General features: G+C 64.7%; 50 protein-coding genes and 3 pseudogenes (1 of these 53 running past the window's edge). 22 read left to right on the top strand and 31 right to left on the bottom strand.

Annotation, left to right across the window (positions count from 1 at the left end; genetic code table 11):
* The first annotated feature begins 446 nt into the window (after window positions 1-446).
* Window positions 447-884, top strand: a complete 438-nt coding sequence (locus tag ABID41_RS16050; RefSeq protein ID WP_331932947.1) for an RrF2 family transcriptional regulator — start codon at window positions 447-449, stop codon at window positions 882-884.
* Here ABID41_RS16050 and ABID41_RS16055 read toward each other — a convergent pair.
* Both ABID41_RS16055 and ABID41_RS16060 read right to left on the bottom strand, forming a co-directional pair.
* A complete protein-coding gene (locus ABID41_RS16055) occupies window positions 881-1,309 on the bottom strand; it encodes a CBS domain-containing protein (RefSeq protein WP_331932946.1) in 429 nt (142 codons plus the stop codon). The genes ABID41_RS16050 and ABID41_RS16055 overlap by 4 nt on opposite strands.
* A gap of 72 nt (window positions 1,310-1,381) precedes the next feature.
* Entirely contained in the window at window positions 1,382-2,020 is a 639-nt protein-coding gene (locus ABID41_RS16060) for a rhomboid family intramembrane serine protease (protein WP_354298081.1), read from the bottom strand.
* 189 nt (window positions 2,021-2,209) lie between these two features.
* Here ABID41_RS16060 and ABID41_RS16065 point away from each other — a divergent pair, with 189 nt between their 5' ends.
* Complete coding sequence (locus ABID41_RS16065; RefSeq protein ID WP_354298082.1) at window positions 2,210-5,086, top strand: M16 family metallopeptidase; 2,877 nt, start codon at window positions 2,210-2,212, stop codon at window positions 5,084-5,086.
* A gap of 133 nt (window positions 5,087-5,219) precedes the next feature.
* On the opposite strand, the gene ABID41_RS16070 is transcribed toward ABID41_RS16065, so the two are convergent.
* Window positions 5,220-6,281: a fatty acid desaturase gene (locus ABID41_RS16070; protein WP_354298083.1), complete on the bottom strand. Its 1,062-nt coding sequence runs from the start codon at window positions 6,279-6,281 to the stop codon at window positions 5,220-5,222.
* Between the two features lie 146 nt (window positions 6,282-6,427).
* Between ABID41_RS16070 and ABID41_RS16075 the strand changes: the two genes are divergently transcribed.
* Together ABID41_RS16075 and ABID41_RS16080 are read left to right on the top strand one after the other, a co-directional pair.
* Window positions 6,428-7,162 (top strand): hypothetical protein, encoded by a 735-nt coding sequence (locus ABID41_RS16075; protein ID WP_354298084.1) that lies wholly within the window; start codon window positions 6,428-6,430, stop codon window positions 7,160-7,162.
* Window positions 7,163-7,249: 87 nt separating this feature from the next.
* Window positions 7,250-7,795: a PAS domain-containing protein gene (locus tag ABID41_RS16080; protein ID WP_331932909.1), complete on the top strand. Its 546-nt coding sequence runs from the start codon at window positions 7,250-7,252 to the stop codon at window positions 7,793-7,795.
* 251 nt (window positions 7,796-8,046) lie between these two features.
* Here the strand turns inward: ABID41_RS16080 and ABID41_RS16085 are convergent, their stop codons facing one another.
* Both ABID41_RS16085 and ABID41_RS16090 read right to left on the bottom strand, forming a co-directional pair.
* Window positions 8,047-8,385, bottom strand: coding sequence for an excalibur calcium-binding domain-containing protein (locus tag ABID41_RS16085; RefSeq protein ID WP_349257571.1), 339 nt, complete (start codon window positions 8,383-8,385; stop codon window positions 8,047-8,049).
* Between the two features lie 2 nt (window positions 8,386-8,387).
* Entirely contained in the window at window positions 8,388-9,443 is a 1,056-nt protein-coding gene (locus ABID41_RS16090; RefSeq protein ID WP_354298085.1) for a hypothetical protein, read from the bottom strand.
* A 542-nt stretch (window positions 9,444-9,985) separates the two neighbouring features.
* Here ABID41_RS16090 and ABID41_RS16095 point away from each other — a divergent pair.
* A complete protein-coding gene (locus ABID41_RS16095) occupies window positions 9,986-11,239 on the top strand; it encodes a type II toxin-antitoxin system HipA family toxin (RefSeq protein ID WP_354298086.1) in 1,254 nt (417 codons plus the stop codon).
* Window positions 11,240-11,807: 568 nt separating this feature from the next.
* On the opposite strand, the gene ABID41_RS16100 is transcribed toward ABID41_RS16095, so the two are convergent.
* The 4 genes from ABID41_RS16100 to ABID41_RS16115 all read right to left on the bottom strand — a co-directional run bounded on the left by ABID41_RS16100 (window position 11,808) and on the right by ABID41_RS16115 (window position 15,969).
* Window positions 11,808-12,656, bottom strand: coding sequence for an ADP-dependent NAD(P)H-hydrate dehydratase (locus ABID41_RS16100; protein WP_354298087.1), 849 nt, complete (start codon window positions 12,654-12,656; stop codon window positions 11,808-11,810).
* Window positions 12,657-12,722: 66 nt separating this feature from the next.
* The gene (locus tag ABID41_RS16105) at window positions 12,723-13,316 is read right to left on the bottom strand and encodes a TetR/AcrR family transcriptional regulator (protein ID WP_331932913.1); all 594 of its coding nucleotides are present in this window, start codon (window positions 13,314-13,316) and stop codon (window positions 12,723-12,725) included.
* 34 nt (window positions 13,317-13,350) lie between these two features.
* Complete coding sequence (locus ABID41_RS16110; RefSeq protein WP_331932914.1) at window positions 13,351-14,298, bottom strand: aldo/keto reductase; 948 nt, start codon at window positions 14,296-14,298, stop codon at window positions 13,351-13,353.
* Between the two features lie 12 nt (window positions 14,299-14,310).
* Window positions 14,311-15,969, bottom strand: coding sequence for a choline dehydrogenase (locus tag ABID41_RS16115; protein ID WP_354298088.1), 1,659 nt, complete (start codon window positions 15,967-15,969; stop codon window positions 14,311-14,313).
* 315 nt (window positions 15,970-16,284) lie between these two features.
* Between ABID41_RS16115 and ABID41_RS16120 the strand changes: the two genes are divergently transcribed.
* Entirely contained in the window at window positions 16,285-17,877 is a 1,593-nt protein-coding gene (locus ABID41_RS16120; protein WP_354298089.1) for a sensor histidine kinase, read from the top strand.
* 20 nt (window positions 17,878-17,897) lie between these two features.
* Here ABID41_RS16120 and ABID41_RS16125 read toward each other — a convergent pair whose 3' ends face one another.
* The 3 genes from ABID41_RS16125 to ABID41_RS16135 form a co-directional block, all read right to left on the bottom strand.
* A complete protein-coding gene (locus tag ABID41_RS16125; protein ID WP_354298090.1) occupies window positions 17,898-19,415 on the bottom strand; it encodes an acetyl-CoA hydrolase/transferase family protein in 1,518 nt (505 codons plus the stop codon).
* Between the two features lie 90 nt (window positions 19,416-19,505).
* Entirely contained in the window at window positions 19,506-20,288 is a 783-nt protein-coding gene (locus ABID41_RS16130; RefSeq protein ID WP_354298091.1) for an enoyl-CoA hydratase-related protein, read from the bottom strand.
* Between the two features lie 54 nt (window positions 20,289-20,342).
* Window positions 20,343-20,873 (bottom strand): gamma carbonic anhydrase family protein, encoded by a 531-nt coding sequence (locus ABID41_RS16135; RefSeq protein ID WP_331932128.1) that lies wholly within the window; start codon window positions 20,871-20,873, stop codon window positions 20,343-20,345.
* A gap of 332 nt (window positions 20,874-21,205) precedes the next feature.
* Between ABID41_RS16135 and ABID41_RS16140 the strand changes: the two genes are divergently transcribed.
* A complete protein-coding gene (locus tag ABID41_RS16140; protein WP_331932127.1) occupies window positions 21,206-21,964 on the top strand; it encodes a PhoH family protein in 759 nt (252 codons plus the stop codon).
* A 49-nt stretch (window positions 21,965-22,013) separates the two neighbouring features.
* On the opposite strand, the gene ABID41_RS16145 is transcribed toward ABID41_RS16140, so the two are convergent.
* Entirely contained in the window at window positions 22,014-22,220 is a 207-nt protein-coding gene (locus tag ABID41_RS16145; protein WP_331932136.1) for a DUF3126 family protein, read from the bottom strand.
* 275 nt (window positions 22,221-22,495) lie between these two features.
* Between ABID41_RS16145 and ABID41_RS16150 the strand changes: the two genes are divergently transcribed.
* Entirely contained in the window at window positions 22,496-23,656 is a 1,161-nt protein-coding gene (locus tag ABID41_RS16150) for an MFS transporter (protein ID WP_354298092.1), read from the top strand.
* On the opposite strand, the gene cysE is transcribed toward ABID41_RS16150, so the two are convergent.
* The gene (gene cysE, locus ABID41_RS16155) at window positions 23,644-24,474 is read right to left on the bottom strand and encodes a serine O-acetyltransferase (RefSeq protein ID WP_354298093.1); all 831 of its coding nucleotides are present in this window, start codon (window positions 24,472-24,474) and stop codon (window positions 23,644-23,646) included. The genes ABID41_RS16150 and cysE overlap by 13 nt on opposite strands.
* 27 nt (window positions 24,475-24,501) lie before the next feature.
* Window positions 24,502-25,116 (bottom strand): NUDIX hydrolase, encoded by a 615-nt coding sequence (locus ABID41_RS16160; RefSeq protein WP_354298094.1) that lies wholly within the window; start codon window positions 25,114-25,116, stop codon window positions 24,502-24,504.
* Between the two features lie 79 nt (window positions 25,117-25,195).
* Between ABID41_RS16160 and ABID41_RS16165 the strand changes: the two genes are divergently transcribed.
* Entirely contained in the window at window positions 25,196-25,807 is a 612-nt protein-coding gene (locus tag ABID41_RS16165) for a nitroreductase family protein (protein ID WP_354298095.1), read from the top strand.
* Between the two features lie 283 nt (window positions 25,808-26,090).
* Here ABID41_RS16165 and queF read toward each other — a convergent pair whose 3' ends face one another.
* The gene (gene queF / locus ABID41_RS16170; protein WP_331932134.1) at window positions 26,091-26,546 is read right to left on the bottom strand and encodes a preQ(1) synthase; all 456 of its coding nucleotides are present in this window, start codon (window positions 26,544-26,546) and stop codon (window positions 26,091-26,093) included.
* Between the two features lie 88 nt (window positions 26,547-26,634).
* On the opposite strand from queF, the gene ABID41_RS16175 reads away from it, so the two are divergent.
* From ABID41_RS16175 to ABID41_RS16190, 4 genes are all read left to right on the top strand, one after another.
* Window positions 26,635-27,438 (top strand): SDR family NAD(P)-dependent oxidoreductase, encoded by an 804-nt coding sequence (locus tag ABID41_RS16175; protein ID WP_354298096.1) that lies wholly within the window; start codon window positions 26,635-26,637, stop codon window positions 27,436-27,438.
* 244 nt (window positions 27,439-27,682) lie between these two features.
* The gene (locus ABID41_RS16180; RefSeq protein WP_354298097.1) at window positions 27,683-28,381 is read left to right on the top strand and encodes a TorF family putative porin; all 699 of its coding nucleotides are present in this window, start codon (window positions 27,683-27,685) and stop codon (window positions 28,379-28,381) included.
* Between the two features lie 195 nt (window positions 28,382-28,576).
* Window positions 28,577-30,514 carry a polysaccharide biosynthesis protein gene (locus tag ABID41_RS16185; RefSeq protein ID WP_354298098.1) on the top strand — a complete coding sequence of 646 codons (1,938 nt, stop codon included), beginning with the start codon at window positions 28,577-28,579 and terminating at the stop codon, window positions 30,512-30,514.
* A 31-nt stretch (window positions 30,515-30,545) separates the two neighbouring features.
* On the top strand, window positions 30,546-31,568 hold the full coding sequence (locus ABID41_RS16190) for an NAD-dependent epimerase (RefSeq protein WP_354298099.1): 1,023 nt from the start codon (window positions 30,546-30,548) through the stop codon (window positions 31,566-31,568).
* Here the strand turns inward: ABID41_RS16190 and ABID41_RS16195 are convergent.
* A complete protein-coding gene (locus tag ABID41_RS16195; protein ID WP_354298100.1) occupies window positions 31,565-32,737 on the bottom strand; it encodes an AGE family epimerase/isomerase in 1,173 nt (390 codons plus the stop codon). The genes ABID41_RS16190 and ABID41_RS16195 overlap by 4 nt on opposite strands.
* Before the next feature lie 223 nt (window positions 32,738-32,960).
* Between ABID41_RS16195 and ABID41_RS16200 the strand changes: the two genes are divergently transcribed.
* The 5 genes from ABID41_RS16200 to rfbA all read left to right on the top strand — a co-directional run bounded on the left by ABID41_RS16200 (window position 32,961) and on the right by rfbA (window position 37,791).
* Window positions 32,961-33,206: an XrtV sorting system accessory protein gene (locus ABID41_RS16200; protein ID WP_331932117.1), complete on the top strand. Its 246-nt coding sequence runs from the start codon at window positions 32,961-32,963 to the stop codon at window positions 33,204-33,206.
* A gap of 163 nt (window positions 33,207-33,369) precedes the next feature.
* Complete coding sequence (locus ABID41_RS16205) at window positions 33,370-34,824, top strand: ATP-binding protein (protein WP_354298101.1); 1,455 nt, start codon at window positions 33,370-33,372, stop codon at window positions 34,822-34,824.
* Window positions 34,825-34,927: 103 nt separating this feature from the next.
* Window positions 34,928-35,992: a dTDP-glucose 4,6-dehydratase gene (gene rfbB / locus ABID41_RS16210; RefSeq protein ID WP_354298102.1), complete on the top strand. Its 1,065-nt coding sequence runs from the start codon at window positions 34,928-34,930 to the stop codon at window positions 35,990-35,992.
* Window positions 35,989-36,900 carry a dTDP-4-dehydrorhamnose reductase gene (gene rfbD, locus ABID41_RS16215; protein ID WP_354298103.1) on the top strand — a complete coding sequence of 304 codons (912 nt, stop codon included), beginning with the start codon at window positions 35,989-35,991 and terminating at the stop codon, window positions 36,898-36,900. Before rfbB ends, rfbD begins: the two co-directional genes overlap by 4 nt.
* Window positions 36,901-37,791, top strand: a complete 891-nt coding sequence (rfbA, locus tag ABID41_RS16220; protein ID WP_354298104.1) for a glucose-1-phosphate thymidylyltransferase RfbA — start codon at window positions 36,901-36,903, stop codon at window positions 37,789-37,791.
* Between the two features lie 49 nt (window positions 37,792-37,840).
* On the opposite strand, the gene epsI is transcribed toward rfbA, so the two are convergent.
* The 8 genes from epsI to ABID41_RS16260 all read right to left on the bottom strand — a co-directional run bounded on the left by epsI (window position 37,841) and on the right by ABID41_RS16260 (window position 46,068).
* Window positions 37,841-38,515, bottom strand: coding sequence for an exosortase-associated protein EpsI, V-type (epsI, locus tag ABID41_RS16225; protein ID WP_354298105.1), 675 nt, complete (start codon window positions 38,513-38,515; stop codon window positions 37,841-37,843).
* 4 nt (window positions 38,516-38,519) lie between these two features.
* On the bottom strand, window positions 38,520-39,404 hold the full coding sequence (gene xrtV, locus ABID41_RS16230; RefSeq protein ID WP_354298106.1) for an exosortase V: 885 nt from the start codon (window positions 39,402-39,404) through the stop codon (window positions 38,520-38,522).
* A gap of 1 nt (window position 39,405) precedes the next feature.
* Window positions 39,406-40,017 carry a CpsD/CapB family tyrosine-protein kinase gene (locus ABID41_RS16235; RefSeq protein ID WP_354298107.1) on the bottom strand — a complete coding sequence of 204 codons (612 nt, stop codon included), beginning with the start codon at window positions 40,015-40,017 and terminating at the stop codon, window positions 39,406-39,408.
* A 98-nt stretch (window positions 40,018-40,115) separates the two neighbouring features.
* Window positions 40,116-41,474 carry a Wzz/FepE/Etk N-terminal domain-containing protein gene (locus ABID41_RS16240; RefSeq protein ID WP_354298108.1) on the bottom strand — a complete coding sequence of 453 codons (1,359 nt, stop codon included), beginning with the start codon at window positions 41,472-41,474 and terminating at the stop codon, window positions 40,116-40,118.
* A gap of 26 nt (window positions 41,475-41,500) precedes the next feature.
* Window positions 41,501-42,343 (bottom strand): SLBB domain-containing protein, encoded by an 843-nt coding sequence (locus ABID41_RS16245; protein ID WP_354298109.1) that lies wholly within the window; start codon window positions 42,341-42,343, stop codon window positions 41,501-41,503.
* A gap of 20 nt (window positions 42,344-42,363) precedes the next feature.
* Window positions 42,364-43,485 (bottom strand): outer membrane beta-barrel protein, encoded by a 1,122-nt coding sequence (locus ABID41_RS16250; RefSeq protein WP_354298110.1) that lies wholly within the window; start codon window positions 43,483-43,485, stop codon window positions 42,364-42,366.
* Between the two features lie 190 nt (window positions 43,486-43,675).
* Window positions 43,676-44,890, bottom strand: coding sequence for a Coenzyme F420 hydrogenase/dehydrogenase, beta subunit C-terminal domain (locus ABID41_RS16255; protein ID WP_354298111.1), 1,215 nt, complete (start codon window positions 44,888-44,890; stop codon window positions 43,676-43,678).
* Window positions 44,890-46,068: a polysaccharide pyruvyl transferase family protein gene (locus tag ABID41_RS16260; RefSeq protein WP_354298112.1), complete on the bottom strand. Its 1,179-nt coding sequence runs from the start codon at window positions 46,066-46,068 to the stop codon at window positions 44,890-44,892. Before ABID41_RS16260 ends, ABID41_RS16255 begins: the two co-directional genes overlap by 1 nt.
* A 275-nt stretch (window positions 46,069-46,343) precedes the next feature.
* Here ABID41_RS16260 and welK point away from each other — a divergent pair, with 275 nt between their 5' ends.
* Entirely contained in the window at window positions 46,344-47,414 is a 1,071-nt protein-coding gene (gene welK, locus ABID41_RS16265) for a beta-1,4-glucuronosyltransferase WelK (RefSeq protein WP_354298113.1), read from the top strand.
* 130 nt (window positions 47,415-47,544) lie between these two features.
* Here the strand turns inward: welK and ABID41_RS16270 are convergent, their stop codons facing one another.
* On the bottom strand, window positions 47,545-49,344 hold the full coding sequence (locus ABID41_RS16270) for a calcium-binding protein (protein WP_354298114.1): 1,800 nt from the start codon (window positions 49,342-49,344) through the stop codon (window positions 47,545-47,547).
* 452 nt (window positions 49,345-49,796) lie between these two features.
* Window positions 49,797-49,955 (bottom strand): annotated as a pseudogene (locus tag ABID41_RS16275) (IS5/IS1182 family transposase); the annotation flags it as partial.
* Window positions 49,956-50,081: 126 nt separating this feature from the next.
* Between ABID41_RS16275 and tnpC the strand changes: the two are divergent.
* A pseudogene (gene tnpC, locus ABID41_RS16280) lies at window positions 50,082-51,114 on the top strand (IS66 family transposase); the annotation flags it as partial.
* A 4-nt stretch (window positions 51,115-51,118) separates the two neighbouring features.
* Here tnpC and ABID41_RS16285 read toward each other — a convergent pair.
* Together ABID41_RS16285 and ABID41_RS16290 are read right to left on the bottom strand one after the other, a co-directional pair.
* Window positions 51,119-51,489: pseudogene (locus ABID41_RS16285) on the bottom strand (transposase); the annotation flags it as partial.
* A gap of 165 nt (window positions 51,490-51,654) precedes the next feature.
* Window positions 51,655-53,232, bottom strand: a complete 1,578-nt coding sequence (locus tag ABID41_RS16290; RefSeq protein WP_354298115.1) for a right-handed parallel beta-helix repeat-containing protein — start codon at window positions 53,230-53,232, stop codon at window positions 51,655-51,657.
* Between the two features lie 350 nt (window positions 53,233-53,582).
* Here ABID41_RS16290 and ABID41_RS16295 point away from each other — a divergent pair, with 350 nt between their 5' ends.
* Complete coding sequence (locus tag ABID41_RS16295) at window positions 53,583-55,049, top strand: flippase (RefSeq protein ID WP_354298116.1); 1,467 nt, start codon at window positions 53,583-53,585, stop codon at window positions 55,047-55,049.
* Between the two features lie 34 nt (window positions 55,050-55,083).
* Here the strand turns inward: ABID41_RS16295 and ABID41_RS16300 are convergent, their stop codons facing one another.
* Window positions 55,084-55,758, bottom strand: coding sequence for a class I SAM-dependent methyltransferase (locus ABID41_RS16300; protein WP_354298117.1), 675 nt, complete (start codon window positions 55,756-55,758; stop codon window positions 55,084-55,086).
* 264 nt (window positions 55,759-56,022) lie between these two features.
* On the opposite strand from ABID41_RS16300, the gene ABID41_RS16305 reads away from it, so the two are divergent.
* Window positions 56,023-56,796, top strand: coding sequence for a glycosyltransferase (locus ABID41_RS16305; protein WP_354298118.1), 774 nt, complete (start codon window positions 56,023-56,025; stop codon window positions 56,794-56,796).
* Here ABID41_RS16305 and ABID41_RS16310 read toward each other — a convergent pair.
* Window positions 56,787-57,401 carry the final stretch of a hypothetical protein gene (locus tag ABID41_RS16310; protein WP_354298119.1) on the bottom strand. 924 nt of this gene lie beyond the right edge of the window, so the window shows 615 of its 1,539 coding nt (coding positions 925-1,539); the start codon falls outside the window, past its right edge; its stop codon occupies window positions 56,787-56,789. The two genes, ABID41_RS16305 and ABID41_RS16310, sit on opposite strands and share 10 nt — an antisense overlap.

Below are 57,401 nucleotides of genomic sequence, written 5' to 3' on the forward strand. Positions count from 1 at the left end.
GCGTCAGCCCCACCGTTTAACGCCCGGTGGCCGGCGGAGGCGGCTATCTAGAGGACCGCCCCGTCCTCGTCAACCAGACTTTTCAGCCTTTTTCGTCGAACCGGGCCGAAGCCCAAACTCAACGGAAGATCACCACCAGGCCTAAACTAGTCAGGCCCGAATTAACTTCGCGGCGATCGGTTGGAGCTCGATACGGTCGCCTTTCGGACAACTGCCCGATCCCGAAGGATCTTCTTGTCGTCGTCTCGGCGGCGGCGCGTCGAGGAGCGGGTATCTATGGGCCGCCCCTTTCGGAGTCAACCGCCTCGTGACGATCGAATGACGATAATCCGCCGACCGAGGTTATCAATCGATTGACGAACGTCCTTTGGATCTACGCGCCGGCGCCGTCTTGTGGAAAGCGGCGCCACGGCCTTTAAGGGGCAAGTCTAGGAGACCGTTACGGAATGTTGTCGCAAAAGGCCCGCTATGCGCTTCGCGCCCTCGTCGAACTCGCGCGCGCCGAGGGCGCCCAGGTTACGTCCGGTGAGTTGGCCGCCCGGGCCGACGCGCCCCGGAAATTCCTTGAGGCGATCCTTCTGGAGCTGACCCGCAACCGGATCGTGGTGAGCAGGCGCGGCAAGTTCGGCGGCTACACCCTCGCCCGCCCGCCTGCGGAAATCAGCTTCGCCGAGGTGATCCGGGTGATCGACGGGCCGCTGGCCCTGGCCCCATGTGTCAGCCGCCTTTCGTTCCGCAAGTGCGAGGACTGCCCGGACCTGGCGACCTGCGCGCTCCGCGAAGCCTTGCTCAAGGCTCGGGATGCGACGTCGGAAGTGCTGGAAGGCTACAGCCTCGCACACGCGGCCTCATCCACCGGCGGCGAGATCTTCCACCTGGGCTAGCCGGTGGCGATATAGGCCTTGAGATTGTCGGCCTCGGCCTCGACCTCCGAGATCTTCCACTTCACCAGGTCGCCGATCGAGACGATCCCGATCAGGCGCTCATGTTCGCAGACCGGCAGGTGGCGCACGCGGCGGTCGGTCATCCGGCTGAGCAGGGAATCGACGCTCTCGGCCGGCTCGGCGAAGATGACGTCCTGGGTCATGAACGCGGAAACCGGTTTGGCGAGGGCGGCCGTATCCTCCTTGGCCATGGCGCGAACCACGTCCCGTTCGGAGAGGATTCCCACCACCCGCTCGCCGTCGAGCACCACCATGGCGCCGACCTTCCGCGAATAGAGCAAGGCGCACGCCGCGCCGACCGTTTCCTGGGGGCTGACCGTGAAGACGAGGTCGCCCTTGGCCTTTAGGATCTGAGACACCAGCATCAGGCTGTTCTCCCTTTCCAGGGAGCAAGCCTCGCGCAGGACGCCTTGGAAATCAACGCTCTCGCGAAAACGTCAAGCTCGGGCCAGGTCCGCCAGCCGGCCGAAGACGCCGACCAGCACGAGGCCGGCGATATAGCCGAAAATATGGGCTTCCCAGGCCACCCCGGCGTCGCCGAGGCCGGGGGCGAATCCCAGGAAGGCCAACAGCAGATTCACCACGATCCAGCCGATGGTCATGCTCACGACCGGCGCGCTGAAATAGGAGCCGGGCAGGCCATGCCCGCCCATCAGCCGGGCGCTGCCGCCGACCAGCCCCGACACGGCGCCCGACGCCCCGATCATCAACGCCGAACTGCCAGGGTTGGAGAGGCCATAGCCCAGACTCGCGAGCCCTCCGCACAGCAGGTAGAAAACCAGGAAGACCAGCGCGCCGCGGACGCTGGCGCCGAAATAGCGCGCGACCGGCGTTCCGAAGGCCAGGGCCGCGCCGGCGTTCATCAGGGCGTGGGCCCAGTTGCCGTGCAGGAAGATCGAGGTGAACAGCGTCTCCCATCGCCCCTCCCCCATGGCCTGGGACGAGAAGGCGTAGGTCTGCAGCAGCCAGTTCTGCGAGAAGAAGGTCTGGAAGAAATAGCCGATCACGATCACCAGGGTGACCAGGACCGCCGGCCACGGCGCGTTGAACATCGGCTGACGCTCGTGGTCGCTCAATCTATCCTCCGGCTCGGCCATAGCCCCTCCTAGCGAAACACGACCGCCGCGTCCCGATATATGCGCTCAAGGCCAGCGGCGCCTTGCGCCTTTTTCGCGGCGCAATGGCAAAAGGTTCGCCGCAACCGCGCCTTGCGAAGGCCACGCTCGCCTGCGCATGGTGCCGCCTCCATTCATCGGACTTTGTTGATGAGACGTTTCCTCAGCGCGGCCTCCGCGCTCGCCATCGTCCTGGCCACGCCGTTTCACGCCGCCAGTCTTCCCCTCCCCAAGCTCGGTAGTCTTGGCCTTGGCAAGGAGCAGGCCCAGAGCGTTCTGCCGGCCGGCGCATGGCCGCAGGCGAAGTCCGATGTCGCGGCCGATCCGGCGATCCGTTTCGGCGCGCTGCCCAACGGCATGCGCTACGCCATCCGCAGGCAGCAGATCCCGCCCGGCCAGGCGGCCATCCGCCTGCGGTTCGACGCCGGCTCGATGATGGAGACCGACCAGCAGCAGGGTCTGGCGCACTTCCTGGAGCACATGGCGTTCAACGGGTCGAAGGCCGTGCCCGAAGGCGACATGATCAAGATCCTCGAACGGCTGGGCCTGGCCTTCGGGGCCGACACCAACGCCTCGACCAATTTCGACGAGACGATCTACAAGCTCGACCTGCCGCGCACCGACGAGGAGACGATCGACACGGCCGTCATGTTGATGCGGGAAACGGCAGGAAACCTGACGATAGACCAGGGCGCCGTGGACCGTGAGCGCGGTGTGGTGCTGTCGGAAGAACGCGCCCGCGATACGCCGGCCTACCGGGTCTACAAGGCGCGGCTCGACTTCTTCCTGAAGGGCCAGTTGCCCCCGACCCGCTATCCGATCGGCAAGGTCGAGGTGCTGCAGAGCGCGCCGGCCAGCCAGATCGCCGACTTCTATCACCGCTACTACCGGCCCGAGCGGGCGGTGCTGGTGGTGGTCGGCGATTTCGACGTCGACGCCATGGAAGCCAAGATCAAGTCCCGCTTCGGCGACTGGATCGCGACGGGGCCGGCCGGAACGGCTCCGAACCTGGGCGCCGTCAAGTCGCGGGGGGCGGAAGCAAAGCTGGTGGTCGAGCCCGGCGCGCCGCTTTCCATGCAACTCGCCTGGATCAGGCCCCCCGATCTCGCGCCCGACATGCTCGCCAAGCGCAAGCACGACCTGGTGGAGCAACTGGGCTTCGCCATCCTGAACCGCCGCCTGCAGAGGTTGGCCCGAGGCGCCGAGCCGCCCTTCCTCGGCGCAGGGAGCTTCGTGAGCGACGAGTACGACGCCGCCGACCTCGCCACCGTGATCGTCAGCGCCGAGCCCGGCCGCTGGCGCGAGGCGCTCTGGGCCGCCGAGCAGGAACAGCGGCGGGCCATGGAATACGGCGTCCGGCGGGACGAGCTGGACCGTGAAATCATCGAGTACCGCGCCAGCCTCGGCGCCGCCGCGGCGGGCGCAGCGACCCGTACGCCCGCCGGCCTGGCCGCCGAGATCGTCGCCTCGGTCGGCGCCCGCGAGGTGGTCACCAATCCAGCCCAGGACCTGGCCTTCTTCGAGGAGACGGTGAAGGGGCTCAAGGCCGACCAGGTTTCGGCCGCGCTCAAGAGCGCCTTCAAGGGCGACGGCCCGCTGCTCTTCGTGGCTTCGCCCCAGGCGATCGAAGGCGGCGAAGGCACGCTGCTGTCGGCCCTGGAGAGCTCGCGCAAGACCGCGGTCTCCGAGCCGGCCGCCCCGAGCGAGGTCAACTGGCCCTATACGAGCTTCGGCGCCATCGGAAAGGTGGCGGAAACCACCGACGTCACCGATCTGGACGCCGCCTTCGTCCGCTTCGAGAACGGCGTGCGGCTGACCGTGAAGCCGACCAAGTTCAAGGACGACGAGGTTCTCGTCCGCGTGAATGTCGGCGGCGGCCGCCTGGACCTGCCCAAGGACCAGGAGAACATGAGCTGGGCATCGGGCGCCTTCATCGAGGGCGGCCTCAAGCAGATCAGCGCCGAGGATCTGGAGCGCGTGCTGGCCAGCAAGGTCTATGGCGCGCAGTTCGGGGTCACCGACGACGCCTTCGTCTTCTCCGGGACGACGCGGCCGGACGATCTCGACGCCCAGATGCAGGTGCTCGCGGCCTATGTGTCCGAGCCCGGCTGGCGGCCGCAGGCCTTCGCCCGGCTGCAGAGCGCCGGCAAGACCATCCACGACCAGTACGAGGCCACCGATTCCGGGGTCCTGACCCGCGACCTCGCCGCCCTGCTCCACCCGGGCGACGAGCGGTGGACCTTCCCCACCCGGCAAGAAATCGCCAGCGCCAAGCTCGACACCTTCAAGAGCCAGATCGACGGCGCGTTGGCGAGCGGGCCCGTCGAGGTCGTGGTCGTCGGGGACATCACCGTGGAAAAGGCGACCCAGGCGGTGGCGCGCACCTTCGGCGCCCTGCCGGCCCGCAAGCCCGACCAGCCGCCGGAGGCGCAACGGCAGGTCTCCTTCCCGACCGGGAACGGCAAGCCGGTCGTGCTCACCCACAAGGGGCGCGGCGACCAGTCGATCGGCTACATCGCCTGGCGGACCAACGACTTCTTCGCCAACCCGCAGCGGGCGCGCGACACCGCCGTGATGGGCGAAGTCCTCGGCTTGCGCCTGATCGACGAGCTGCGCGAGGCGCAGGGCGCGACCTATTCGCCCAGCGTCTCCTACAATCACAGCATGATCTGGCCCGGCTGGGGCTATGTCTCGGCCAGCGTGGAGATCCCGCCCGAGAAGCTTCCCGGCTTCTTCGACGAGGTGCGCAAGATCGCCGCCGACCTGCGCGAGAAGGAGGTCAGCGCCGACGAGCTGGCGCGGGCCAAGACCCCGCGCGTGGACCAGATCGAAAAGGCCCGCAAAACCAACGGTTACTGGCTGCGCGAGCTTTCCGGCGCGCAGGCCGATCCGCGCCGTCTGGACGCCGTGCGGGCCATCGTTTCCGGCACGGAACGAGTCACCGCCGCCGACGTGCGGCGGGCCGCCGAGGCGGTGCTGCGCGACGAGAACATGTGGACGCTCGAAGTGCGACCGGCGCGAAAATAGGAACCGCGCCGATCGTCGCGCCCGCGCGGCATACGGTCATCTCGCAATGCAGCGCAGGTCCTGGCTCTATCGGCCTCGCGATCCGCGGCCAAGTCGCGGGACTGGAACGGCAGTTTGGGGGATATCGCCCGTCTCAGCGACCCATCGCGCGCGCAGTGTCGGCACGCCTGGCCATGGCCGACCGCGAGCGCTGCAACAAGGCCATCAGGCCTGACGTCAGGCTCTTCTGCTCCACCGAACGGTAGGAGGCCGGCAAGGCGCCGGCCAGCCGCGCATGAGCCTTGCCGAGATTGTGGTAGGGCAGCCTGGGCAGCAGGTGGTGCAGGGCGTGGTAGCGCAGCCCGACCGGCGCCCACAGCAAGGGCAGCAGCGCCGGCGGCGGCACGTTGACCGAATCCAGGAACTGCTCCTCGAAGCTCATGGGCTCGCTTTCGTTCAGCCAGGCGTGGGCCACCACCGTCCGCAACTGATTGATGAAGGTCATGCCCGCGAAGATCGCGGCGGCGAGACCGATCACCCGCAACGGAATCCAGCCGGCCATCGTCCCTCCAGCCAGACCCCAGCTCCATGCCCAGCAGGCCAGCTCCTGCGCCCGCCAGTCCAGGCGCTTGGACTGATCGACATCGGTGCGCGCGAAGGCGGGGTTAATGGTCAGGGCCGAAACCTTGCGCGTCGCCCATACCCGCACCTTCGGCGAGACGAAGGTCAGCGGCGCGATGATTCCGAACCGCAGGGCGACGCCCAGCGGCGCCAGCAACGGCACGAGAATGAAGATCAGGATCTTGGCCGGCGGATAGTGCGAGAGCGGCAGGTATTCCGGATCGTTCGCGGTCCCGTAGCGGGTCTTGGCGTGATGCAGGTTGTGGACGCCCTCGTACATCAGGGAAGGCGTCAGGGCCGGCACGCCGATCAGCAGGTTCCAGCCGAGACGGAAACCGGGCACGTCGTCGGGCCGCAGGTGGGTGATCTCGTGGATGAAGCTGATCCCGCGATAGAGCGCGAGCAGGCAGAGCAGCGCCCAGGCGGCCGTGGCGAGGCCGCTTTCGGCGCGAACCGCCATCGCAAACGAGGCGTAGGTCACCGCCGCGGTCGCCAGGAGGTCGATCCAGTAGACGGTCCGGCTGGCGGCCATGAGATCAGAGGTCAGGTCATAGGCTTGCCGCGCAAGCCGCATCCCCTCGTTCGGCGCCGACATTCGGCCATTACCTCGCAACGCTGCAATTGGCGCTAGGTGGGCCAGGATGCGCGTGGTTTCAATGTGGCGGACCGCGGCCGGGCGCCGCTGGTTCATCAAACCGACACTATCGGCGTGGCCGTCGCCGGTCCATGGGCGGAGCCTGCATGTCGCCGCTAGATCACTTGCCGATTCCAAGTCGCGACCTGGATGGCGCCTGCGCAGCGTTTGAGGCCCTGGGGTTCACGGTCTCGCCGCCCTGCGTCTACACATCTCCCGAACAACCGGGGGCGGAATGGCGTAATCGCAGCGTCTTTCTGGCCGAGGGCTGGTTCGACCTGCAGCACGCGCCGGAGGCGCCGGCGAGCATGGCGGGCGCGCCAGCCAGTTGCCTGTTCAGGACCGGCAGCCTTGCGGCGTCCCTCGCCGCCTTCTCGGAGATGCGTCGCACCGAGCCCTATACCCTGGTCCGCGAATGGCCCGGCGCGGACCTCGGATCGGAACGGTTCGCGCTTTTCTCGATCATGGAACGCATCAGCCCGCTGGTCCTGGCGGTGATCGAGCATGCCTATCCCTGTCCCGACACCTGCGCGGAGTGGTTCGAGCATCGCAATACCGCCAGGAAGGTCGCCGGCTTGATCTTCAGGGATGCGCAGCCCGGCCCGGCGGCCGGCGCCGCGGCCTCTCTGCTCGACATCTCGGGATTTCGCTACCTGGACGGTAGCGCGTTCGACGCCGCCTTTCCGGGCGCCAAGGTCGCCGTCCGCGTCGAGGTCGCCTCGCTCGACGAGGTCCGCCAAATCCTCTCCGAGGCGCGCATGCCGTTCACACAGGTCGCGGGGTCGCTGCGCATTGGACCGCCTGCGCCGCTCGTCTGCGGATTCGAGTTCCTCAAGGCTTAGGCGTCTCGATCTGACACTCGCGACCGCTTGGCGCGAACTTCGCTGCAAGCCTCGTGCGGCCCGCCGGCCGCATGCGGAGAGCTCGATATGTATCATTCGAACACGCAGCAGATGATCGACTACTGGCGTTCGAAGCGTGGGCCGCAGGGCTTGCCGCCCCGCAACGCCATCGATCCCACTGAATTCGCGCGCCTGGCGCCCCAGAGTTTCATCCTCGGCCGCGCCGCGTCAGGTCTCTATCCCATCCGACTGGTCGGCGGACTCATCGCAGAGCTTCACGGCCGTGACCTGCGGGGCCTCAACTTCCTGGCCCTCGCCGACGACGCCGGGCGACGCCCCCTGCACGCCAGCATCGAAGTCTGCCGACGACGGCCCGAACCGATGATCCTGCGCGCCGATGGCCAGACGGAACAGGCCTCGCTGCCGCTTGAAATCCTGCTCGCGCCGCTGGCCGGAACCTCCGGCTCACCGGAACGATTGCTGGGCCTCTATCAGCCGCTCGCCCTGGTTTCTTCGCTCGGTGAACTACCGGTTCGGCAACTTGCTGTGCGCTCGATCTGCGGCGTCGGGCCGGCGAACGAGGAGAGCCACCAGATCCGACTGGCGACGCTGGATGGAAGGCGGGTGGCCTAGAAGTGAGCTCTCAATAGGTTGTCCACTAGGTCCAGGCCGAGCGTAAGCCATGGGCCGCGATCAACGGTGAGGCAAAATAGCCGCCGGCCAGCGCAAGCACCGACGCCGCGCAGCCCGCCAGGGCGATCTTCCTAGCATCTTCTGGTCTCCGTTCAGCGCTCAGGCCTGCAACGACGGGTCGCCGCGCCGATGCGCACAAGCTTCACACTTATGTCCGCGCTTTGGTCTTCGCTCGCAGCGCTGGCCGCAGCCTATCGTCCTCTGTAGGGCTCGCAGCCGACCCCGTCGTTGTCCCGATCCAGGTGTGGTCCGTAGCCGGGCTCTCCGCGCCGCACGGGAGCTGCTCCGGCAGCCCTTGCCGCCGCGCAGTTCGGGTAGGCGCGTTGCGCCGGGGCGCTTGCGAAGCCGAGCGCCTGGCGAGGCGGCGTCCGTTCCGCCTGCGGCCGCCCGCCGCCTCTGTGGCAGTGATAGTCGCCCGTCTTGCGATTGTTGTGGCACCCGGAGGCGTCAAGGCCGCCGGGATGGCCGAACGCCGACACCGGGAGGAGCGCGATCGCCGCAACGATCGCCGCCTGCATATGCCTGCCCATGCCTATTCCGCCGCTACGAGACTGGCCGGGCGCGTCGAGGCCAGTCGGCGCAGATGCCGTTCGATGGCGATCAGCAGGAACATGAACATCACCACCAAGAAGCCGCCGAAGATCTGCAGGGCCAGGACGAAGGCGGCTGGCGCCCCCGCCTTGACCTCACGCTTCTCGGCGGCCTTCGTATCGGCCGCCGATTGCGCGCTGGTGGTCTTGGACGACCACGCCAGGCGATAGGACTCATCGAGCTTAGCGAACGTTTCTAGAGGGCTTTCGACGTCTTCAGGATAGGCCGGCACGCACTGCTCGACCGGCACCGAGCGCCGCACCGGGCAGCCATAGGGGCGATAGTACCACTCAGCGCAGGCGGTGCTGTTGGAGTCCCAAACGCTGCGGACCTGGTAGACGGTCGAGCAGCTCTGAGCGGTCTTCTGCGCGGCCTTGTACTTTGCGGCCTTCGCAACGAGCCGAGGATCGGCCAGTGCGTTGCGGACCACCTCGATCTGACGCGTGCTGAAAGTCTCATCGGTCTGGAAGAGGAGGCTCGTGCGAGCGAGCGCCTCCGAAATGGCGTCCTGCGCCAGGTTCGCTGGCGCATCAGGGTCATCGGCATGCTCGCTAGGCGCCGGCTCGGCGTCGAGAGCCTCAGCGCTATAGCCTAGCGCGCTCGCCAGCTCAGCTGGCGAGAGCAGCTTGTCCTCGGGCTTGTTGGAGGCGAGCGCGAAGCGACGATAGGTTTCATAGTAGGTCGCGAACGCCCCCTTCATGAAGGCCGCGTGCTTGGCCTTGGCCGCGCTGGAGGCTTCTACGCCTGACGCCCCGCCGCCGACCTTTTCCTCGCCGGCCGCACGCACGAGGGGGCCGAGCGCATCCTCGGTGCTGATCGCGACCGGTTCGGGGACGACATCGGTGGACATCAAGAGGCGCCGGCCCCCGTCGAGCGCCAACAACAAGGCGCCCAGGATGCAGATCGACGCAACGACCAGCGTCAGAACGCGGAGCATGGCGAGATAGACGCGCTCAACACGCGAGGCGAGACCGCTCTCGCTCGGCTTTGCAGTCATGTGGTCCCCCGACCCTGTGAGTTCATGGTCAAGCTAGCACGATGCCAGATTGTTACGCCACGGCGCTCGCGTATGACGCGTAGGAGCTAGTCATCGTGGCGATGCTCTGCGTTTTCAGCGGGTAGACCGCCGCCGTTAAGTTGCACCGACGCTCCGCTTCAGCATTGACAGTATCTGGACAATTATCTTGTAAAATCACTCACAACTGTCCATATATGGACAGTGCTTGAGACACCCTCGGAAATCCTGCAAGACCTCGCCGGACGCATTAAGGCGCGCCGTGTCGCTCTGGGTTGGCCTCAGCTGGAGGCCGCACGGCGGGCTGGGGTCGCCTACCGAACTTGGCGGCGCCTGGAGACGGAAGGTCAAGCTTCGCTCGAAGATATGGTCAAGGCCGCTGTCGCCCTGCGCTGCGAAGACGCCCTGCACGCGCTGTTTCCCCTCCCCGCGGCCAGCAACCTCGATGCGCTTCTCGCACAGCAGGCCGCCGCCGCGACGCGGCCTGCGCGTGTGCGAGCGCCGCGATCCCGGTCGTCACGCCCATGAGACTTGCCCCTGGGACGCCGCTGGCCGCCAGCCTGGCCTTCGACGAGGACCAAGCCCCCCTACCCGTCGGGCGCCTGGGGATGGCCGGCGGCCTGGCGCAGCTAGAGTGGTCGCCGGAACTCATCGCCGCGCCGTTGCCCATCTCCGCCCTGCTCTACCCGCCCGAGCCCGGCCTTCACCCGGCCCGCGGTCGTGAGTTTGAAGGGCTGCACGGCTTTCTCTGCGACAGCCTGCCGGAAGGCTGGGGCTATCTGGTCATGCGCCGGCGCCTGAGCAAGCTGGGCGTCGCCATCGAGACGCTCAGCGTCCTTGAACGCCTGGCCCTGGTCGGCGACCACGGGCGGGGCGCCCTCACCTACCGTCCGGCGACCGCACCGTCACCGGACGTGGATAGCCTAGATCTCGACGCCCTGGCCGCCGAGTCGACCGCGATCTTGGCTGGGCACGAGGGCGAACTGGCGGACACCTTGGCCACCTTGGCTGGCGGTTCGGGCGGCGCGCGGCCCAAGGTTCACGTCGGGTTCGACGCCGAGGGGCGGATTTCGGTCCCCGAAGGCGAGACCGCGCCCGGACACGAAGCCTGGATCGTCAAGTTCGCCGCGACCAACGATCCGCCTGACATCGGCCCCATCGAAGCGGCCTACGCGGCGATGGCCCTGGCCGCCGGCTTGGACATGGCCCCCTATCGCCTGCTGCCGTCCAAGACGGGCCCCGGCCATTTCGCCAGCCGCCGGTTTGATCGGCCGAAGGCCGGCCGGCGCCTGCACATGGTTTCACTGAGCGGCGCCGTTGAAGCACCGTGGCGCACGCCCGCCAGCTACGACCTCCTTTTGAGGGCGACCCAAGCCATCACCCGCCACACCGAGGACCTGCATGCCGCCTTCCGACGCATGGTCTTCAACGTGCTGGCCAGCAATCGTGATGACCACACAAGGCAACACAGCTACCTGATGGATGAGACCGGCCAATGGCGGCTCGCCCCGGCCTACGACCTGACCTATTCGTCGGGCCCCGGCGGCGAGCACTATCTCGACGTGGAAGGCGAGGGCAGAAACCCCACGCGTGAACAGGTCCATTCCCTGGGACGTCGCCATGGCCTGCCGGACCGCCTGATCCACACCATCATCGAAGAAGTCCGCGCCGCCGTGGCGGACTGGGCTCGCTTCGCCGAAGAGGCCGGCGTCACCAAGGCCTCGCGGGCGGAGATCGCGGTCGCGCACGAGGGGGTTGCCGCCCGCTTCGCGCCCTGAGCGGTCGCCCTGCCCGCGGCAAAACCAAACGTGACATGGCTGACTTTCGGGAGGCCGCAAGCGAGTTGGTGGGAACGAAAGCTGCTTACGGGGCTTGAACGCTTCCTTCCGCTCTCATCACTCAAACTCGCGAGCATGCTGAGCTCGCTCCGCGGAGGACCCCGCCGAGCGCGAACCAAGGTGATGGTGTGGACGACCTTTCGTCGGCGATAGGGACGTCACGTCTAGGGAGCCGATCATGCAAGAGGGGCGCTGACGAGCTAAATCTGGCGAAAAACGTCTTTCAGGCGCACGGGATCTACGCGGCTGGCCGTCGTGGCGCACAAGCCGTTGCGATGCGACCCGGCTCGTCCTTCTTCGGGGCTTGTCGCCGCGTTTGGGCGGCATTTAAACCTATGCATCGGCCCAGCACTGGGGTTGGCAGCCGATGGCGATTGGGCATGAGGCGCGGCTGATGGCGCCAGTCTGGCTACATCCCTGCAACTGGCGTCGTCCGCACGGCGGAATGGGTCACAGACCCCATCAGCCGACTCGGCCTGAAGCCGGACAACCTGTTGAGCCTCCAGACCTAGAGCGAACCTGGAAGGGTCTGGGCGGTGCTGAGGTCGGTCATCACCAGCGGAATTTCCTCGAGCAGCTCTCGCGCCAGAAAGCCGACGGAGCCGACGTCGTGGCTCAGCCGCCACCCCGCCCGGCCGTGCAGATAGGCGCCGATAACCGCCGCATCGACCGGCGCGAACCCTCGCGCCATCAGACCTGCGATGATCCCCGCCAGCACATCGCCGGAGCCCCCGGTCGCCAGAGCGGCGACGTTTCCCGCAGTTTGCCAGGCGCGGCCGTCAGCGCCGACGATCTGGCTGTCCCTGTCGTTCATGATCACCACCGCCTGATAGGCGGCGGCGACCTCACGGGCGATTTCCAGCGGTTCGGAGAGCACCTCGTCCTGCCCCCGGCCTCTGAGCGCCGCCATCTCGGCAAGGCTCGCCAACAGCACCAGCCGGCCACCGAACGCCTGCGCCTCCGCCGGCTTCAAGCCGGTCATGGCGGGAGCCATGAGGAGATAGGCGGCCCCGCCCGGCGCGAGAGCGAATTGGCGGGTCGGGCGACCATCCTCCGCGGTCGAGGACGCGCCGACGACGACGGCGTCGGATTGGGCGGCCGCGCCGGCCAGGGCCTCGTCGAGCGGAATAATCCGGGCCTCCGGCACGGCGACGCCAAGCGAAGCGGCAAGCCCAGGCGGCGCTGCTATCTGCAGCTCGCGCGCGCCCGTCCGCAGAGCGGCCGTTCCAGAGAGAAGGAGCGCACCTGCGGCATCCAGCCCCTCCCCGATGACCAGCACCCTTCCCCGGCCGTCCTTGTCGCTGTGCGACGGCCTCTGGAGGCGTTTCACCAGCGGCAGGTCGATGATCTGGCTCATGGAACCTGCAGCCTCCGGGACCTCCAAGGAGATCAAACGCGGCCGGAACCGGAATCGCTCCTGGCTTCAAACGGCCTCTTCGGCGTCGTCCAGGATGCGCGAGATGGCTTCCTCGGCCCTGACCCGCGCGTTTGGCGCACGAAACAGCTTGGACTGCTGCTGGAAGGAAAGGCTCACCCCGACCAGCTCGAACACCAGTTGGCGGCAATAGTCGGCCGGAGCCTCGCCGGCCTTGGGCAGGTCGCTGGCCACCCGCGCGAGGGTTTCATGCCAGTCGAGTTGTGAGGCGACGAGGCGGTCGCGGATCGCGCCCGGCCGGTCGTCATACTCCTGGGCTGAGACGGCGAAGATGCAGCCGCGCATGTCCGGCTCGCCTTCCATCCAGTCGAACCAGCGCCGGATCAGCGCCTCCATCCGCGGCCGGCCCCGCGCCTCGGCCAGGCTGGGCTCGACGACCCGGCTGCGGAAACGGCTGATCGCCTCTTCCAACACGGCGAGCTGGAGCGCCGCCTTCGACTTGAAGTGCGCGAAGAGGCCGCTCTTGGAAAGGTCGAGACTGTCGGCCAGGGGGCCCAGCGAAAGACCCTCGAGGCCGACGCTCACCGCCTGCTCGAGGGCCTTGCCGACTATGGCTTCACGTGTCGCAGCGCCTTTTCTCATCGGCGCATTTTAGCACGATCGGTCGCTTTTCCAATCAGGTCGCTGAAGCCTGGTCCAGCACCGCCAGGTCGTCGGAGGTGAGGGTGAGCCGCGCCGAACCCATGAGCTCGTCGAGCTGCTCCAGGCTGGTGGCCGAGGCGATCGGGCCGGTCAGCCCCGGCTGGGCCATGACCCAGGCCAGCGCCACCTGCGCCTGGGTCGCGCCCTTCGCGCCGCTGACCTTGTCCAGGGCGTCCAGGATACGCATGCCGCGCGCGTCCATCATCTTCTTGACGCCGCCGCCACGGGGGCTCTTCGAAAGGTCCGCCTCCGTCCGATATTTCCCGGTCAGGAAGCCCGAGGCCAGGCTGGAATAGGGAATCACCCCGACCTGGTTGTCGATGCAGGTCTGCTGCAGTCCACTCTCGAAGCCGGAGCGGGCGTAAAGATTGTAGAGCGGCTGCTCGCTGTTATAGCGCGCCAGCCCCTTGGCCTCGCTGACGTCGAGGGCCGATTTCAGGCGCTCGGGCGTGAAGTTCGACGAGCCGATCGCACGCACCTTGCCGGCCTTAACCAGTCGGTCGAAGGCTTCGGCCGTTTCTTCCTGCGGGGTTTCCGGATCGTCGCGATGGGACTGGTAGAGGTCGATGTAGTCGGTCTGCAGCCGCTTGAGCGAGGCCTCCACCGCCTCGACCATGTACTTGGCCGAGAGGCCCTTCTTCCCCTCGCCCATGTCCGAGCCGAGCTTGGTCGCCAGCACCACCTTGGCGCGTTTGCCTGACTGCTTCAGCCAGGCGCCGATGACGGTTTCCGACGCGCCGGCCCCGGCAGGCGACCAGCGCGAATAAACATCGGCGGTGTCGACGGCGTTGAAGCCACCGTCCACGAACGCGTCAAGGATGGCGAACGAGGTCTTCTCGTCAGCGGTCCAGCCGAAGACGTTGCCCCCAAGGACAAGGGGCGCGACCTTGAGGTCGGACTTGCCGAGTCTGCGAAATTCCATGCGTTGCTCTCCCTACGCGGCCTGTTGATCATCACCATAGACCGGAGCGTCGTCGGGTGTCAGGGCCGCGCGGCCGCGGATCATGTCGGCCGCCTTCTCGGCGATCATGATCGTGGGAGCGTTCGTGTTACCGCCGACCAGGGTCGGCATGACCGAGGCGTCGATCACCCGCAGGCCCGCGACGCCGCGAACCTTCAGTTCGCCGTCGACCACCGCCATTTCGTCGCCGGCCCCGCCCATCTTGCAGGTGCCGACGGGGTGATAGATCGTTTCGGCGTGGCCCTGGATCCAGGCGTCGAGTTGCTCGTCGGTCTCGACATCCTTGCCCGGGAACAGTTCCTCGCCCCGATAGGGCGCCAGGGCGGCCTGGGCGGCGACCTCGCGCATCATCCGCACCCCCTCGCGCAGGGCCCGGCGGTCCTCCTCGGTCGAGAGGTAGTTGGCGAAGATCGCCGGATCGTCCTGCGGATCGGCCGATCGCAGCCCCACCCGCCCGCGGCTCTCGGGCCGTAGCTGGCAGACGTGGAAGGTGAAGCCGTCCTTGGCGACCGAGACCTTGCCGTGGTCCTGCATGATCGCCAGCACGGTGTGGATCTGCAGGTCGGGCCGATCGAGGTCCGGGCGGGACTTCAGGAAGGCGCCGGACTCCAGAAACTGCTGGCGGCCCAGTCCCTTGCCGAAGAGGGCGTAGCTCATGCCGATGGCGAGGGTCTTCAGGGTCCCCTTGCGCAGGGAATAGGCGGTGATGGGCTGCGGGCACTCCCAGGACATGCTGACGTCCAGGTGGTCCTGCAGGTTGGCGCCGACGCCCTTCAGGGCCTTCACGACCGCAATGCCGAACTTCTCCAGCTCCGCCGGGTCGCCTATGCCGGAGAGTTGCAGGATATGCGGTGACTGCACCGCGCCGGCCGACAGCAGCACCTCCTTCTCCGCATGGACGACCTGCTTTGCGCCGGTCTTGGCGTCGATGTACTCGACCCCGGTGGCGCGGCCGTCTTCGACGATGATCCTGCTGGTGCGCGCGCCGGTGAGGCAGGTCAGGTTCTTGCGCGACAGCGCCGGATGCAGATAGCCGCGGGCCGCGCTCCAGCGTTGACCGTCATGGATGGTCATCTGATACGGCCCCCAGCCTTCCTGCTGGAAGCCGTTGAAATCGTTGGTGGTCGGATGGCCTGCCTGACGCCCAGCCTCCACCGCGGCCTTGTAGATCGGGTTGGGGGTCGAGGCCTTGGAGACCTTCAGCGGACCGTCGCCGCCGTGCCAGGCGTCGCCGCCGCCCTCGAAGCTTTCGGAGCGCTTGAAGTAGGGCAGCACGTCCCGATAGGACCAGCCCTGCAACCCCATCTGGCGCCACTGATCATAGTCCCGCGCATGGCCGCGGATGTAGATCATGCCGTTGATCGACGACGAACCGCCCCAGCCCTTGCCGCGCGGCCACCAGAGCTTGCGGTCCTGAAGGTTCGGTTCCGGTTCGGTCCAGAAGCCCCAGTTGTAGGTCCCGGGCTTGCCGATCAGCGCGCCCACCCCGGCGGGCATCTTCACAAGGATCGAGTTGTCCTTGCCGCCAGCCTCCAGCAGCAGAACCTTCGTCTGTCCGTCTTCCGTCAACCGGTTCGCCAGCACGCATCCGGCGGAGCCTGCGCCAATGATGACGTAGTCATAGCGATTCATCGGTTTCCGTCCCTGAACACTGTTTAGTTTGCGCCAGCCTGTCCCAAGCTGCGGGCGGAGACAAGAGCGGCGAACAGGGGTTTTTGGGCGCCGTAACGTCAGGTTTTCGCCTGAGGCTTCTCCAAATCTGTCGATTGTATATTCAGTCCCGACGAAGCAGCATAAGCATTAGGCTCGCACCGGGGGTGCGAACGAGTTACATGCGCGTTCGGGCCGCCGACACGGTGGGCGCGTGCGATTTCACCTTCCACGAGATAGTCCATGGGCGCCCCCCAAATGGCCTCTGCGAATGCAGATTACGATGGCGGACGGCGGTTGAGCCGACAGGCTGCGGCCCCCCTGGTCCTGGGCGCGGCGGTGTTCGCCGCCGCGATGCTCGGCATCCTGCTTCGTCCGGTCGGGAACCTCAGCTCGTTCTGGCCGGCCAATGCGATCCTGCTCGGACTGGTGGCGCGTCATCCAAGGCTGGCGACCCGCTCCGGCTGGGCGGCGGCGGCCGTGGCCTTCGTCGCCGCCGACATGATCACCGGCAGCAACTGGATCAAGACCGGTCTTCTCACCACTTCGAACCTGGCAGGCGTGATTGTCGGCAGCCTGCTGTTCGGACGTCTCTCGCGAGAGGATCGCCGGTTGACGCGACCGGCCTCGCTGCTCGCTGTGACCTCGATCGCGTTCATCGCCTCCGTGGCGACGAGCACCATCGGCGCCGTGGCCAACGCCATCATCTTCCACAAGGGCGCGATCAACGGCTACTTCACCTGGTTCGCGACCGAACTCGTCCATTACATCGTCATCCTGCCGGTCATACTGACCTTCCCAAATCCCAGGCGGTTGAAGGCCTGGTTCGGCCGGGTCACCAGCCGCCCGCCGACCTTGCGCAGCGTCGCCCCGCTGCTGAGTTTCCTCGTCTGCTTGGCGATGGTCCCGCTGGTCGGAGGGCCCGGCGCCCTCGCCTTCCCGGTGCCGGCGTTGCTGTGGTGCGCCATGAGCTATGGCCTGGCCGCCACCACCCTGCTGACCTTCTCGTTCGCAGTCTGGACCCTGGTTCTCGTCTCGACGATCACCGACGCCCTGACCATGCAGCTTACGGGCTCGGACCTGATCTCCCTGAGGCTGGGCGTGATGCTGGTGGCGCTGGCCCCGATCACGGTCGCGAGCGTCATGGCCAGCCACGACGCCGCCCTGCGCGAGGCGCGCGACGCCCGCAGCGCCGCCGAGGAGGCCATGGCCGCCCGGACCCTGCTGCTGGCGACCATGGCGCACGAGTTGCGCTCACCGCTGACGGCGGTGGTCGGCTTCTCCAGCGTGATGGCGCGCCAGGCGCTCGGCCCGGTCGGGAACCCCAAGTATCTCGACTACGTCCAGTCCATCGAACTGGCGGGCTCGCACCTGAGCGAGCTGGTCACCGATCTGCTCGACACCGCGAAGGTCGAGGCCGGCAAGCTCGACCTGACCCCGGGCCGCACCTCAAGCCACGACGTGGTGGAACAGTCGCTACGGCTGGTCCGCGGCCTGGCCATCGACGCCGATGTGCGGCTGCGGATGGTCCCAGGAGCCTGGCCGGACATCCACGCCGACCAGCGGGCCGTGAAGCAGATCCTGATCAACCTGCTCTCGAACGCCGTGAAGTTCTCGCCGCGCGACGGGGCGGTGGAGATTTCCAGCGAGGTCGAGGACGGGCGGCTGGTCATCCGCGTGAGCGATCACGGCAAGGGCATCCCCAAGGAGGATCTGCCCAGGCTCGGCCTGCCCTACGAGCAGGGCAGCGACGAACGCTCCCGGCGCCAGGGATGGGGCCTTGGCCTCTCGCTCTCGCGCGAACTGGTGGAAATGCACGGCGGGCGCCTGCGCCTGGAAAGCGAGCCAGGCCGCGGAGCCACGGCGATCTTTGACCTGCCGCTGGCCTGACGCCCGGAGGCTGCGCCGCCTTAGGCGCGCATGGTCCCCGTCTCCACGAACCGCTGGTGCCAGGACAGCGCCTCGCTGAGGATCGAAGGCGACTGCTGACCGTAGGAATGCTCCCGGGCGCGCCGATAGTAGTCGCGGAGCGCCGGCCGGTAGTCCGGGTGGGCGCAGTTCTCGATGATGACCTCGGCGCGCTGCTTGGGCGAGAGGCCGCGCAGATCGGCCAGCCCCTGCTCCGTCACGATGACCTGCACATCCTGGGTGATGTGATCGACGTGCGAGGCCTGAGGGACGATGGCCGAAATCTTGCCGCCCTTGGCGGTGGACGGCGTGACGAAGATCGAGACATAGGCGTTGCGCGCGAAGTCGCCCGAGCCGCCGATGCCGTTCTGGATGCGCGAGCCCATGATGTGGGTCGAGTTCACGTTCCCATAGATGTCGGCCTCGATCATGCCGTTCATGGCCAGGCAGCCGAGGCGCCGGATCAGCTCCGGATGGTTGCTGATCTCCTGGGGCCGCAGGATCAGCTTGTCACGATAGAAGGCCATGTTGGCGTTGAGGCCGGCGGCCGCTTCGGGGCTGAGCGAGAAGGCGGTAGCCGAGGCCATCCGCAGCTTTCCGGCGGTGAGCAGGTCCAGCATGCCGTCCTGGACCACCTCGGTATAGGCGGTCATGTCCTCGAACGGCCCGGTCAGCAGGCCCGCGAGGACAGCGTTGGCGATGTTGCCGACGCCCGATTGCAGCGGAAGCAGGTTGGCCGGCAGCCGGCCCTTGGCGACTTCGTGTTCGAAGAACGCGAGCAGGTGGCCGGCGATCTGGCCCGCCACCTCGTCCGGCGGCGCGAACGGCAGGTTGCGGTCGGGCGCGGAAGTCTCGACCACCGCCACGACCTTGTCCGGGTCGCAGCGGAAATAGGCCTCGCCGATGCGGTCGTCAGGGCGGACCAGCGGGATCGGCACGCGGTCCGGCGGCAGCGCCGTGCCGTAATAGATGTCGTGCATCCCCTCGAGCGCCGGGTTCTGCCAACTGTTGACCTCGAGGATCACCTGCTTGGCCTGGTCCAGCCAGGTCTTGTTGTTGCCGACTGAGGACGACGGGATCAGCGATCCGTCCGGACGGATCCCCGAAACCTCGATGACGGCCGTGTCGATCTGGCCGAGAAAGCCCTGCCAGGCCATCGGCGCGACCTGACTGAGGTGCATGTCGAAATATTCCATCTCTCCGCGATTGATCTTCTCGCGGGCGATGGGGTCGGAATTGTAGGGCAGCCGGAACTCCACCCCGTCGGCCTTGGCCAGAGCCCCGTCGAGTTCGGGGCCGGTGGAGGCGCCAGTCCAGACGCGGACCTGGAACCTGCCGCCGGCGGCGTGCTCGGCCTCGATCCGGTTGGCCAGCGCCAGGGGCACGGCCTTGGGATAGCCCGAGCCGGTGAAGCCGCTCATGGCCAGGGTCTCGCCCGATCGGATCAGCGACGCCGCGTGCTCGGCGTCGGTGACCTTCGCCTTCAAGCGTTCGCAAGCGATACGGGACTTCTCGACCATTCAGGCCTCCTGACTCTGCGGCGCCCTCCTTAGCATTCTTCCCGGCCATGTGGCCGCTCAAGGGTGTGACCTCGCGCCGCGGCGAGGCGACTAGCGGCCCTTCCAGGCTGGCGCGCGCTTCTGCGCAAAAGCCAGCGGGCCCTCGACGAAATCCGCGGACTTGAAGAGGGCGGCCATCGCCGGATAACGGTTCTGGGCGGCCATGGCGGCCTCAAGGGTCGGCTCGTCCAGCCCCTTGTAGACCGCCTCCTTCGAAGCCCGGATCGACATGGGCGAGAGTTCGCAGATCTGGGCGGCCCAGCGTTGCGCCACCGAGATCAGCGCGCCGGGCGCGGCCACCTCGTTGACGAAGCCGAGGGCCAGTCCCTCCTGGGCCGTGACCCGCCGGCCGGTCAGGATCATGCCGAGCGCCTGCTTCTGGCCGATCGCGCGCGGCAGGCGATGAAGGCCGCCGGCCAGGGCGGCCAGGCCGACCCGCGGCTCCGGCAGGGCGAAGGTCGCCGTTTCCGAGGCGATGACCAGGTCGCAGGCCAGGGCGATCTCGAACCCGCCGCCCATGGCTACGCCATTGACCGCGGCGATCAGCGGCTTGGTCAGGTCGAAACGTGACGTAAGGCCTGCGAAACCCGAGGGCGGCAAGGTCATCCCGCCGCCGCCGGCCTGGTGCTTCAGGTCGTTGCCGGCCGAGAAGGCGCGATCGCCCGCGCCGGTGACGACGCCCACCCATTGATCGGGATCGGCCGCGAAGGCGTTGAAGGCCTCGTCCAACTCGAAGTGGGCCGGCGAATGCAGGGCGTTCATCACCTCTGGGCGATTCAGGGTGAAGATGGTGACCGGTCCGTCGCGGTCCACCCGGATGAATTCGTACGCCATTCGATCGTCCTCCCTCGTTTGAGGAGGGAGGCAACCGGGGCGCCGCGACGTCCGTCAAGCGGTCTGGCGCAATTCGGCGCGATAGCGCTGCCAGTTCCGCACATAGTGCAGAGCGCCCAGAGAAAGCCCCCGCGCCTGATCGGGAGAGATCTCGCGCACCACCTTGCCAGGCGCGCCCATGACCAGGGAGTTGTCGGGGATTTCCTTGCCTTCGGTAATCAGGCAGTTGGCGCCGATCAGGCAGTTCTTCCCGATCTTCGCGCCGTTCAGCACGATGGAGCCGATACCGACCAGAGTGCCATCGCCGATGGTGCAGCCATGCAGCATCACCATGTGGCCGACGGTGACGTTGTCGCCGATGGTCAGCGGGTAGCCGGTGTCGGTGTGGAGCACGCTGCCGTCCTGCACATTCGAGTTCTCACCGATGGTGATGGGATCGTTGTCGCCGCGAATCGTCGCCCCAAACCAGACGGATGCGTTTTTCTTGAGAATCACGTTGCCCATGACCGCCGCGGTCGGCGCAATCCAGTATTCGTCCTCCGAAGGCAGTTTCGGCGCAACGTCGCCCAAGTTATAGACAGCCATCCTGTATACCCCATTTCTTGAACTCAGAGCGTCGTTTAATCGTTTAGAAACCACGCTACCATCATTTTAGTGATGCGATTCGAGGGGGCGATCGCCCTCCCGCATCTCGCCGCGAGCCGGCGTCCGGTCCGCGGTCGCGCTTTTGGGCGGAGTATAGGGTGTCGCGTTTGCTAAGGCGGGCTTTCCCGCCGGGATCACCGACGCAAAGGAGGCCGCAAGGCGTGTCTCCGGGCCTCGGCGCGGCGCGCCGCCCCATCAGCTCAGTTTTGATCGATCCTCTAGGGCGAGCCTTTTCGGCGTCGCCCTTTTTTCTTGCCCCTATGGAGGCCTAGATGACCAAGCGAGCTCTGAAGCGACAACTGCGCGAAGGCGCGTTCGACGCGGCCCAGTTCGAGGACGACGCCAAGGTGCGCCGCCTGCCGGGCGCCTGGTCGCCTCTAGCTCACAACAACGACGATCGTGACCAGGCCTATCTGAAGACGATCAAGGCGAAGTCACCCGGTCAGCAGGCGCTGATGGACGCCATCGACGCCAAGAACCTGGTCATGGCCCTGGGGCCGGCCGGCACGGGGAAGACCTACCTGGCCATCGCCAAGGCCGTCGAGGCGCTGGAGGCCGGGCGCGTCGGCCGCATCGTCCTTTCGCGCCCCGCGGTCGAGGCCGGCGAATCCATCGGCTTCCTGCCGGGCGAGATGGAGGACAAGCTGGCCCCCTATCTGCGCCCGCTCTACGACGCGCTGTCGGACCGACTGTCGATGAAGCGGGTTCGGGCGCTGATGGCCGAAGGGGCGATCGAGATCGCGCCGGTGGGCTTCATGCGCGGCCGGACGCTGAACAACGCCTTCGTGGTGATCGACGAGGCGCAGAACTGCACCTACGGCCAGCTCAAGATGCTGCTGACCCGCCTGGGCTGGCATTCGACCATGGTGGTGACCGGCGACCCGGCCCAGTCGGACCTGCTGCCGGAAATGTCGGGCCTGGGGCCGGTGGCGGAGAAGTTCGAGGCGGTCCCGAACATTGCTGTCGTGCGCCTGAAGGACGTCGACATCGTGCGCCATCCGCTGGTCGCGGAGATGCTGGGCGTGCTCTAGAGCCCAGCGGCGCTAAGCGGCGGACCTCGGGGTCCGCCGCACTCGTCTATTAGGGCAGATCCTCGGCGAGGATGGCCATCTCGAACATGAACGAGCCATCGCCGTCCTCGTCCTCGAACACAACGCCCACGAATTCCTCGCCGATATAGACCTCGGCGGAGTCCTTCTGCTTCGGCCGCGGAACCAGCGTGATCCGCGCGTTGGCGAAAGTGCCGCGCAGGTGGCCTTCGAGTCGGCGGATAGTCTTTTCGTCCAGCACGCAGCGCTCCTTCGTCGATTTCGCGCGGAACCTAGCGCGCTTTGTGTCGGGGCGGAAAGCGCCGACCGCGCAAAAAGCTGGGGACGCGGCGGGTGGTCGCGCAGCCCATCCCGCTTGAACCGCGACCGCTCCGGCGCCTAGAGTGGCCTGTCATCAGCGCCGAGCGCGAAAGACCCGACACGTGGCAGTCTAAGACCCTCCAAAGCCGAGACCATCCGCCAATCAGGGACGCGAGTTCCTGAAGCCTGCCGCTCGCTTTCGGGACAGCCACCATGGCGTTCTTTCGCAACAGCACCGTCAATCTCCTCAATCTGCACTACGGCGTGCACGCGCTGGCGCTCAGCGGCGGGGGCGCCTTCTTCGCAGCCTTCCTGCTGAAGGCCGGAGTTCCGGCCCAGGCGGTCCTGACCGCCATGGCCGCGATCCTGATCGGGCGGTTCCTGATCCGCCCGGCCATCCTGCCATTGGGACGCCGCTTCGGTCTGAAGCCCCTGGTGATCGTGGGGACCTTCGTGACCGCCCTGCAGTATCCGCTACTGGCCCAGGTCGACGGGGTCGGCTGGCCGCTGGCGGCGCTCTGCGCCTTCGCCTCGGTCGGGGACACCTTCTACTGGACGGCCTACCACGCCTATTTCGCGTCACTGGGAGACGCCGAGCATCGCGGACACCAGATCAGCGCTCGAGAGGCGATCTCCGCCGTCGTCGGGATCGCAGCGCCCCTGCTGACCGGATGGGCGCTGGTGACGATCGGACCGCAGTTCGCCTTCGGCGCGACCTGCGTGGCGCTAATGCTGTCGGCCCTGCCGCTCTTCTGGGCCCCCAATGTGCGGATTCTCGACCAGGCGCCCGGCGCGCTGCGTGCGGCGCTCATGGGCGTGCTGCTGTTCGCCGCCGACGGCTGGACGGCCATGGGCTACGCCTTCGTCTGGCAGATCGCGCTGTTCATTTCGCTGAAGCAGGACTTCGCGGCGTTCGGCGGAGCCATGGCGCTGGCGGCCCTGGTCGGCGCGGCGGCGGGCCTGTTCCTGGGCCGCTTCATCGATGCGGGACATGGACGGCGCGCGGTCTGGATTTCCTGCGGCGTCATGGCCGCGACGATCCTGGCGCGGACGGTGGCCTGGCAGCATCCGGCGGCGGCGATCCTGGCCAACGCCGCCGGCGCCATCGTCGTGGCGCTCTACACGCCGACCATGATGACGGCGGTCTACAATCTCTCGAAGAGTTCGCCCTGCGCGCTACGCTTCCACATTGCCGCGGAGGGCGGTTGGGACGCCGGCGGGGCGAGCGGCTGCCTGATGGCCGCGGGCCTGATCTGGATGGGCGCGCCGTTCTCGGCCGCCATAGCCGCGGCTTTGATCGGCACGGCCAGCGCCTTCATCCTGCTGCGAAGGGTCTACGGCGCGCCGCAGCCCGCCGCGCTTCAGATGACGTAGTCGTAGACCGCCTCCGCCAGGGTGTGGTCCATGCTGCGCGCCGGCTCGTCGCAGGTCGGGCAGTTGACCAGCCGGGCCGGGACGCCGGCGGCTGTGCAGTGCGCCGGAACAGGCTTTAGCACCACCGAGCCGGAGGCGATCTTGGCGTAATCGCCGATGGTGATGTTGCCGAGCACCTTGGCGCCGGCGCCCAGCAGCACGCCGTTGCCGATCTTGGGATGGCGATCACCGCGTTCGGCGCCGGTGCCGCCCAGGGTCACGCCCTGCAGCAGCGAGACATCGTCGCCGATCACCGCAGTTTCGCCGATGACGATGCCGGTGCCGTGGTCGATGAACACCCCGGCCCCGATGCGGGTAGCCGGGTGGATGTCCACCTGGAACACCTCCGACATGCGGCTTTGCAGATAGTGGGCGATGGTCTCGCGCCCCTGGCTCCACAGCCAATGGGCGATGCGCTGGGTCTGCAGCGCCTGGAACCCCTTGAAGAACAGGAACGGCTGGACATAACCCTTGCAGGCCGGGTCGCGCTCGAACACCGCCTTCAGGTCGCGTTCGGCGATCTCGACCAGTCGCGGATCGGCGCGATAGGCGGCGTCGGCCAGTTCTCGCAGGCTCATGGCGCGGAGTTCCTGGTCGCCCAGCTTCCTCGCGAACTGATAGGACAGCGCGTCGCCGAGGTCGCCGTGACTGAGGATCACCGCGTTGAGCAGCGAGGCGAGCGCGGGCTCGGCCCTGGCCGCCCGCTCAGCTTCCATCCGCAAGGCCGCCCAGACGGGGGGCGCGGCGGTGGGATCGATGACTTCCAGGCGCTGGCTCAAAGGCTCCTCCCGTCCCATGGACGCTCCTTATCCTAGCATGGCGCTGGCCAAGGCGCCGGGCAAATGCCCTTCCCTGGCCATGTGGTAGGCGCGCAGCAACATCGCAACGGTCAATGCATCGCGCAGGTGGCCGTTCATAGCCGCGTCGAGCACTTCGCGAAACGGCGCTCGGACCAGAGCGATGTCCTCGGTCTCGTCGCGCTCTGGCGGATTCGCGCAAGGCCGCAGCCCGGTGGCCAGATAGCCGATCGCCAGTTCGTCGGTCACGGAGTTCGAGAGCTGGACCCGCAGCACCTCCTGCCAGGACGCAGCCTCGAGCCCCGCCTCTTCGGCCAGCTCGCGGCGGGCGCCCTCGAGCGGATCCTCGCCGCGCGGGCCGCCGCCCTCGGGGATCTCCCAACTATAGTCGGCGAATGGAAAGCGATGCTGGCCGACGAGCACCACCTGGCCCGCATCGTCGATCGGCAGGACGGCGAGGGCGAGATTCTTGAATCCGACCAGGCCATAAAGCGCCGGCTTGCCGGTAGGAGCGATCGCCTGCTGCTCGGTCACGCAGATCCAGGGGTTCTCATAAGCGACCCGCGCCTCGCCCCGTCGCCAAGGTTCGCCATGGGCGGTCAGCCACACCGGTTTTTGCGACATATTCTCAACTGACCTTGCGGTTGCGGAGCCTCGCCCCCAATAAAGGCGTCCCATCCTCTTTCCCAGCGAGACGCGCGCCTTGTCCACCTTCCTGCCCCCCACGCCGGAGTTCGGCGCGCCGCTCGAGCAACATCCGTCCCCCGAAGTGCTGCGCTTCCTCGCCACCCGCCGATCGGCTTCGGCCGTGACGCTGGGAGGGCCAGGGCCCAGCACCGACGAGATCAGGACGCTCATCGCCCTGGCCACGCGCGTGCCCGACCATGGCAAGCTGGCCCCCTGGCGGTTCATCGTCCTGGAGGGCGAAGGCAAGGCGGCGTTCGCCGCAAAGCTCGAAGCGCTGGCCCAGTCGCGCGGCGATGCGAAGGCTGCGGCCAAGCTGGTGAAACTGAAGACGCCGCCGATGGGCGTGGCCGTCGTCTCGGCGACACGGAATCACGAAATTCCCCAATGGGAACAACTTCTCTCGTCGGGAGCGGTCTGCACCACCCTGCTCTACGCCGCCCAGGCCATGGGCTACGGCGCCAACTGGATCACCGACTGGTACGCCTATGACGGCGAGGCCAAGGCGATTCTCGGCCTGAGCCCGGAAGAAAACGTGACGGGATTCGTTCTCATGGGGACGCCCAGGGAGCCGCCGCTGGAGCGGGAGCGGCCCAATCCGGCCGCCTTGACGACCGTTTGGCGATCGTAACCCACTGAAAACACGACGGCCGGGCGGCGATGGCGCGCCGCCCGGCCTGATGTGACACGCCCGAGGAGAGATGGGCATTGTTTGCTTAGCACATCAACGCGCCGCCCGCTAGTCAATGAGACCGTCCATACCGCGCATTTTGCAGCGCGGCGCCCGAGGCGTTAGAGCTAGGGCCGATCACTATATTGTAGACATCAACTACAACATTATCCGTCTACGTAAAAAATCCGGCCACGAACTAACGGATATAGGATAATGCGTCGCATCTAGCGCGTGAGTTCTGTTATCCGCGCCCACGATAAGGCGGAACGCCTTGGTCAGGCGCCCATAACCCTTCCGGCGCTGGGCCGGTCTGCCAGAATACGTCGATCGGAATCCCGCCTCGGGGATACCAATAGCCGCCGATCCGCAGCCAGCGTGGCGCAGCGACTTCGACGATCCGCCGGCCGATCGCGACGGTACAGTCCTCGTGGAACGCGCCGTGATTGCGGAACGAGCCAAGATAGAGCTTGAGCGACTTCGATTCGATCAGCCAATCGCCGGGCGCATAATCGATGACCAGGTGCGCGAAGTCCGGCTGGCCGGTCACCGGGCAGAGGGAGGTGAATTCGGGAGCCGTGAAGCGCGCGAGATAAAGGACGTCGCTTTGGGGGTTCGGCACGCGCTCGAGCACCGCCGTCTCCGGGCTGTCGAACCCGCGCACGTCACGACCCAGTTGGGTCAGATGCATTTCTTCCATGCCGCGATTTATCCCGGCGCGAGGTTTGCGGCAACAAAGCCAGCCGCTATCAACTTCGAGCACAACAACAAGACAAGGGAGCGCGCCAGTGGCCGGCAAGGATTTTCAGGATTTCATCGTCGTCGTTACGGGCGCCTCCACGGGCCTGGGGCGCGCCATCGCCGTCGAAACGGCCAGCCGTGGCGCGCAGGCCGTGGTCATCAACTATGCGCGCAGCGCCGATGAAGCCCAGGAGACGGCCCGGCTGGTCGAGGCGCAGGCCGCCAAGGCCGTCCTCGTCCAGGGCGATGTCTCCATTGACGCCGATTGCCGGAAAATCGCCGCCGCTGCAGAGCCGTTCGGGCGGATCGACGCCCTCTTCAACAACGCCGGCATGACAAAGTTCGCCGGGAACCACGCGGACCTGGACGCGGTCGGAGCCGAGGACTTCCTGCAACTCTACGCGGTCAACGTGGTCGGGGCTTTCCAGATGGTGCGCGCGGCGCGCAGCCTGTTGGAGGCGGCCCCTCGCCCCGGTGCGGTGGTCAACACCTCCTCCATCGCCGGCGTCGCCGGCATCGGCTCGTCGGTGCCGTACGCGGCGTCCAAGGGCGCAATGAACACCATGACCCTGTCCCTGGCCCGCGCCCTGGCGCCGCAGATCCGCGTGAACGCGATCTGCCCCGGCTTCATCGACACCCCTTGGTTCGGCAAGGGTTTCGGCGCCGAACGCGCCCAGAAAATGGCCGAGAACGCCGCGGCCAACACCCCGCTCAAGGTCGCGTCCTCGGCCGAAGACGTCGCCGCCGCTGCCGTCTTCCTCGCCTCGCCCGGCGCCCGGCATGTCACCGGCGAGACCCTGCTGGTGGACGCCGGCTCGCACCTTGGATACGCGCCGCTCAGCATGCGCTAGGCGTCTCCTCCCCGCCAACTGCTCGCGTCTTGCGCAGTTGGCGGGATCTCCGGCGAAAGATTCCCATTTTGGGCCGCTTTGGCGCCGGTTTTTTCAGCTCGACGCTTGCACGTCGCCCAAAAAACGCTCAGGCGTCTGAGCCGCGCGATCCCAAGCTTGACCTGCGTTGATCTGCGGCATCGCCGCTGGCGATCTCAGATCAGCGATCGCTGGGAGCCGATCGCGCAAAGGGGATAAAACTCAAATGAACAAGACCTTGTCAGCGCTCATGGCCGCCGCCGCGGCGCTCGCCCTCGCTGGGACCGCCGCCGCGCAGGACGCCGAAAAGCCGATCGATCTTTCCTTCAACGTCGGAGCCGCCACCGACTACGTGTTCCGCGGGGTGAGCCAGACGGACCGGAACCCGCAGGCCTATGCCGGCGTGGACGCGACCCTGTGGGGCCTGGGTTATGCCGGCGCGTGGGCCTCCAACGTCAACTTCGGCAACCAGACCGACGCCGAGTACGACCTTTATCTCGGCGTTCGCCCGACAGTGGGGCCGGTGACCCTCGACCTCGGAGTCGTCTATTACGGCTACGCCGGCGCCCCGTCGGGCTCTGACCAGGATTACCTGGAGTGGAAAGCCGCCGCCTCCGTGCCGGCCGGGCCGGCGGTCGTCGGCGCGGCGCTCTACTACTCCGACGACTTCTTCGGCGGAACGGGTCCGGCGACCTATTACGAGGTCAACGGCTCTGTGCCGCTCAACGAAAAGCTGACGCTGTCCGGCGCCGTCGGCCACCAGGAGGTCGACTATGACGGGGACTACAGCACCTGGAACTTCGGCATCGGCTACGCGGCCACCGACGTCCTCGGGTTCGACCTCCGCTACTTCGACACCGACGGGCACGAATTCGGCAAACTCTACGACGGGCGTGTGGTACTGGGGCTGAAGGCGGTGTTCTAGGCCCCTCAACGGCCCGATTCCCCAATTAAGAAGGAGCCGCCTTGCACCACGAGGCGGCTCTTGTCGTCTCGGGAGGCCCGCCGGCAAAAAACGACGTTCCGTGGTGGAGCTAAATGGCTGGGTTCGGAGTTTCATTGGACGGTCGCGACGACGCGTCTATGTTGCAACTTTAGAATGAGACGTGGAGCGCGATTCATGGAGCAGGTGGCCAATCGAGCCCAGACCATCGTCGCTGATGCTCTGATCGCCGCCGGTGCTTTCTTTATCGCCTACCTGCTGGCCTCGGGCCAATTCCTTGAAACGGCCGCCCCAGCCCTATCTCGATTGAAGCTCCTCCAGCTCATCGGGATGTACGCCGGGCTGGCCGCGATCTTCTCGACCCTCTTCCGACGCGAGCTGTCGCCCTGGCGATACGTCTCGATCCCGGACGTCCTCGTCCTGGCCCGCACCGCCTTCCTGACGGCGGGCGTCTTCCTGCTCGGCGTCTTCGTGCTGAATCGCGCCGAGGGCCTGCCGCGATCAGCCCTGGCCATGGCCGTGGTGTTTCAGATGGCCGGCTCGATGGGCGCGCGCCTCATGCGACGGGCCCTGCACGAACACGCCCTCGACAGCTTCACGCCGCTCAAGACCGCGCTCGACCGGACGCCGAATGCGCCCTCGCTGCTGCTGATCGGCTCGCCCGCCCTGGCTGACTCTTACCTGCGTGACGCGGCTCGCCGGCATGACCACGCCTGGAGCCCGGTCGGCATCGTCAGCGCCGACGCGCGCGATGTCGGCCAGCAGGTCCGCGGCGTCTGCGTCATCGAAACCCTGGGCAAGCTGGACGAGGCGCTGGCCGACCTGCGCCGCTGGAACCGCTATCCGCGCGCGATCCTCTTCCTCGACGAGCCCGGCCGCCTGAAAGGCTTGACGGCCGATCAGCTCGGCCAGCTCAAGAACGACGGCATCCGCCTGCTGCGGCTGCCGTCGATCGTCGAACTCGCCCACCACGAGGGCATGCCGCTGCTGCCGATGCGGGAGATCAGCGTCGAGGAGCTGCTGGCCCGCGATCCGATCGAACTGGACCGGGCGGCGGTCGGCGCGCTCATTCGCGGCCGCCGGGTGCTGATCACCGGAGCCGGCGGCTCCATCGGGGCCGAGCTGGTCAGGCAGGTCGCGCGCTTCCAGGCCGCGCACATCAGCCTGCTGGATTTCTCGGAGACCTCGCTGTTCGAGATCGATCGCGAGATGGCCGAGACCTGGCCCGCGATCTCACGCAACGCCGTGCTCTGCGACGTGCGTAACGCCCACCGCCTGCAGCAAGCCTTCAAGCGCGAAACGCCGGACCTTGTGTTCCACGCCGCAGCCCTCAAGCACGTCTCGATGGTCGAGCGGCATCCTTGCGAGGGCGTGCTGACCAACGTCATCGGCACCTGGAACGTCGCCGAGGCGACCCGCGCCAGCGGCGCTGGCCTGATGGTGCTGATCTCGACCGACAAGGCTGTCGATCCGTCCAACGTCATGGGCGCCACCAAGCGGCTGGCCGAGGCCGTCATCCAGGCCCAGCAGGTGGGCCCTGGCGCCCGCTTCGCTGCGGTCCGCTTCGGCAACGTCCTGGGCTCGGCCGGATCGGTGGTGCCCATCTTCCGCTCGCAGATCGAGCGCGGCGGGCCGGTGACGGTGACCCATGAGGACATCGAGCGGTTCTTCATGACCATCCCGGAGGCGGCCCAACTGGTGCTCCACGCCACCGCCACCTCGGCCGAGGGCGAACAGACCCCGCACGCGCGCCTGTTCCTGCTGGAAATGGGCGAGCCGGTCCGGATCATGGATCTCGCGCGCCAGATGATCGCCTTGTCCGGCCATGCTCCGGGCAAGGACATCGAGATCGAGGTCACCGGCCTGCGCCCGGGCGAGAAGCTCACCGAAGCCCTGCTCGATGAAACCGAGCGGTCGATCCCCTGCGCCCCCAAGGTCATGGAGGTCGTCTCGCCCTCGGCCCTGCGGATCACCGCCAACCATCTTCTCGAGCTGGAGGAGCTGGCCAGCGCCGGGAAGGTCGACGAGGTGCGGACCCGCCTGTTCGACATCGTGGCCCAGGTGCGGGGCGAAAAGCCGCCGGTCCCGGCCCTGCGGGTCGTCTCCAACGCGTGACGCGGACGCGCTAAGCGTCTAAGCGAGGCCCATGGCGGTCATTCTTGTCACCGGTTCGGCCGGCTTCATCGGTTCGCACGTCGCCCATCGCCTGCTCGATCGCGGCGACGAGGTCGTCGGGCTGGACAACCTCAATCCTTATTACGACCCGACGTTGAAGCAGGCGCGCCTGGCGCGGCTCGAAGCCCGTGAAGGCTATCGCCACGCGGCCATCGACCTGGCCGACCGCGAGGCCATGGCGCGGCTCTTCAAGGACGCCCGCCCTGCCCGGGTCATCAACCTGGCCGCCCAGGCCGGCGTCCGCTACAGCCTCGAACAGCCCGCCGCCTATGTGGATTCCAATCTGGTCGGCTTCGGCAATATCCTCGAGGGCTGTCGCTCAGCTGAGGTCGAGCACCTGGTCTTCGCCTCGACGAGCACCGTCTATGGCGCGAACGGCAACTTCCCCTCCTCGGTGCATGACCCGGTGCACCATCCGATCACGCTCTACTCTGCGACCAAACTGGCGAACGAAGCGATGGCGCACGCCTACGCGCATCTCTTCGGCATCCCGTCCACCGGCCTGCGCTTCTTCACCGTCTACGGTCCCTGGGGCCGGCCCGACATGGCGCTGTTCAAGTTCACCGACGCGATCTTCGCCGGACGGCCAATCGACGTGTATGGCCAGGGCCGGATGCAGCGTGACTTCACCTACATCGACGACATCGTGACCGGAGTGCTGGCGGCGCTGGACCGGCCAGCCACGCCATCGCAAACCTGGGATGCCGTCCATCCGGACCCCGCCACGAGCGGTGTCGCACCCTGGCGTGTCCTGAACCTCGGCAACAGCCGCAGCACCGAGCTGATGCGCTACATCGAAGTCCTGGAAGAGAAGATCGGCCGCAAGGCCCAGCTCAACCTGCTGCCGATGCAGCCAGGGGACGTCAGCCGCACCGACGCTGACGTGTCGGACACCGAGCTCGCATTGGATTACGCCCCCTCGACGCCGATCGAGATCGGAGTCGGGCGCTTCGTGGACTGGTACATGGACTTCTTCCGGGTGGGGAAGAACTAAGGCCGTAACGGCGCCGCGCGGAACAGCTCGGTGCAGGCGCAAAGCACGTGGTAGAATGATGTAGCTGGCGCCGGTTCGTCGATGAACCCGCCATCCGGGCGCATCTTGTCCCGCCATACGCCAGCCGCCGGCGTTTCGAGATAGCGTTGCAAGCTATCGGCCGCGGCCAGTTGGCTTGTCTCGTTTCCGAACAATAGCTCAGCCTTCAGGCGCTCGGTCTGCGGCCAAAGGCGGGCCGTGCCATCCCGCAACGTAAAGTCGTCCCAGAGCTCGTTGACCGCGACGTTGCGGACCGGGTCGATCCCGCGCAAGCCCGCCCTGTAGAGATCGCGTCCGGCCTCCACCACGTCCGCACGATCATACTGGCGCCCCCAGCGCGCGAGCAGCCAGGCCCATTCGAACTGGTGACCGGGTTCGACCAGCCGGCCATCATCGCTACCGGCCACACCCCAGGAGGCGTCGAAGAACTCGCGCAGGAAGCGTCCCTTTGGGTCGATGAAGACCGTCAGCGCCAGATCGATGATCTCGGCGGCCATAGCCTCCCAGGGATCCGGCTCGACCTCCGCCCAGGCGAGAGCGCCCTCCAGGAGGTGCATGTGCGCGTTGGCCTGATAGGGGTAGGCGATATTCTCGATGTAGCCGCCGGCTGGATTGCGCATCGACTGCAGCCCATCGAGCACGCCGAGCGCCACGTCGCGCAATTCGCCCGCACGCTCAGGGTCGGCGCGGCGCAGAGTGGCGGTCCCGAGCAGCGCGAAGGCCTGATCGTAGAGCATGGGCGTATCGTCGAGCACTTCGCCGTCGAGGCCCACCAGGGTCCTGAAGAGCCCGTCCGGCCGGCGGAACCGATCGACAAAGAAGTCCACGCCATGCCAAGCCGCCTCGCGCCAGGGGCCGTCCCACCCAAGCATGCCGGCCGTGGCGTAGACATAGGCTTGGCGGCCCTGCACGCGGGCGCGCCGCGGCCCGGGCCGCGGATCTCCTTCCACGCTCAGGGCCTCGATGAACCCGCCTTGCTGGCGATCGGCGCCCTTCGCCCACCAGATCGGCAGGGCGGCTTTGCGCAGCCAGCGGTCGTAAGCGCGGGACGCCGCCGCCAGATCGGCAAACCGACCCGGCGCGGCCCGCACGCCCACCTTCCCGCTCTTGGTCACCGAATCGCCAGCCACTCGCCTACCCTTCGTTGAATTGCTCAGATAACCTGCCCGCCTCGCGACGTCACGAGACTGCGCATAGCCGCGTCGCAGGCGATTACGGCGAAGAAATGGAGCGGCGCCGCTGCGCGTCACCACTCGCCTCTCTCGCGAATTTCACATTGCAGCGTTCTTTTTGGTCTGATTTATGCAGGCCAGAAGCTGCTTCGTTCAAAAGGCATGCTTAGGGGTTGGCGCCATGCAGACGATCTACGATTGGGTCACGGTCGCGATCTTCGGCGCGTTGATTGTCCTGTTCCTGCACAGGTCCACCGCGCAGGAGGAGCCGAAGGACAATATCTACCAGTATCTCCCGGCCTGCCTTGGCTTGGCGCTGGCGAACTATGTCGGCAACCAGGGCCATGGCGCGATCGCCTTCGCAATCATCGTGGCCGTGGTCGCCTATGTCGCGTACGTGCTGAAACCGTTCAATCTGAAGTTCTAGACTGCAAGCTAAGCAGGATCGACGGTCGATTAACGTTGACTCAACTGCACCGTTTTAAGATTTCGCCACAATCGGCGTGTTTACCGGAAGTTGGCTGGACCCTGCGATTTATGGACCCCGTCGATATCGCAAACGCACCGCAGCATGCGTGTTTGGAGGCGCCGTGAGTTGGATCAATAGCCTGATGGCGCGCTCGTTGGGCCGCAAGCCGAAGGCGGCTCGGAACGCGCAGCCTGGTCTGGTGTTCACGGCCGCGCCGCCCCCGAAGCCCGCGCCGCGCGCGACTGAAGGAAAGCCTGCGGCTGAAGCGTTCCCGCGCTTTCACTCCACCGCCGGCGACCAGCTCAGCCCGCGCCTGACCGACGCCACCGCGGCCGCGCGCGTGAAACTGCGCAGCGCCTTTACGCCATCGCAGCCGATCACCGACAGGCGCCTGTTCGCAGGCCGCCTGGACGTGCTGACGACGCTCATCCGCTCGATCGAGGACCAGCGGGTCCACGTCATCATGTACGGCGAGCGCGGGATCGGTAAGACCTCGCTCGTCCACGTGCTGACCCAGGCCGCGCAGGAAGCGCGCTACATCGTGGTCTACGTCTCCTGCGGCGCGGCCTCGACCTTCGACGAAATCTTCCGGGCCGTGGCCGAAGACGTGCCGCTCCTGTTCCACAGCGGCTTCGCGCCGACGACGGAACAGGCGGAAAAGGGCGGTTCGCTGGCCGATCTGCTGCCCCCGACCCAGCTCACGCCGCGTCTGGTGGCGGACCTTTTCGCCAAGCTGACCGGCACCCGCGTCCTGGTGGTGCTCGACGAATTCGATGTCTGCGAGTCCCCGGAGTTCCGGCGCAACATCGCCGAGCTGATCAAGAACCTTTCCGACCGCTCGATCCGCACCCAACTGGTGATCGCCGGCGTCGCCGCCGACCTCACCGAACTGGTCGAGCATATCCCGTCGATCCGCCGGAACATCTTCGCCCTGCAGGTGCCGAAGATGAGCACGGCCGAGGTCAACCACCTGGTCGAGAACGGCGAGGCTCACAGCGGCGTCACCTTCGACAAGGTCGCGACGGACTTCATCGTTTCCGTCGCGAACGGCTCTCCCTATCTGGCCAGCCTGTTCAGCCATCACGCCGGGTTGGTGGCGATCGACAAGGGGCGCGACCGTGTCATGGTCGAGGACGTGGCAGTCGCCGTCGAGCAGGCCCTGACCGAGTTCCGCGGCCGCATCTCCAAGCAGTCGCTGGCGCAGATTGATCAGGCGACCAAGGCTGGCGCCCGCCATATCCTCGGCGTGATGGCCGGCGCGGCGCAGTTCAACAACGGCCGGTTCGACGAGCGCGACGTGGACGCTGCGCATCCGAACGGACCGAGCGCGAAGGCCACCATCGACGAGCTCGCCGCCAACCACATTCTGCTGGAGCGGCAAGACGACGAACACGGCCGCAGCTACGTCTTCTTCGAGGAGGCCGTCCTGCCCTATCTCTGGATCCTGGCCGCTCAGAAGCGCTTCCTGGACGAGAGAAAGCCTGGTGGCGGCGACGATGGCGCGGCAGTCGTGAAGGCCGCTCCCGAGAAGCCGGAAGCGGCTTCCGCGGTCGCGGGGCGCGCCGGCCGATCCTGAGCCGTCCGCAAGGCGGCGGCCTTCGCCAAGGCCGCCCGGTTGTAGTAAACGACCCGCAGCGCCCCATGGCGCTGCTCCGCTTAAGCTGTATGGGGGTAAGGGTTTGCGCATTCTCGTCACCGGCGGCGCCGGGTTCATCGGCTCGGCCCTGGTCCGTCATCTGATCGCCGAGACCGAGCACGAGGTCCTCAACCTCGACAAGCTGACCTATGCCGGAGATCTGCGCTCCCTCGACGGGGTGGCCGGAAACAACCGCTACGCCTTCAGGCAGGCGGACGTGGCCGACGCGGGCGCCATTCGCGCGGCGCTGCAGGACTTCCGCCCCGACGTGGTCACCCACCTGGCCGCGGAGTCCCATGTGGACCGCTCCATCGATGGTCCAGCCGAGTTCATCCAGACCAACGTGGTCGGCACCTTCGTCATGCTGTCCGAAGTGCTGGACTACTGGCGCGGCCTGGACGCCCGGGCCAAATCCGCCTTCCGGTTCCACCACATCTCCACCGACGAGGTGTTCGGTTCGTTGGGCGACACCGGCTTCTTCACCGAGACCACGGCCTACGACCCGCGCTCGCCCTATTCGGCCTCCAAGGCGTCGTCCGATCACCTGGTCCGCGCCTGGCATCACACCTATGGCCTGCCGGTGCTGGTGACCAACTGCTCGAACAATTACGGGCCCTATCACTTCCCCGAGAAGCTGATCCCGCTGATGATCGTCAAGAGCCTCGCGGGCGAGCCGCTGCCGGTCTACGGCGCGGGAGCCAACGTCCGTGACTGGCTCTATGTGGACGACCATGCGCGCGCCCTGACCCGGGTGTTCGAGGCCGGCCAACCGGGCGAGAGCTACATCATCGGCGGCCGTGCGGAGCGCACCAACCTGCAGGTCGTGCACGCCATCTGCGACACGCTGGACCATCTGCGCCCGCGCGCCGACGGAAAGTCCTATCGCGAGCAGATCACCTACGTCGCCGACCGCCCCGGACATGATCATCGCTATGCGATCGATCCCTCCAAGCTGGCGCGCGAACTCGACTGGAAAGCGCAAGAGAGCTTCGAAAGCGGCATCGAAAAGACCGTCCGCTGGTACCTGGCGAACGAAGCCTGGTGGGCGCCGATCCTCGCTCGCAGCGACGCCACCCAACGGCTGGGCCTGAAGACCGTCAGCGCATGAGCTCCCCGGACGTCCGCCAGATCCTGCTGACCGGCGGCAGCGGCCAGGTCGGCGCGGAGATCATTCGCCTCGCGCCCGCGCAGTTCCAGATCGTCGCGCCGAGCCGCGCGCAACTGGACCTGTCCGATGCGGCCGCAATTTCGCGCCTCGTCGCCTCGCAGCCCTGGGCGGCCGTGATCAACTGCGCGGCCTATACCGCCGTGGACAAGGCCGAGAGCGACGTCGTGACGGCCTGGGCCGCCAACGCCATGGGGCCGGCCGCCTTCGCCCAGGCCACGGCGCAGGCGCAAATACCGCTGATCCACATCTCGACCGACTACGTCTTCGACGGGTCCAAGGACGGCTTCTACGTCGAGGACGATCCGGTGGCGCCGATCGGCGTCTACGGCGCTTCGAAGGAAGGCGGCGAACAGGCGGTCCGCACCGCAAACCCGCGTCACGTGATCCTGCGCACCGCCTGGGTGGTCAGTCCCCACGGCGCCAACTTCGTCAAGACCATGCTGCGGCTGGCCGAGAGCCGCCCGGAACTGCGCGTGGTCGCCGACCAGCGCGGCTGCCCCACCAGCGCGACCGACATCGCCCAGACGGTGCTGACGGTTCTCGCGCGAATGGTCGCCGATCCCGAGGCTCCGACCGGCGCCTACCACTTCGTCAATGAAGGCGAGGCGAGCTGGTGCGAGTTCGCCCGCGAGATCTTCCGGATGGCTGGCGAGCGTGGCCTGCCCACGCCGGTCGTGCATGCCATCCCGACTTCCGAATATCCAACCCCCGCGCGCCGGCCGGCCAATTCCCGTCTCGACGCAGGAAAGCTCCGCCGCGACTACGGGATCACGCCCCGCCCCTGGCGCGTCGCGGTCGAAGAGATCGTCGCGACCCTGGCGGCCTCCCGACAGAAACAGGAACCATAGATGAAGGGCATCATCCTTGCCGGCGGCTCCGGCACACGGCTGCATCCGGCCACGCTGGCCGTGAACAAGCAGCTTCTGCCGATCTACGACAAGCCGATGATCTATTATCCGCTGTCGGTCCTGATGCTGGCCGGCATCCGCGAGATCCTGATCATCTCCTCGCCGGAGTACATCGACAACTATCGCCGCCTGTTCGACGACGGGTCGGCGTTCGGGCTCAACATCGAATACGCCGTCCAACCGAAGCCCGAGGGCCTGGCCCAGGCCTTCCTGATCGGGGAGGAGTTCCTGGCCGGCGACCGCGGGGCCCTGGTGCTTGGCGACAACATCTTCTTCGGCGCCGGCATGAGCGCGCTCCTGAAGCGGGCGGCGACACGCCAGAACGGCGCGACCATCTTCTCCTACGAGGTCGACCAGCCGCAGGCCTATGGCGTCGTCGAACTGGACGACACCGGCCGGGCCATGAGCCTGGAAGAAAAGCCCGCCGAGCCCCGCTCGCGCCAGGCCGTGACAGGCCTCTATTTCTACGACAACCGCGTCGTCGACTTCGCCAAGCAGGTTCGCCCCTCGGCGCGCGGCGAACTCGAGATCACCGACCTCAACCGCATGTACATGGAGGCCGGCGACCTCTTCGTAGAGCAGCTCTCGCGCGGCTACGCCTGGCTCGACACCGGCACTCACGAGAGCCTGGTCGAGGCGTCCGAGTTCGTGCGGGCGGTCCAGAAGCGCCAGGGCGTCCACATCGCCTGCCTTGAGGAAATCGCCTACCTCAACGGCTTCATCGGCCGCGATCAACTGAAGGCCCGCGGCAAGCTGTTCGAAAAGACGTCCTACGGCCGCTACCTGCTCGAGATCGCCGAGCGGGACGGCGACTTGCGGGATCGGTGGTGAAGCGCGAGCCGGCCGCCCGGGAGCTTCACCCTGAAAGCTGAAGCTCGGCTTAGGCCGACATCTGGTGCGCGAGCGTCGTGCCGACCAGGGCGCGACGTTGATCGGGGGCGATGGCGGCAAGCAGTTCAGGAATGAACCTATCCATAGCCGCAAAGGCGGCGTCGCGATCAGCGCCGACGACGGAGAAGCGAACAAGCGCGCCATCCGGAACATAGCCCTGCATCGACGCGCGCAGGCGCGCCTCGCGCTGTTCGCCCGCCGAATTCGGCATGTACTCACCCAAACGCGCCCAATAGATGATGTTCTCCTGGCGATCGGCCATGGAAGCGACAACCCGCCGAATAGGGATCGCGGCTCCACGGCCTATCCGGAGCGTGGAGGGCTCGCTTGAAACCAAGGTGAATCCCACGGCGGGATAGCAGGACTCCGGCCGGTGAAGCTGCAACATGTCGCTCTGTGTGCCGCCGTAGGCGATGAGCATCATGATGGCCGTGCCGGTGCCGGCCTGGTGGTAGATGCGTCCCACGAGCTCACTGTAGAGACTCGCCGCGAGCGTACCTTCCTCCGGCGCCTGCACCAGACCATCGGAGTTCTCTGCCGACCAGTCGTCGAACTGAAGCGGCACGACATCCGCCATCTTGCCGCTTTCAAGCAGCACCTGACGCCTCCGCGGCTCCAGCTCATAGGCCGCGCCAGCCGCCCCCAGGCAGGCGAGGCCGATCATAAGGTCACGCCGCGCGAGCATCGGGCTTCATCCTCAAGCGAACATAGCTGAGCAGATGATCCACGAGAAACACGAGCACCAGCGCAGAGGTGAACAACAGCAAGCCCGCGGCCATATGCAGGAATCCTTGGGCGACCGCATCGCCGAAAAAGTAGGTCAGCAGAACGAGGGTTGCGACGCGAATGATGTTGGCGAGGACTGCGATCGGGATGACCAGGACCACCAACAGCAAGGAGTAGCGCCAAGAGGCGTTTCTCAGCAGGTAGATATAGAACAGGCCGATGGCGATCAGGCCAGTCAGGGAGTTCATCCCCGAGCAAGCGTCCTCGACCAGCAACTGATACTGCGCGACCGTCAGCGTCACGCCCTCGCGATACACCGGGATGCCGAAGAGCTGCAAACCAGCCGTCGTGAAATAGGACACCAAGAGTTTCAGGGGGGCCGTCACGTTGTCCATCACCCAGCCCGGCGGGGGGATCAGGAAGGCCAGGTAAAGCAACGGAAACCAGCTCCGCAGCATCGCCCCATGGCCGAACTTCGCATAGAGGACCGCGAACGCGGCACCATAAAGGCCTGCTGTCTCGAGGCTTATGTAGTCATAGGCCCGGCCAAAGGTATAGATCGGCAACGCGACAAGCAACATCAGGCCAACCAGCCAACCAGCGCCAGGCTGCGCGAGCGTGCGCCACTCGTCGCCCTTCCGCCATAGCAGCCACAAGCCGGTGACCAAGACAATGGGACCGTGAGCGCCGGCCTCATTGGACCAGACCTGCTCACCGAGGGAGACCATGGTCGGGATCGCCAGGGCGCCCAGACCGATAACTAAGGGCAGATGGGACCAGAGCCACGGCCCTTGACGACTTCGTAGTTCCGAGCCCGCCACGCTCACCTCAGGCCTCGTTCATCACGGCGCCAATGACTTGAGCATGGTCTTCGCGCAGCTGCTTCGCCAGAGCTTTGATGTCATTGACGAAGGTCTGGTGACGCTTGGCGACTATAATACTGTACCCCACCACGGTGCTAATCCGACGCGCATCCGCACAAGTGTTCGCGGGGGGAGTGTCGATGATGGTAAAGTCATAGTCGCGGAGGCTGCGCTCCACGAGCGCATTGAACCGTTCGCTCGCCAGTAATTCCTGCGCCTCGTTGGCTGCTCCGCCAGAGAACATCACTGAAAGATTTTCAATGACATCTTCCTGAACGTAGCTTGAGAAATCGGAACCGGAACCCTCAAGGTATTGCTTCAAGCCAAGTAGGTTTTCACCGCCGCGGACAAAGTCCTGAAACTGCGGACGCCGCAAGTCGGCATCAATGACGATCACCTTGGTCCCAATTTGCGCAAGGGCGACGGCCAGATTGAGAGCCGTGAAGGTCGCGCCGACACCAGCACTTGCAGCGCACACAGCCAGTCCCCGCCGCCCCGCCTCGATGTGCTGTGCAGCGACGTGCGTACGCAGCGTCCGGACCGCCTCAGCGCTAGCCCCGTGCGGATCGCTGATCATGACCACTTCCGACGAGAAGGCGAATGCGGCGGCGTCAGATGGCACCTCGTTGGCGCCTCTCACATCAAGGCGCTCGACGCTCGGTTGAACTGAGGTCCTCATGCGCGCGCCAATTTCTGCCGGCCGGCTTTTTTCTTCAATCTACTCATTCCCAGCCACCCGCCCCCGTGCCTCTGGCCTCCGGCTTGGTCGACGCCAGGCAAAGAAATGACCGCCAGTAGTGGGGCATCCACTCCGGCAAGCATATCCTCAGCGCTCCGAACCCGGCGGCCAAACAGTTCCAGCAACAGCGAAAGCACGATGCCAAGGCCGAATCCCAGGCCCAAGGATCCGCCCAGAATCAGCGGCTTGTTGGGAAACAGGGGTTTCTGAGGAGTCACGGCCTGGCCGAGCGGCGTCAAGCCGGTGTCTGCAACAGCCGCCTCTTGGCGCAACTCGACAATTCGAGCCATCGACTTGTTATATTGGTCGCGTCGAAGATTCACTTCCGCTTGAAGCTGGCTGAGCCGCTCGATCTTGTCACGATTGGCGATGACCTTGGATGTTTGAGCCGCGACCTCACGCTGCAACGCTCCGCTCGAGGCGCCCGCCATCGCCCTCGCGGCCGCCGCTTCTTGGGCCGCCATTGCTGCAACAGATGCCCGTCGGGCTCTCAGTTCCTGCATCTGGGGATGGTTAGGACCGAGCGTCTGCGTAGCCTGGGCGATTGCGGCATCCAGTTGCGCAAGCTGCGCGCCGGACGGTGAACTCGCCGGCATCGCCGCTACGACCGGCGCAGGTGTAGTGCTCTGGCTCGCAAGAGCGCGCAGACGCGCCGTATCTATGTCGACGTTGTCGGCCTGCATGACGATGCCGTTTTCACGCTCGTACTGCGTCTTGGCGGCGTCCGCCGCGTTCAAGAGCGCCTGTTCTTTCTGAGCCTGCAACGCATACCAGTCAGCGGTGCGAGCAGCCTCGGTTCGACGAGTATCCAGAGTTGACTCGATGTATGCGTTTCGCAGGGCGTCGGCCATTGACTTGGCCTCACTGGGCGAATTGGCCTTGTACGCTATCTCAAGAATATTCGTACCCGTGACGACCTTTACGCTGGTTTGATCGATGATTTTCTTGGCCAACCACTGGCGAAATTCGAGGCCATTTGCGTTCGCAGACTGATATCTCGTTATCGCGTCTGGGTTTGAGGCCCAACCAAGCTGGTCCACCGCCTTGCCGGCGACCTCATAATCTCTGATCAGTTCCGTCTGGGTCGTGACGTAGGTCCGCGATGAGACGCTGGAAATGACCTCGCCGGTGACCGGATCCGGCTTCAGCGTATTCAGCATCACGCGAGACACGGCCTGATAGCTTGGGGGCACGATAAGGATCGCGATGAAGGCCCCTATCAAGGTGCAGACAGTGGTTGCCAACGTGATGTAGCGGTGAGCCCACAAAATGCGGAGAAACTGGAAGATACTCATGTGGTGCCTCCGGCCATTGGACCGCGCTAGAACAGCCGCTCACCGACGACGACGACGTCGCCAGGCTCGACCGCCGCACTGGAATCCAGCTTAATCTTCTTGCCCTCGCGGGTAACTGAAACCTTACGGTCCGAGCCGGATTGCGTGAGCCCGCCGCCACGCGCAATCGCCTGAGCGATGGTGAGCCCCTGCTTGACCGCGTATGTTCCCGGCGAGTTTACTTGCCCCGAAATATAAAACACTTCTGCGGCCGGACTGAAGATTTTGTCTCCAGGCGTCACGTACGGGTCGTCATTACTATCGCCCGTGGCCAGCTTCTCGATGAGATAGCGTTGCTCCGGGCCGTTCTCAGGTCGAACGATGACATAGTCGGCCCCTGATTCCTGCACCCCGCCGACGCGCGCTAGGATCTCCGAGAGACGATAGCGTCTATTGATCGGCACCAAGCCCGGAGAAGCTACGGCGCCCAGCACGGTGACGTAGCGGCTGGCATAATTTGCGACTTCGACATTGACGACGGGGTTGGCGTAGAATCCGCCCTTCTTCAGCTCGCTCGCAATGATGGTCCCGAGTTCCCGCGGCGTCTTACCCGCGACCTCGATCTTGCCGACTAGGTTCAATTGCACGGTGCCGTCAGTATAAACTCTTGCGCGAGCCTTCTCCGCCTGACCGACGATTTCAATCTCAAGGACGTCCTCAGGCCCCAGTACGTACTCCCCTTCTGTATCCGGCGAGTTTTGGACCTGTGGCGCCGTGCCGGCGAGCGGCACGACTGGGGGCGCAGGTGTGGCCAGTTGCGCCGCAGCGACCGAAGGTGCAAGCGCCATCATGATGAGCCACGCGGCGAAAGCTCGAGTGCTTGTTGCCATGATCATACCCAGTGCAATGGTTAAAAGGCGAGGTCTGCGGCGATGCCGACACGCTCACCATTGAAGTTAAATTGTGGTGTGTTCGCGTCGCGTTCTTCATGGCGGGCGCTCAGCGTGAAAGCCAGCCGCCTGCTCTGCTCGTATCTGAGCGCGCCGTAGATCATCTTCGTAGTCGAACTGGTCATCACGTTCGGGACGGCTGCCGACACACCGTGGGCCTCGCTCTCGTTCTGCGCCACGCCAAGCTTCAACTTGAACCGCGAACCGATGTCATAGTCCATCCCCAGCCCATAGGCGGTCTGCACTTCGTACTGCTGTCCGATTGCGAGTGTCGGTGTAACCGAGCGCGAAAAGTTGCCTCGAAAGCGCATACGGCTGCTGGCGCGGTACGAGAGATCACCGCTGTAGGTCGTGCCGGAGAAGTCAATCGACGGCGCGCCGGGCAAATTCGAGGCGGCCGGCTCCACGTTGGCGTAGCTGATGGAAGCCGTCCCCTCGATCCGAGCCCCGAGCCGCCGCGCATAGCTCACCCCGACCGCAGTCATTTCGTAGCCGTCCGAACCGCCGCCCAACAACTGACGGTTCGGGTAATCGATCTTCTCGAAATTGGTGAAAGCCGTCACAGTCCCGAGGGCAGGGCGGGAATAAGAGAGCCCTCCCGTCAGGAATTGCCGCTCGGCGTCCGCCGAGGTGAGTTGTGACGCGCTGTTGTCCGTCCACTCTTGCGACGCCCCGAACACCGCGCCAAGACCGGTCGGCGCCGAACAGTTCACATGAAGACCGACCCGCGTTGTGCGGACTACGTTGCCGACAACTTGAGACAGGTCGAAATCGGTGATCTCCCTCTGCCCATAGATCAGATCGCCGGTAAGGGTGGTAGCGCACGGACCGACACCCCCTTCGATCCCGCCATTCAGACTGGCGCGTTCGCGATCAAGTTGGTCGTTCTTGTCATAGAACGAGTATCCGGCAGCCCCCTTGAGAAAGACGGCTTGTCGCCCCACCGGAACCCAAACATCCACCGTTACCGAGGGGGTGAATATCGTATCCTCTTGGGAGATGCCCTGCGTTGCGGCTTGAGTAGCGCTGGAGCGCGAGACGTTGTTGTCTCTCTCGAGCTCCGCCCGCAGACCGAAGTCCATTCTGCGGGCTTCTTGCGCCAGCGCCGGCGTCGATAACCCTGTAGCCCCAAGCAATAGGCCGACGGCAAGTCTCCGAAACGCCATACCTACATCTCCCCTCGAATCCAGAACGCTTACCGACACTTGACGCACAGATAACGGCGTTCAAAAAAAGTCACAGCCCAAAAATTGGAGCTCTTCGAGGGCGAGATCATTTGTTGTTCGTAGCGATGCGGCGCAGCGCGCCCAGGAAATTACGAAGCTTGTCACGGGCGCTCGCTTCTTTCGAAGCACGCTCCACCAACGTCCCCCTCATCTGCGGCCTGGGCTGGAACATCGTCGACAACGCTGCTACGCGCGCCCGCACGAGCCTCTTGCGATTGGCTTGGGCCGGCTGCATCAGGCCGATCTCGCCGATGTCAATCGCTTGCGTGCTGATTACGGCCGCGCCCGACGCATCGGCGAGCAACCTTTCTCCGACTTCAGTACGGGCCAGGATGAGGCTTCGGCCGTCCTGCTCGGCGAAGCTTGGATATCCCCTTTCATCGCCGTACCACGCATCGGCGCAGGCGATGTCGGCCGCTCCCCCGACGGCGTCAGGGCATATCTTGCAGCGGAACTGGACCTCTTTGGAAAGGTGGTCCCCCCAACTCGCCGCATAGCTCATCTTCTCCACGCGACCGTCATGGGTGGTCGCGGCGGCCGTACCTGGCCAGCCTTGGCCACGGTATCGAAAAGCGGCGACCTCCTGCGGCTCGACACCCAACTTAGCTAGGATGCGCAGCACTCCGTCGTGGCTCGGCATCCCCCCGCAGAAGAAGGACAGCATCAGACGCACATGTTGATCGACACGTGGGTCCAGGGTCGCAAAGCTACGGAGAGCTGATACGTCGCAGGGCTTGCCGACGAAGGCGATCGCGCCTCCCTGGCTTAAAGCTTGGTCAATCCCGGCCAGCGGCGACGAGCCTGTATAGCGAGACCCCGCTCCCGTCAGCACCTCCTCAGCCGTCCTCGAGCATGTGATGATGTTGCGCGTCGGACTGTGCGGATCCGCCCTGACATGAATCACCCGGTCGACCAATCCAGTAGCGAGGGCGTGGATGAGCAGAGCGGTGAGCACGCCGCCTGAAGAGCCTTCGTATCGCACGGTCTCATCGGTGGCGTGCCCCGTGAGAACCTGGCGCCACGGCCCCCAACAGGGGTCGATCTGCTCATCCTTGGACCAAGGAGTCACTACCGCGCCGGGACAAGTCTGCGCGATGACCTGTTCCGCCTCATCGGAGATCGGAGCGGCCTGACGGGGGCGGTTGTAGCCAGGCGGAACGACTTCCATCCCGATCGCAGGCCCCGCGACCGAGGCGCAGAGACCGCATCCGGTGCATAGCTCCCCGCGCAGCACACGATCGACGGTGAGCGAGCGTTCCATCATGCCCCCGATACGCTCGCGCTAAAGAGATCACGCAGCCTGTCAGCATAAACGCCAAGCGGTCCGCGCGCCTTCTCGAAGCTCTCCAAGCTGTCGCGCGCCAACAAATCCCGGCGAGCTATACAGTCGTGGAGGTAGACGAGCGCCTCATCCGTCGACGTCCCGGTGACCGGTATCATCCAGCCATACCCAAGCATGCCGAACAAGCCGCTGAATTTTCGACTATAGGCTACGGGGACGACTGGGGTGCCGCTGGACAGCGCGGCGATGCAGGCGTGCATTCGGCCGGCGATGAGAAAATCCATCGCCGAGATGTACGACTTCGCCTCTGACGGTCCGGCAAAGTCGGCGACCCGCACCGCGGAGGGGAACTCCTCTGCCAGCTTGTCGGCGACGCTACGGTCGTCGTCCCAGAGGATATGCGGGTGGGTCGCGTGCGTGATGAGGTGCGCTTCCATATCGGGTCGCGCCTCGATATCTCGCAACAGCCGCCGCATCAGTTCGGCATAGTGAACCTCGAGGCCAAAGCGGTTGCGCCCAGAATCGGCCTCATTGAAGAGCAGGCCGGAGACGTTAACCCCAACCCGTACCTTTGCTCCGCCACGCTCCGCACTTCGATCGACGTAAGGCAGCGCAAAGGCGACATCCACCGACAAGAGGCCTTTTGCGGTCGGCGCGAGCTGTCGAAGAACGTCCAACGACAACTGATCGCGGGCGACAACGGTGTCAGCACGGGATAAGGCCACCTTCGCGAAGGGCCTGTAGGCGGGCTTGGTGAACGGACCGATGGTTTGCGGCGACAGGAGCAGCGGAATTCGCCGCGCGATGGTCATCATCTTCGTCAGCCAGAGAAAGGCGAAACGGCGCGGCCCGTAGATATCGGCGAAGCTGTCGCCGGCGCCGATATCCAACACGCAATCCTGGTCGCCGATAGCGGACCAGAATCCGCTCGGACTCAGAAGGCTTCGCGTATCGATCGTGAAATCGGTCACCCGAGGATCATTGAGATAACTGATCTCTCCTTCCCGCATGCCGAGGATCATGAACTCGGGTTCGAGATCCAAGTCTTCAGCGACCTGGCGCGCGATGGCCAAGTTGGCCAACGTCAACGCCCCGACTCCCAGATTCCCGGAGCTTGACGAGTGCCAGAGGAGGCCAACCTTAATCTTCTTACGCATCGTCGCGATCGCCCAAAATCAGCGCGGCGGGTTGCACGCAGCTTTTTGGTGACTCCTCATGGATACTGTGTGTCCCTGCGGGAAACAGTGTTGCCGTTGGCCCGCTTCCTGCAGGTGTCGTGCCAAAGCCCCTCTCCTCTCCCAACCTTCTCATCGACCAACACGCTCTGCTAGATGGACCGGAGCTGCAATGGACGTCCGCCTCGGCCCCTTCCTTTAGCGGAGATAGAACCTTGCCCCTACCACCAAGCGAAGCCGCAGTTCTGGAACAGTCGATGAACCGGATGACCGACGTCGCCAAGTCGCGAGACGACACTTCACCTCCTAGGCTTCGGATCTGCCTCGCCGCCTCCGGCGGTGGGCACATCCGGCAGTTGCTTGACCTAGAACCGGTCTGGTCGCGGCACGACTACTTCTTTGTGTCGGAGGACACCGCGCTGTCACGAAGCATCGCCGAGAAGCATCCGTCCCGCTTCGTTTCACACTTTGCCTTGGGGCAAGCACGGCTCGGCTCGCCGGCCCATATGCTTGGCGGAGCGCTCCGCAACTTCGTCGAATCCGCAAAAATAATGTTGGCCGAGCGACCGGACATTCTCATCACGACCGGAGCGGGCGCGGTTTTCTTCTCCGTGCTCTGGGCGCGGCTCCTCGGGGCGAAGGTCGTGATGATCGAGTCTTTCGCCCGCTTCCACGCCCCCTCTGTGTTCGGCCGCATGGCAGCTCCCTTCGCACATCAAAAAGTGGTTCAGTCCAAGGAGCTCTCAAGCTACTGGCCGGACGCAGCGGTCTTTGACCCCCTCCGCGAACTTGAGACACCCCGCCCCGAAAAGAAGCCGTTCCTATTCGCGACGGTTGGCGCAATTCTCCCTTTCGACAGGCTTGTGGCGATGGTCGCTGAGGCGCAGGCCCGCGGAGCTATTAAGGAGGCCGTCCTCATCCAGGTCGGAGTTGGGGGAACCTCGCCAAGTGATATCGAAACAGTCGAGACTCTTCCGTTTGAAGAAATGCAGCGACATCTACGAGAAGCCGAAGTCGTAATCTGCCACGGCGGAACGGGATCGCTAATCACTGCTCTTCGCGAAGGCTGCCGCGTCGTGGCAGTGCCGCGGCTATTTGAGTACGGCGAAGTTTACGATGATCATCAGGCGGAGATAACCGGCGCGTTCATGGAACGCGGCTATATTGAGGTCGCCAACACGGCCGATGAATTGGTGGACGCACTTCAGAGGATCCGCGGGCGTACGCCCAAGGCCGTGACCAGCGACCCGGTGGCCCTTATTGATCACTTGCGCCAACTGCTGTCGGGATGGGAAGCAAAACTGTCGCGCCGGAAGCCCGCCAAATAGGCGACTGAAGCGTGGCTGGCTGCGCGGATCGAGCCCGACGCCGAGCCTTGAGCGCCGCCCACTGACTGCGCTCCAACTGAGACAAGGCAAGCTTCAGCGGCCAGATGTCACCATCTGGCCGCATTGCGTCTTAGGACGTGAACCCATACCAGATCGAGTTCAACCCGTGGGAAGGCACCCCGATCAAGGTGATCTCGTCGCCATTAGCAAAGCTGAGCACCGTGTTCTCCCCCACGTCCGCTATGCTGTAGCCGATCCCAGCGCGCAGATAGGGTGAAATATCGATCGAATCCTGCCCCCCGCCAGCGCCGAAATCGGTCACGACATCTCGGCCACCGCCCATGGTGAAGCGGAACATATCGTTGCCCACGCCACCGGTAAGCAAATCGTTTCCGGCGCCTCCGGCAAGGGTGTCATTGCCTGCGTTCCCGACAAGGGTGTCGTTGCCCGCGACGCCATCAAGCAGATTGCTCCCGCTGTTGCCGGTCAGCACATTATTCTCTTCGTTGCCGAAGCCGCTCCAGCCGTTTTTCGCCTCGGCGATAACCAGGTTCTCCATGTTCGCCGAGAGCGTATGAGTTCCGCGAGCAATCACGGTGTCCACGCCCTCACCTGGCTTTTCGACGATTGAAGCTTGTGAGTTCGGCACGTAGTAGGTGTCGTGTCCAGCTCCCCCAAAGAGAACGTCCTCGCCTCCCCGGCCGTCCAGCGTGTCGTCACGATCCGTGCCGACTAGGGTGTCGGCGCTCGAGCGCCCCACGAAGGTTTCCCCGACCTCTCCGCCAGTCCCGGGATCACCATCCGCGACATCCCCGCCGCCCTGCAAAGGAGGTGCGGGAGCTGGCTCGGGTGTCGGTTCGGGCGGCGCTGGCGCCGGGGTAGCCGGCTCTTCTGGCAATTGAACGCCAGGCTCGGTCATGCCGACGTGTAGCTTGAGCCAAGCCTCCACGACGGCCGCTCCGCTGTCTTGCACGGCGGAGATAATGACGTTGCCCAACTCCGTCAGGCCCACATTCCCGGCGCTCTCAAAGTAACTTATGATTGATGCTTCGTTATTAGCGACATTGGAACCGATCGTGTTCTGGAGAAGAATCCAGGATATATTCTCCTTCCCCTCATAGGAAATTACGGTATTTCCCTTTAGATCAACGTCTTCAGCACCGTTTACGTAAATTCCGTTGGACCCCATCCCGACGATGAGATTGTCGTAGATTTTGATATTGTGAAAGGCGCTCTCTCCGGTGGTATCTCGAAAGAAGATACCTTGAGTTTTTTCACCATCACCTCGCGTAATTAAGTTACCTGAGATGAGTATATCGCTTGCCGTATTCGTTTCACCCATTTGATGAAACGAGATCGCATCCATATGATCGCCGGGCTTGGGATAGAAATCGGTAAATCGGTTGCCCGAAATTACGACGCCCTGGCTGTTTGCGTTCATAACACCGGTTCTGGCAATATCGTGAAACTCATTGTCCTTTATAGTGATATTTTTACTGTCACTCTCGGCGATCGCACGATAAAGTTCATGAAATTCCGAATTGGAAATGCTGACGTTATCACTGAATGAGATCCGAATGCCCTGGTGATCATTCTGAGGGTCTCCATCCAAGGTTCCGTGAACGTCCAACCCCTCAAGGTGGATGTCCTTAGATCCGGCAATCTGCCACCCCCAATCCTTGGCACTACCAGCATTCGATAGCTCGAGATTCTTAAGATTAATTCCACTACTATTTGAAATATTAAAATCAGTCAGAACCGCTAGATTACTGGCATCCGCCGATTGGATGCTAATACTACCCTCTATCTTTATTCCATCAATAGAAACGCCAGAGTACACTCCTGGCGCCAACATAATAACATCACCCGCCTGCGCCGATTTTATGGCCAAGTTGAGCGCATCAGCGCTATTTACAGTAATATTCGACATGCGCAGCGTCCCCACAACGAGTCCCAACCGAAACAGCTGCCACTTATGATTGGCACCAGTCTCGAATTTACATCATTACGTGCCGCGGGCGTTTTAGACGCCGTGAACATTGATGGTTATTTTTTGTATAACGGAACGCTATACAAACTATTTAATAACCATCTCTCGACACGCGCTGGTGGTGGCGCACAACTAAGTACAAAAATACCCTTGTTATCAATTTTGATAGGCAGATATTTCGTAAAGTTGCGTTCACCAACAGCATGAGAGACCATATTTGGCGGCACATCATGCCGTAATGTGGCCAGTTGCCTCACTGTCGGCCAATCAAAACTGCGACTACGGAGACGATACCAATGCTATATTGGTTATACTGACGCTTGTATCGAGGACGTCCGCAAGCTTGCGCCCCGAAAGGTCCGCCGCGGAAACATTTGCTGAGCAACAGCGGACTAGGTCCTGTTTACGAAGTGCCTGACCCATAGTCGGCCGGAGGCGACGAGGATGAAGCCGAGACAGCTATCGGCGGTCTTGTCGTATCGGGTGGCAAGCCCGCGGCTGCGCTTGAGCTTTGGGAAGCACCGCTCGACGAGATTCCTCAGCACATAGACGTGGCCGTCGATGGGGCGCGTGCTGGTAAGCGCGCACAACGGCCGCGTTGATCATCTGAGGCTGTCCCGGCCTTAGTGATTCCACCACGCCGGACCATGTCGCCGGTCGAGCGCTCGCTGGGCACGAGGCCGGGGACTGTCAGGAAGCCGCTGCATCTGCCGCGGATCGAGACCGTGGTGGATGTGGACGACAAGGCCTGCCCCTGCTGCGCCGGCGCACTGCACCTGATCGGCGAGGAGCGCGCCGAGCGTCTCGACATCGTGCCCGCCCAGCTCCGGGTGCTGGTGGTGCGCCGGCCGAAGTACGCCTGCCGCGTCTGCGAGGACGTGGTGGTCCGGGCCCCGGCGCCGGCCCGGCTGATCGAGGGCGGGATCCCGACAGAGGCGACGGTCGCCCATGTGGTGGTCGCCAAGTACGCCGATCACCTGCCGCTCTATCGTCAGGCCCAGATCTACGCTCGTCAGGGGATCAAGCTTGATCGCTCCACCTTGGCGGACTGGACCGGCCGGGCGGCCTTCCTGCTCCGGCCGGTGCACGAGCACCTGCTACAAACCCTCCGACGATCGCCCAAGCTCTTCGCCGATGAGACCACGGCGCCGGTGCTCGATCCCGGATGCGGCGCCACCAAGACCGGCCAGCTCTGGGCCTATGCCCGCGATGACAGACCCTGGGGCGGGGCCGATCCGCCGGCCGTGGCCTATGTCTACGCCCCCGATCGCAAGGCCGAGCGGCCGATGGCCCATCTCGCAGGCTTCAGCGGCGTACTGCAGGTGGACGGCTATGGCAGCTACCGGCCCCTGGCGGAAAAGGCCAGTCCAGCTCACCTTCTGCTGGGCCCACGTGCGCCGGCGCTTCTATGAGCTGGCCGCCGCCGGCCCGGCTCCGATAGCCACTGAGGCCCTCGATCGGATCAAAGCGCTCTACGCCATCGAGGCCGAGATCCGCGGCCAGGATCACCACGCTCGCCACGCAGCCCGCCAGGTAAGCAGCCGCCCCCTCGTCGAGGATCTTGAGCCCTGGCTGCGGGGCAAGTTCACCACCATCAGCCAGAAAACCAAGCTCACCGAGGCGATCCGCTACGCGCTCTCGCGCTGGGCTGGCCTCACCCTCTTCCTGGGCGACGGCCGCATCGAGCTCGACAACAACATCGTCGAGCGACACGACGCACTGTCTTCGGATCGATCTGGACCAGCGCGTAGGCGCGCCTTTTCGAGAAGCCACGCTCCGCCATCAGGCGGAGCACAGCCTCCCGGCGCGCTGCAGGCCCGATTGGTTTTTTCCCAGGAAGTCCTTCAGCGCCGACACGTCCAGCATCGACTCCGCCAGCAGCTTCTTCAGCTGTCGGTTCTCGCCCTCCAGCGTTTTGAGCTTCTGCGCGTCCGACACGCTCATGCCGCTGTATTTCGCCTTCCAACGATAAATAGTCTCCTCGCTAATCCCGTGCCGCCGGCACACGTCCGCCGTTGGGCTCCCGGCCTCCTGCTCCCGCAGCACGCCGATGATCTGCGCCTCGTTGAACCTGCTCTTCTTCATGTCCGTCTCCTTAGGTGACGGACTCTCACTCAAAACGCGGGATCAGGAAGGGGGCAGGTCATGATCTATAGGACTCGCGCGCGTCGCGCCGCTGCAGAGCGGCCGAACGCTGGACCCAGCGCGGGAATGCTCGATCGAGGGGAAGCTAGGCCAATGAGGTTAGGCTCAATGCGCCGGCTTAAGGAACGCCCCCGGCACGCCGGAATTGCCCGTAACGACCCAAGCGTCAGGTCGCTCGCCCTTCACTTTTATTCCGCTAGTACGGTTCCCTCGCACGACGACGTTAGCATCACCGGCGTGCAATAATAAACCAATGGACGGTCCAATAAGGGTATTATTCTCGATGACAACATCCCTCGTATTGCGACCATAGCTTATTATAGCTCCAGCTGTCGGCTCGATCGTCTGGAAAAAATTTCCACGAATACGAATTCTGTGGTCCCCCTCGACCCTAGAGGGCTCACCTTGAAATGTAAGCGGACGAACGGCATTTGTTATCCGATTACCTTCTACTGTTACCCGCCGATTATCCGCATAGATAGATATCCCATTTCCATGGATACCTCGGATATCATTCATTGTATTGTTCGCGATGGTGACATTGCTCGCGCCCATCAGGAGAATTCCGGTCCTCCCTAGGCGTTCAAACCGATTGCCGACGATTTCGACATTGGAGATCGGCCGAAGGCCGGTTCGGATGCCCGATCCCCGCTCAATGTCGGTGATCGTATTCCCCGAGATCAACGCGCCATCCAGGCGGCTCGGCACGATCACCCCAGCTCCACTGTAGAGGGTGGAGCGTCTGAACACATTGTTGACGATTTTTGCCCTTGAGGAAATCCCGCCGAGGTTCGCGATCTGAAAACCGCCGCCGCGCTTCCCGCCCACAAAATTTTCAAACACGAATCCACGGATTACGACGTCGGACCTCCCGCGAAGGTCAAATCCAGTTCGCCCGCTCCCCACCACCAGCCCTTCGCCGTTCGGCGTCCTGGGCCATACGATGGCCCGGCCGGCCCCAAGCGTCGCGTAGGTTCCCGGTCGGTCGACTAAGCTTGGCGCATTCATAAGCGCCAAACGACCGTCCCGATTCTTGTACAGCGAGAGCTTCGCCGGGTCGAAGCGCAGGCGATCACCGTCGACTTCGATGATCTTACGCCGAGCGACGTTGTTTCCGGCGATCCAGAATGAAAGCTCTGCGTCGCCAGCCCCCTCAGGCAGCAGCTTGGCTAACGCCTTCGAACGAACCTCTCCACGTTCGGCCGCATCGGCCTCCTGCAACGGGAGAATTTTGTATTCCTGGATATCATCAGACAGGAACGGCTCTTTGGGGTTAGGATACTGGCTCTCGTAAAGCTGGCCTGAGCCGTCGAAAAACTTGACGGCGTCCACTGGCGTTGGAACGAAGATCACCAAGCTCAACTGCTTCCAGTTAACCGCCCCGCCGCAGGCCTCCGACGAAGAGCATCGCTGAACCGAAATGACCGGATCCGAACCATTGAAGATCGCAGGCTCCGGGCCCCATTGATCGCCAGCATAGGTGATCGGCTGCTCGGCGGTTCCGCTCGCAGGCAACCGAATTGCTCCGCGATAAGCCACCCCCCCCCGAAAGCGCACCGTGTCCCCGGGCTCCAGTTTCACGGACTTCGAATTGTCGGCCGCCAGGGGATCGCCCGGCGCCCGCTTCCAGGCGAGGGCCGGCGATGTCCCCGCCGCAGCGTCTGATCCGTGCAGATAGTCCACGTAGTATACAGTCGCGTCGCACGCCCCCCCGCACGCCGCGGAGAAGAGCAAACCCGCCACGCCAAGGCTAAGGTTCCATCTGCAGAAGCGTGTGATGCGAGAAATCCAAAGGCCGTGATTCATGGCCGCCCTGCTCAAGCAAATTTCCGAGCCTACGGCGCATCGCCGCGAAACACGACCTTAACCGCTCATACCTCGCCGCCGATTGTCACGCAGAGCTTGCCAGCGCGCATTCGTTTCGGCAGTGATCGGTTTGATAGCATAAGGACCGCCGAATAAATTCCGCCCGCGATCCAGCCACCTAACGGCAGACACAAATTGACCCAGCGCATCACATTTGGACCCTCAGCTTGAGCGTTCGCCGACACGCCAGTTACAATTTGGTAGGGTCAATTCTCCCGCTCCTGCTGTCTCTTGTGACGGTCCCAATCTATTTGAAGTTGATTGGTCCGGACCGCTACGGCGTTCTGGCCATAGCATGGTTGTTGCTGGGGTATTTCGGCCTGTTCGACCTTGGGCTCGGACGGGCGACTTCATATCGAATAGCCGCGTTGCGCGACGCGTCCGCCGAGAGCCGCGCCAATACGTTCTGGGCGGCCCTGACGGTCAATGTCGGTATGGGGGTGATCGGCGGCGTCGCCCTTTGGGTCGCTGCGCGCCTCTTCTTCGGACAGGCCTTCAAGGTCGACGAAGGCCTGCGTCCTGAAATCCTCACGGCCACGCCCCTGCTGGCGGCGTCCGTCCCTGTCGCGACCCTCACCGGGGTGTTGTCAGGCGCGTTGCAGGGACGGGAGAAATTTCTACAAACCAACACCGTCTCAGTGACATCCACCGCGATGTTCCAACTCTTTCCGTTGGGACTTGCGTGGGCCTTTGGCCCGAACTTAGTCCTGCTCCTTGGCGGTGCCCTTTCTGCCCGCCTCCTCTCGGCCCTTGCCTTAGGATGTCTCTGCCACCTGGAACTGACCAAGGGGCATCCTCGCCGCTTGGATCGGCGTGAGATTCCGCTTTTGATGAAATATGGCGGATGGGTCACGCTCACATCCTGCTTCGGCCCGCTTCTCGTGATCGTCGACCGTTTTGTCATCGGCGCCGTCCTGGGTGCCGTTGCGGTCACGACCTACACCGTGCCGATGCAGTTGGCTCAACGCCTCGCTATCGTCCCTAGCGCGTTAACGACGGCGCTGTTTCCCAAGATGTCCGCCCAGGCGCCTGAAGAGCAACGAGCGATCGGCGCCATGGCGACCCGGACCCTCGTGGCGTTGATCAGCCTCCCAGTCCTCGGAGGCGTCTTCCTTATCGAACCCTTCCTCCGCCTGTGGGTAGGAGCTGAAATCGGCGGTCAGGCTGGTCCGTTGGGGCGGCTTATGCTCATCGGTTTTTGGGCGAATGCCTTTGCATTGGTGCCCTTCACTCGCCTCCAGGCGTCGGGAAGACCGGACATCGTAACCAAAGTCCTTCTTATTGAGATACCGCCGTATTTTCTGGCGCTTTACCTTGGCATGACGCACTTTGGGCTTCTTGGTGCGGGATTCGTTCTGGTGGCGCGGCACATTAGCGACTGCCTGCTCCTGACTTGGGCGGCTGGTCGGGACTTCAGGAACTTGCCGCTTTTGGCGGGAAACTTAGCTCTGCTTGCTTTAGCCGCCGCCGCCGCAAGCATCTGGTCGATCGCCGATATCGGCTGGTGGAGTTCAGCCGTTGCTCTCAGTCTGATTTCCCTCGCGACAGGCTATTGGGCATTGCCCAAGGAGATAAAGGCTCAGCTGGTTGGGAAACTGCGCCAGGCCGGCCTAGTCAATCAGGCAGGTAATTGACGGCAGGGCGCTCGCATAGGGAGCGCGGCCGCCCCTAACGCTTGCGCCCCCCCACGACGATCTGAGCCATAAAGAGATGGTCAAAGCGCTTGCCGGTGATCGCGTTGAACATTGCTGCCTTCCAACCGGGCCGCCGCATGCCTCTGACGGTGTCGACATCTATGCCCGCCGCCTCAAAGAGCGAACGATAGCTTTCCGGCGTGAACCATCGAAGATGTGTTCGATCCATCACGCCCGCGTCCTTGTACCGGAAACGCCCTTGGAGCAGCCCGACGATTACCCCCCAATGCGCAATGTTGGGCGAACTCGCGAAAACCTGAGCTCCAGGCTTCAGGCAGGCCGACAACCTCTCCATGGTCCGCCATGGATCGGTGACATGCTCCAAAACCTCGCTGATGATCAGCGCATCGAACATGCTGGCGTACGAGGTCAGATCAACCTCCTGGACGTCACCGACGATCACCTCGCTCAGATTTTGCGCGGCCAGCTTGGCGGCGTCCGGGTTCAATTCTATGCCGACATAATGGCCAGCCTTGCCTGCGGCCAGCGCCGCCCTGCCGGTGCCGCCCGAACCACACCCAAGCTCGAGGATGGCGGACTGCGTCCCCGTGCTCAAGAGATCGACGAAATCGTTCCGGGCGTTCGCGAAATAACTTGCAGGCTTGTCCCTGTATATCGAGACGAGCGACGCATCGGTCGGGGTGTCCACCGTTCCCGTAGGCATTTCCAATTCTCTATTCACCGTCGCGCCTCGCTATTCCTCGCCGGCGCCGTCAGCCGCCTCGCGACGCCCTATCTCAGTAGGTCGCGCCTAGAAAATTGTTATTAACAGTTCTCGCCACTTGTCGAAACGGCCGCAGATTATCGCCAACCGCCACTTTGGGACTGTACATGCCGCAGTTGGTTGGGATTTTAAGCCAGTCCGTACATGCCTCGCGCAACGAGTACGGTTCAGGCGCTAGGAGTATGAGACATGGCTCGGCTATCAGATGACTTCTGCGTAGCGGCCGCGGTGAACGATCGCGAGATATTGGCTGCATGCTTGGCGCGATCCCCCGACATCTTGTCGGGTCGACTGAAGCTGATGACTTATGAGGGCTATTCCTCGGCCGCGGCCGCCCTCAACGCCGGTCTCGACGGCAGCACGGCGCCATTCGTCATCCTCGCTCATCAGGATGTCTACCTGCCGCGCCCATGGCTCGACAATCTGATCGCGCAGATCGAGCAAATCGAACGAAAGCACGAAAACTGGGGTGTCTTAGGCCTGTTCGGCCGCAAAATAACCGGCGAGTGGATTGGCCGGGTATGGTCCTCCGGACTCGGCCACGAGGCTGGCGAAGGCGGCTTCTCGCCGGCGGAAGCCGCCACGGTGGATGAGCTTCTGCTCGTGGTTCGCAGGGCGTCTGGCCTGCGGTTCGACGAAAATCTGCCGGGTTTCCACCTCTATGGGACCGATATCGTCACTGAGGGACGCGCCCGCGGCATTCCCTCATTCGTCATTGACGCACCGGTCGTTCACAACAGTAAGCCGGTGAAGACGCTCAAAGGAGCATACGCCCAAGCTTACCGGTACATGCAAAGGAAATGGCGCAAGCGCCTGCCGGTGCCGACGCTCATCTGCGATATCGAACCGCATCCGATCGCCCTCTGGCGCGCGCAGCTTCAGAGCATGAAAATCTACCGGCGCAATGTTGCGCGCCCCAGGCGAGACGCCGTCGAGATCGCGAAGGCCTTGAACTACGAATGACCTCGGCCGCCTGATCCCGCTGGATCCTTGCGAGCCAAACGATCGCGCAAGAAGCGCCGCACCCGCGTCGGGTCCGAAGCCTTCTTCCAGATCGTCAGATGGTCGCGGATGTCGCCGTATTTGTTGATCGGCGCCCCCCCCAGCTCTGGCCATAAACGATCGATGATGCTCCGAAAGAGTGCGCCCGTTCCCTTCTCGGCGGGGGCAACGCCGATAAATGCGTCAAATACCGCCCTTTGCGCGAAGGGCAAAAAGTTCAACTTAATAGAATTGGTCATCGGTCGCTGTCCCATCGCCCAGCTGCCGAATTTGAGTTCTAGGAACGCCAAATCGAGAATGACGCTGTTCGGTTGGTCGGCAACACCTGAGAACCACAATTCAATATTCTCAAGAAGATCCGACTGAGCTGGCAAAGTTAGGCGATCTAATACAAAACGCGCATCGATCTTCGCCTGGTTAATCGATAACAAATCCTGCCGATAAAGCCTGCAGCGCCCGACTTCTCCGTACATCCCCGTGAACATCGCGTCAGAATCGGTCAGATCTCGGAGTGTAGGATGGGTGCGCCTGGGCTGCTCGCGGACACAATCTCCCACGGCACGGTC

It is taken from the genome of Phenylobacterium koreense (assembly GCF_040545335.1).
Taxonomy (GTDB): domain Bacteria; phylum Pseudomonadota; class Alphaproteobacteria; order Caulobacterales; family Caulobacteraceae; genus Phenylobacterium; species Phenylobacterium koreense.

Coding starts and splice junctions, on each gene's coding strand:
- ABID41_RS16050 (WP_331932947.1), top strand. CDS start 447: ATGTTGTCGCAAAAGGCCCGCTATGCGCTTCGCGCCCTCGTCGAACTC.
- ABID41_RS16055 (WP_331932946.1), bottom strand. CDS start 1,309: ATGCTGGTGTCTCAGATCCTAAAGGCCAAGGGCGACCTCGTCTTCACG.
- ABID41_RS16065 (WP_354298082.1), top strand. CDS start 2,210: ATGAGACGTTTCCTCAGCGCGGCCTCCGCGCTCGCCATCGTCCTGGCC.
- ABID41_RS16070 (WP_354298083.1), bottom strand. CDS start 6,281: ATGTCGGCGCCGAACGAGGGGATGCGGCTTGCGCGGCAAGCCTATGAC.
- ABID41_RS16075 (WP_354298084.1), top strand. CDS start 6,428: ATGTCGCCGCTAGATCACTTGCCGATTCCAAGTCGCGACCTGGATGGC.
- ABID41_RS16080 (WP_331932909.1), top strand. CDS start 7,250: ATGTATCATTCGAACACGCAGCAGATGATCGACTACTGGCGTTCGAAG.
- ABID41_RS16085 (WP_349257571.1), bottom strand. CDS start 8,385: ATGGGCAGGCATATGCAGGCGGCGATCGTTGCGGCGATCGCGCTCCTC.
- ABID41_RS16090 (WP_354298085.1), bottom strand. CDS start 9,443: ATGACTGCAAAGCCGAGCGAGAGCGGTCTCGCCTCGCGTGTTGAGCGC.
- ABID41_RS16095 (WP_354298086.1), top strand. CDS start 9,986: ATGAGACTTGCCCCTGGGACGCCGCTGGCCGCCAGCCTGGCCTTCGAC.
- ABID41_RS16100 (WP_354298087.1), bottom strand. CDS start 12,656: ATGAGCCAGATCATCGACCTGCCGCTGGTGAAACGCCTCCAGAGGCCG.
- ABID41_RS16105 (WP_331932913.1), bottom strand. CDS start 13,316: ATGAGAAAAGGCGCTGCGACACGTGAAGCCATAGTCGGCAAGGCCCTC.
- ABID41_RS16110 (WP_331932914.1), bottom strand. CDS start 14,298: ATGGAATTTCGCAGACTCGGCAAGTCCGACCTCAAGGTCGCGCCCCTT.
- ABID41_RS16115 (WP_354298088.1), bottom strand. CDS start 15,969: ATGAATCGCTATGACTACGTCATCATTGGCGCAGGCTCCGCCGGATGC.
- ABID41_RS16125 (WP_354298090.1), bottom strand. CDS start 19,415: ATGGTCGAGAAGTCCCGTATCGCTTGCGAACGCTTGAAGGCGAAGGTC.
- ABID41_RS16130 (WP_354298091.1), bottom strand. CDS start 20,288: ATGGCGTACGAATTCATCCGGGTGGACCGCGACGGACCGGTCACCATC.
- ABID41_RS16135 (WP_331932128.1), bottom strand. CDS start 20,873: ATGGCTGTCTATAACTTGGGCGACGTTGCGCCGAAACTGCCTTCGGAG.
- ABID41_RS16140 (WP_331932127.1), top strand. CDS start 21,206: ATGACCAAGCGAGCTCTGAAGCGACAACTGCGCGAAGGCGCGTTCGAC.
- ABID41_RS16150 (WP_354298092.1), top strand. CDS start 22,496: ATGGCGTTCTTTCGCAACAGCACCGTCAATCTCCTCAATCTGCACTAC.
- ABID41_RS16160 (WP_354298094.1), bottom strand. CDS start 25,116: ATGTCGCAAAAACCGGTGTGGCTGACCGCCCATGGCGAACCTTGGCGA.
- queF (WP_331932134.1), bottom strand. CDS start 26,546: ATGGAAGAAATGCATCTGACCCAACTGGGTCGTGACGTGCGCGGGTTC.
- ABID41_RS16180 (WP_354298097.1), top strand. CDS start 27,683: ATGAACAAGACCTTGTCAGCGCTCATGGCCGCCGCCGCGGCGCTCGCC.
- ABID41_RS16185 (WP_354298098.1), top strand. CDS start 28,577: ATGGAGCAGGTGGCCAATCGAGCCCAGACCATCGTCGCTGATGCTCTG.
- ABID41_RS16190 (WP_354298099.1), top strand. CDS start 30,546: ATGGCGGTCATTCTTGTCACCGGTTCGGCCGGCTTCATCGGTTCGCAC.
- ABID41_RS16200 (WP_331932117.1), top strand. CDS start 32,961: ATGCAGACGATCTACGATTGGGTCACGGTCGCGATCTTCGGCGCGTTG.
- rfbD (WP_354298103.1), top strand. CDS start 35,989: ATGAGCTCCCCGGACGTCCGCCAGATCCTGCTGACCGGCGGCAGCGGC.
- rfbA (WP_354298104.1), top strand. CDS start 36,901: ATGAAGGGCATCATCCTTGCCGGCGGCTCCGGCACACGGCTGCATCCG.
- epsI (WP_354298105.1), bottom strand. CDS start 38,515: ATGATCGGCCTCGCCTGCCTGGGGGCGGCTGGCGCGGCCTATGAGCTG.
- ABID41_RS16235 (WP_354298107.1), bottom strand. CDS start 40,017: ATGATCAGCGATCCGCACGGGGCTAGCGCTGAGGCGGTCCGGACGCTG.
- ABID41_RS16240 (WP_354298108.1), bottom strand. CDS start 41,474: ATGAGTATCTTCCAGTTTCTCCGCATTTTGTGGGCTCACCGCTACATC.
- ABID41_RS16245 (WP_354298109.1), bottom strand. CDS start 42,343: ATGGCAACAAGCACTCGAGCTTTCGCCGCGTGGCTCATCATGATGGCG.
- ABID41_RS16250 (WP_354298110.1), bottom strand. CDS start 43,485: ATGGACTTCGGTCTGCGGGCGGAGCTCGAGAGAGACAACAACGTCTCG.
- ABID41_RS16255 (WP_354298111.1), bottom strand. CDS start 44,890: ATGGAACGCTCGCTCACCGTCGATCGTGTGCTGCGCGGGGAGCTATGC.
- ABID41_RS16260 (WP_354298112.1), bottom strand. CDS start 46,068: ATGCGTAAGAAGATTAAGGTTGGCCTCCTCTGGCACTCGTCAAGCTCC.
- welK (WP_354298113.1), top strand. CDS start 46,344: ATGAACCGGATGACCGACGTCGCCAAGTCGCGAGACGACACTTCACCT.
- ABID41_RS16270 (WP_354298114.1), bottom strand. CDS start 49,344: ATGTCGAATATTACTGTAAATAGCGCTGATGCGCTCAACTTGGCCATA.
- ABID41_RS16305 (WP_354298118.1), top strand. CDS start 56,023: ATGGCTCGGCTATCAGATGACTTCTGCGTAGCGGCCGCGGTGAACGAT.